The sequence below is a fragment of the Nonomuraea sp. NPDC004580 genome (assembly GCF_040609855.1).
GTDB classification, from domain to species: domain Bacteria; phylum Actinomycetota; class Actinomycetes; order Streptosporangiales; family Streptosporangiaceae; genus Nonomuraea; species Nonomuraea salmonea.
This window is the reverse complement of the sequence record NZ_JBEXLH010000008.1, coordinates 112,431-167,231: the sequence shown is the minus strand read 5'-3', so window position 1 is coordinate 167,231 and position 54,801 is coordinate 112,431. Positions and strand designations below refer to the sequence as shown.

At 70.3% G+C, this 54,801-nt stretch carries 59 protein-coding genes and 1 pseudogene (2 of these 60 running past the window's edge); 31 read left to right on the top strand and 29 right to left on the bottom strand.

What is annotated here, in order from left to right:
• Both ABZW11_RS12210 and ABZW11_RS12205 read right to left on the bottom strand, forming a co-directional pair.
• A protein-coding gene (locus ABZW11_RS12210) for a glutamyl-tRNA reductase (protein ID WP_355415499.1) crosses the window boundary here: on the bottom strand, positions 1-1,227 show its 5' portion. It extends 30 nt beyond the left edge of the window; only the first 1,227 of its 1,257 coding nucleotides appear in the window; the start codon lies at positions 1,225-1,227; its stop codon lies off the left edge, out of view.
• The gene (locus tag ABZW11_RS12205; protein ID WP_355415497.1) at positions 1,224-1,901 is read right to left on the bottom strand and encodes a redox-sensing transcriptional repressor Rex; all 678 of its coding nucleotides are present in this window, start codon (positions 1,899-1,901) and stop codon (positions 1,224-1,226) included. Before ABZW11_RS12205 ends, ABZW11_RS12210 begins: the two co-directional genes overlap by 4 nt.
• A 116-nt stretch (positions 1,902-2,017) precedes the next feature.
• Between ABZW11_RS12205 and ABZW11_RS12200 the strand changes: the two genes are divergently transcribed.
• Entirely contained in the window at positions 2,018-2,254 is a 237-nt protein-coding gene (locus tag ABZW11_RS12200; protein ID WP_355415495.1) for a glutaredoxin family protein, read from the top strand.
• A 34-nt stretch (positions 2,255-2,288) separates the two neighbouring features.
• Here ABZW11_RS12200 and ABZW11_RS12195 read toward each other — a convergent pair whose 3' ends face one another.
• Entirely contained in the window at positions 2,289-3,779 is a 1,491-nt protein-coding gene (locus tag ABZW11_RS12195) for an antibiotic biosynthesis monooxygenase (RefSeq protein WP_355415493.1), read from the bottom strand.
• 179 nt (positions 3,780-3,958) lie between these two features.
• Here ABZW11_RS12195 and ABZW11_RS12190 point away from each other — a divergent pair, with 179 nt between their 5' ends.
• Genes ABZW11_RS12190 through ABZW11_RS12180 form a run of 3 tightly spaced genes read left to right on the top strand, consistent with a single transcriptional unit; the run spans position 3,959 to position 6,250 of the window.
• Entirely contained in the window at positions 3,959-4,597 is a 639-nt protein-coding gene (locus ABZW11_RS12190) for a sigma-70 family RNA polymerase sigma factor (protein ID WP_355415491.1), read from the top strand.
• 60 nt (positions 4,598-4,657) lie between these two features.
• Positions 4,658-5,356, top strand: coding sequence for a DUF5667 domain-containing protein (locus ABZW11_RS12185; protein ID WP_355415489.1), 699 nt, complete (start codon positions 4,658-4,660; stop codon positions 5,354-5,356).
• Positions 5,357-5,386: 30 nt separating this feature from the next.
• Positions 5,387-6,250, top strand: coding sequence for an HAD-IB family hydrolase (locus ABZW11_RS12180; RefSeq protein ID WP_355415487.1), 864 nt, complete (start codon positions 5,387-5,389; stop codon positions 6,248-6,250).
• Positions 6,251-6,279: 29 nt separating this feature from the next.
• On the opposite strand, the gene ABZW11_RS12175 is transcribed toward ABZW11_RS12180, so the two are convergent.
• The 8 genes from ABZW11_RS12175 to ABZW11_RS12140 all read right to left on the bottom strand — a co-directional run bounded on the left by ABZW11_RS12175 (position 6,280) and on the right by ABZW11_RS12140 (position 12,627).
• Positions 6,280-7,269, bottom strand: a complete 990-nt coding sequence (locus tag ABZW11_RS12175) for an LCP family protein (RefSeq protein ID WP_355415485.1) — start codon at positions 7,267-7,269, stop codon at positions 6,280-6,282.
• A gap of 2 nt (positions 7,270-7,271) precedes the next feature.
• Positions 7,272-7,850, bottom strand: a complete 579-nt coding sequence (locus ABZW11_RS12170) for an RNA polymerase sigma factor (RefSeq protein WP_355415483.1) — start codon at positions 7,848-7,850, stop codon at positions 7,272-7,274.
• Positions 7,851-7,954: 104 nt separating this feature from the next.
• Positions 7,955-8,824: a lysophospholipid acyltransferase family protein gene (locus ABZW11_RS12165; protein WP_355415482.1), complete on the bottom strand. Its 870-nt coding sequence runs from the start codon at positions 8,822-8,824 to the stop codon at positions 7,955-7,957.
• Between the two features lie 35 nt (positions 8,825-8,859).
• Entirely contained in the window at positions 8,860-9,855 is a 996-nt protein-coding gene (locus tag ABZW11_RS12160) for an NAD-dependent epimerase/dehydratase family protein (protein WP_355415480.1), read from the bottom strand.
• A gap of 22 nt (positions 9,856-9,877) precedes the next feature.
• Positions 9,878-9,976 carry an AURKAIP1/COX24 domain-containing protein gene (locus ABZW11_RS12155; protein ID WP_018654693.1) on the bottom strand — a complete coding sequence of 33 codons (99 nt, stop codon included), beginning with the start codon at positions 9,974-9,976 and terminating at the stop codon, positions 9,878-9,880.
• 174 nt (positions 9,977-10,150) lie between these two features.
• A complete protein-coding gene (locus ABZW11_RS12150) occupies positions 10,151-10,354 on the bottom strand; it encodes a helix-turn-helix domain-containing protein (RefSeq protein ID WP_026214222.1) in 204 nt (67 codons plus the stop codon).
• Between the two features lie 312 nt (positions 10,355-10,666).
• The gene (locus ABZW11_RS12145) at positions 10,667-11,449 is read right to left on the bottom strand and encodes a phosphatase (RefSeq protein ID WP_355415478.1); all 783 of its coding nucleotides are present in this window, start codon (positions 11,447-11,449) and stop codon (positions 10,667-10,669) included.
• Positions 11,450-11,463: 14 nt separating this feature from the next.
• Positions 11,464-12,627, bottom strand: a complete 1,164-nt coding sequence (locus tag ABZW11_RS12140) for an acetoin utilization protein AcuC (protein WP_355415476.1) — start codon at positions 12,625-12,627, stop codon at positions 11,464-11,466.
• 130 nt (positions 12,628-12,757) lie between these two features.
• Here ABZW11_RS12140 and ABZW11_RS12135 point away from each other — a divergent pair, with 130 nt between their 5' ends.
• The 4 genes from ABZW11_RS12135 (at position 12,758) to ABZW11_RS12120 (ending at position 16,252) form a co-directional block, all read left to right on the top strand.
• Positions 12,758-13,885, top strand: coding sequence for a histidine kinase (locus ABZW11_RS12135; protein WP_355415474.1), 1,128 nt, complete (start codon positions 12,758-12,760; stop codon positions 13,883-13,885).
• Positions 13,882-14,544 carry a response regulator transcription factor gene (locus ABZW11_RS12130; protein WP_355415472.1) on the top strand — a complete coding sequence of 221 codons (663 nt, stop codon included), beginning with the start codon at positions 13,882-13,884 and terminating at the stop codon, positions 14,542-14,544. The genes ABZW11_RS12135 and ABZW11_RS12130 overlap by 4 nt, the downstream gene beginning before the upstream one ends.
• 80 nt (positions 14,545-14,624) lie before the next feature.
• Complete coding sequence (locus ABZW11_RS12125) at positions 14,625-15,515, top strand: ABC transporter ATP-binding protein (RefSeq protein ID WP_355415470.1); 891 nt, start codon at positions 14,625-14,627, stop codon at positions 15,513-15,515.
• Positions 15,512-16,252 (top strand): ABC transporter permease subunit, encoded by a 741-nt coding sequence (locus ABZW11_RS12120; RefSeq protein ID WP_355415468.1) that lies wholly within the window; start codon positions 15,512-15,514, stop codon positions 16,250-16,252. Before ABZW11_RS12125 ends, ABZW11_RS12120 begins: the two co-directional genes overlap by 4 nt.
• A gap of 98 nt (positions 16,253-16,350) precedes the next feature.
• Here the strand turns inward: ABZW11_RS12120 and proC are convergent, their stop codons facing one another.
• The gene (gene proC, locus ABZW11_RS12115) at positions 16,351-17,145 is read right to left on the bottom strand and encodes a pyrroline-5-carboxylate reductase (protein ID WP_355415466.1); all 795 of its coding nucleotides are present in this window, start codon (positions 17,143-17,145) and stop codon (positions 16,351-16,353) included.
• Between the two features lie 54 nt (positions 17,146-17,199).
• Complete coding sequence (locus ABZW11_RS12110) at positions 17,200-18,081, bottom strand: proline dehydrogenase family protein (protein WP_355415547.1); 882 nt, start codon at positions 18,079-18,081, stop codon at positions 17,200-17,202.
• 76 nt (positions 18,082-18,157) lie between these two features.
• Here ABZW11_RS12110 and ABZW11_RS12105 point away from each other — a divergent pair, with 76 nt between their 5' ends.
• The 7 genes and pseudogenes from ABZW11_RS12105 (at position 18,158) to ABZW11_RS12075 (ending at position 26,377) form a co-directional block, all read left to right on the top strand.
• Positions 18,158-18,610 (top strand): hypothetical protein, encoded by a 453-nt coding sequence (locus tag ABZW11_RS12105; protein ID WP_355415464.1) that lies wholly within the window; start codon positions 18,158-18,160, stop codon positions 18,608-18,610.
• Between the two features lie 263 nt (positions 18,611-18,873).
• Positions 18,874-20,748 (top strand): molecular chaperone DnaK, encoded by a 1,875-nt coding sequence (gene dnaK / locus ABZW11_RS12100; protein ID WP_355415462.1) that lies wholly within the window; start codon positions 18,874-18,876, stop codon positions 20,746-20,748.
• Positions 20,748-21,347 carry a nucleotide exchange factor GrpE gene (gene grpE / locus ABZW11_RS12095; RefSeq protein WP_355415460.1) on the top strand — a complete coding sequence of 200 codons (600 nt, stop codon included), beginning with the start codon at positions 20,748-20,750 and terminating at the stop codon, positions 21,345-21,347. Before dnaK ends, grpE begins: the two co-directional genes overlap by 1 nt.
• A gap of 22 nt (positions 21,348-21,369) precedes the next feature.
• Complete coding sequence (gene dnaJ, locus ABZW11_RS12090; protein WP_355415458.1) at positions 21,370-22,554, top strand: molecular chaperone DnaJ; 1,185 nt, start codon at positions 21,370-21,372, stop codon at positions 22,552-22,554.
• A 4-nt stretch (positions 22,555-22,558) separates the two neighbouring features.
• Positions 22,559-22,840 (top strand): annotated as a pseudogene (locus ABZW11_RS12085) (helix-turn-helix transcriptional regulator); the annotation flags it as partial.
• A gap of 75 nt (positions 22,841-22,915) precedes the next feature.
• Positions 22,916-25,489: an ATP-dependent chaperone ClpB gene (gene clpB, locus ABZW11_RS12080; protein WP_355415456.1), complete on the top strand. Its 2,574-nt coding sequence runs from the start codon at positions 22,916-22,918 to the stop codon at positions 25,487-25,489.
• Positions 25,490-25,675: 186 nt separating this feature from the next.
• Positions 25,676-26,377 (top strand): hypothetical protein, encoded by a 702-nt coding sequence (locus ABZW11_RS12075; RefSeq protein WP_355415454.1) that lies wholly within the window; start codon positions 25,676-25,678, stop codon positions 26,375-26,377.
• Positions 26,378-26,627: 250 nt separating this feature from the next.
• On the opposite strand, the gene ABZW11_RS12070 is transcribed toward ABZW11_RS12075, so the two are convergent.
• Positions 26,628-27,158 carry a tetratricopeptide repeat protein gene (locus ABZW11_RS12070; protein ID WP_355415452.1) on the bottom strand — a complete coding sequence of 177 codons (531 nt, stop codon included), beginning with the start codon at positions 27,156-27,158 and terminating at the stop codon, positions 26,628-26,630.
• Between the two features lie 172 nt (positions 27,159-27,330).
• Here ABZW11_RS12070 and ABZW11_RS12065 point away from each other — a divergent pair, with 172 nt between their 5' ends.
• Positions 27,331-27,642, top strand: a complete 312-nt coding sequence (locus ABZW11_RS12065; RefSeq protein WP_355415450.1) for a hypothetical protein — start codon at positions 27,331-27,333, stop codon at positions 27,640-27,642.
• On the opposite strand, the gene ABZW11_RS12060 is transcribed toward ABZW11_RS12065, so the two are convergent.
• From ABZW11_RS12060 to ABZW11_RS12045, 4 genes are all read right to left on the bottom strand, one after another.
• On the bottom strand, positions 27,636-28,214 hold the full coding sequence (locus ABZW11_RS12060; RefSeq protein WP_355415448.1) for a TetR/AcrR family transcriptional regulator: 579 nt from the start codon (positions 28,212-28,214) through the stop codon (positions 27,636-27,638). The genes ABZW11_RS12065 and ABZW11_RS12060 overlap by 7 nt on opposite strands.
• Positions 28,215-28,339: 125 nt before the next feature.
• Complete coding sequence (locus tag ABZW11_RS12055; RefSeq protein WP_355415446.1) at positions 28,340-29,179, bottom strand: SDR family NAD(P)-dependent oxidoreductase; 840 nt, start codon at positions 29,177-29,179, stop codon at positions 28,340-28,342.
• A 56-nt stretch (positions 29,180-29,235) separates the two neighbouring features.
• Positions 29,236-30,297, bottom strand: a complete 1,062-nt coding sequence (locus ABZW11_RS12050; RefSeq protein WP_355415444.1) for a CapA family protein — start codon at positions 30,295-30,297, stop codon at positions 29,236-29,238.
• 104 nt (positions 30,298-30,401) lie between these two features.
• Positions 30,402-31,223, bottom strand: a complete 822-nt coding sequence (locus ABZW11_RS12045) for a helix-turn-helix transcriptional regulator (protein WP_355415442.1) — start codon at positions 31,221-31,223, stop codon at positions 30,402-30,404.
• Between the two features lie 109 nt (positions 31,224-31,332).
• Between ABZW11_RS12045 and ABZW11_RS12040 the strand changes: the two genes are divergently transcribed.
• Complete coding sequence (locus ABZW11_RS12040) at positions 31,333-32,745, top strand: MFS transporter (protein ID WP_355415440.1); 1,413 nt, start codon at positions 31,333-31,335, stop codon at positions 32,743-32,745.
• Positions 32,746-32,785: 40 nt separating this feature from the next.
• Entirely contained in the window at positions 32,786-33,319 is a 534-nt protein-coding gene (locus ABZW11_RS12035) for a DUF6082 family protein (protein WP_355415438.1), read from the top strand.
• A 136-nt stretch (positions 33,320-33,455) separates the two neighbouring features.
• Here ABZW11_RS12035 and ABZW11_RS12030 read toward each other — a convergent pair whose 3' ends face one another.
• Positions 33,456-33,680, bottom strand: a complete 225-nt coding sequence (locus ABZW11_RS12030; RefSeq protein ID WP_345394225.1) for a DUF397 domain-containing protein — start codon at positions 33,678-33,680, stop codon at positions 33,456-33,458.
• A 59-nt stretch (positions 33,681-33,739) separates the two neighbouring features.
• Positions 33,740-34,603, bottom strand: a complete 864-nt coding sequence (locus ABZW11_RS12025; RefSeq protein ID WP_355415436.1) for a helix-turn-helix transcriptional regulator — start codon at positions 34,601-34,603, stop codon at positions 33,740-33,742.
• A 349-nt stretch (positions 34,604-34,952) separates the two neighbouring features.
• Here ABZW11_RS12025 and ABZW11_RS12020 point away from each other — a divergent pair, with 349 nt between their 5' ends.
• From ABZW11_RS12020 to ABZW11_RS11985, 8 genes are all read left to right on the top strand, one after another.
• A complete protein-coding gene (locus tag ABZW11_RS12020) occupies positions 34,953-35,096 on the top strand; it encodes a hypothetical protein (protein ID WP_355415434.1) in 144 nt (47 codons plus the stop codon).
• A gap of 160 nt (positions 35,097-35,256) precedes the next feature.
• Positions 35,257-35,472, top strand: a complete 216-nt coding sequence (locus tag ABZW11_RS12015; protein ID WP_355415432.1) for a hypothetical protein — start codon at positions 35,257-35,259, stop codon at positions 35,470-35,472.
• On the top strand, positions 35,472-36,119 hold the full coding sequence (locus ABZW11_RS12010; protein ID WP_355415430.1) for a hypothetical protein: 648 nt from the start codon (positions 35,472-35,474) through the stop codon (positions 36,117-36,119). Before ABZW11_RS12015 ends, ABZW11_RS12010 begins: the two co-directional genes overlap by 1 nt.
• Before the next feature lie 334 nt (positions 36,120-36,453).
• Positions 36,454-36,816 carry a hypothetical protein gene (locus tag ABZW11_RS12005; RefSeq protein WP_355415428.1) on the top strand — a complete coding sequence of 121 codons (363 nt, stop codon included), beginning with the start codon at positions 36,454-36,456 and terminating at the stop codon, positions 36,814-36,816.
• A 213-nt stretch (positions 36,817-37,029) separates the two neighbouring features.
• A complete protein-coding gene (locus tag ABZW11_RS12000; RefSeq protein ID WP_355415426.1) occupies positions 37,030-39,210 on the top strand; it encodes a molybdopterin-dependent oxidoreductase in 2,181 nt (726 codons plus the stop codon).
• A gap of 1 nt (position 39,211) precedes the next feature.
• Complete coding sequence (locus ABZW11_RS11995) at positions 39,212-39,823, top strand: HD domain-containing protein (protein ID WP_355415424.1); 612 nt, start codon at positions 39,212-39,214, stop codon at positions 39,821-39,823.
• 120 nt (positions 39,824-39,943) lie between these two features.
• A complete protein-coding gene (locus tag ABZW11_RS11990) occupies positions 39,944-40,765 on the top strand; it encodes a Rieske 2Fe-2S domain-containing protein (protein WP_355415422.1) in 822 nt (273 codons plus the stop codon).
• A 29-nt stretch (positions 40,766-40,794) separates the two neighbouring features.
• A complete protein-coding gene (locus ABZW11_RS11985; RefSeq protein WP_355415420.1) occupies positions 40,795-41,613 on the top strand; it encodes an NAD(P)H-binding protein in 819 nt (272 codons plus the stop codon).
• On the opposite strand, the gene ABZW11_RS11980 is transcribed toward ABZW11_RS11985, so the two are convergent.
• The 4 genes from ABZW11_RS11980 to ABZW11_RS11965 all read right to left on the bottom strand — a co-directional run bounded on the left by ABZW11_RS11980 (position 41,610) and on the right by ABZW11_RS11965 (position 44,455).
• Entirely contained in the window at positions 41,610-41,831 is a 222-nt protein-coding gene (locus tag ABZW11_RS11980) for a hypothetical protein (protein ID WP_355415418.1), read from the bottom strand. The genes ABZW11_RS11985 and ABZW11_RS11980 overlap by 4 nt on opposite strands.
• Positions 41,832-41,854: 23 nt before the next feature.
• Positions 41,855-42,610, bottom strand: coding sequence for a sulfite exporter TauE/SafE family protein (locus tag ABZW11_RS11975; RefSeq protein WP_355415416.1), 756 nt, complete (start codon positions 42,608-42,610; stop codon positions 41,855-41,857).
• 44 nt (positions 42,611-42,654) lie between these two features.
• Entirely contained in the window at positions 42,655-43,581 is a 927-nt protein-coding gene (locus ABZW11_RS11970) for an SPFH domain-containing protein (protein WP_355415414.1), read from the bottom strand.
• An 85-nt stretch (positions 43,582-43,666) separates the two neighbouring features.
• Positions 43,667-44,455 carry an ABC transporter ATP-binding protein gene (locus ABZW11_RS11965; RefSeq protein WP_355415412.1) on the bottom strand — a complete coding sequence of 263 codons (789 nt, stop codon included), beginning with the start codon at positions 44,453-44,455 and terminating at the stop codon, positions 43,667-43,669.
• Positions 44,456-44,523: 68 nt separating this feature from the next.
• Between ABZW11_RS11965 and ABZW11_RS11960 the strand changes: the two genes are divergently transcribed.
• Positions 44,524-45,240 carry a hypothetical protein gene (locus ABZW11_RS11960; RefSeq protein WP_355415410.1) on the top strand — a complete coding sequence of 239 codons (717 nt, stop codon included), beginning with the start codon at positions 44,524-44,526 and terminating at the stop codon, positions 45,238-45,240.
• A 1-nt stretch (position 45,241) separates the two neighbouring features.
• Here the strand turns inward: ABZW11_RS11960 and ABZW11_RS11955 are convergent, their stop codons facing one another.
• Complete coding sequence (locus tag ABZW11_RS11955; protein ID WP_355415408.1) at positions 45,242-45,862, bottom strand: response regulator transcription factor; 621 nt, start codon at positions 45,860-45,862, stop codon at positions 45,242-45,244.
• Complete coding sequence (locus ABZW11_RS11950) at positions 45,859-46,989, bottom strand: GAF domain-containing sensor histidine kinase (RefSeq protein WP_355415406.1); 1,131 nt, start codon at positions 46,987-46,989, stop codon at positions 45,859-45,861. The genes ABZW11_RS11955 and ABZW11_RS11950 overlap by 4 nt, the downstream gene beginning before the upstream one ends.
• A 94-nt stretch (positions 46,990-47,083) precedes the next feature.
• Here ABZW11_RS11950 and ABZW11_RS11945 point away from each other — a divergent pair, with 94 nt between their 5' ends.
• The 4 genes from ABZW11_RS11945 to serB all read left to right on the top strand — a co-directional run bounded on the left by ABZW11_RS11945 (position 47,084) and on the right by serB (position 50,684).
• Positions 47,084-47,749, top strand: a complete 666-nt coding sequence (locus ABZW11_RS11945; protein WP_355415404.1) for an SDR family NAD(P)-dependent oxidoreductase — start codon at positions 47,084-47,086, stop codon at positions 47,747-47,749.
• Positions 47,746-48,756 carry an S-adenosylmethionine:tRNA ribosyltransferase-isomerase gene (locus ABZW11_RS11940; protein ID WP_355415402.1) on the top strand — a complete coding sequence of 337 codons (1,011 nt, stop codon included), beginning with the start codon at positions 47,746-47,748 and terminating at the stop codon, positions 48,754-48,756. Before ABZW11_RS11945 ends, ABZW11_RS11940 begins: the two co-directional genes overlap by 4 nt.
• A gap of 97 nt (positions 48,757-48,853) precedes the next feature.
• Entirely contained in the window at positions 48,854-49,384 is a 531-nt protein-coding gene (locus ABZW11_RS11935; RefSeq protein ID WP_355415400.1) for a hypothetical protein, read from the top strand.
• A 79-nt stretch (positions 49,385-49,463) separates the two neighbouring features.
• The gene (serB, locus tag ABZW11_RS11930) at positions 49,464-50,684 is read left to right on the top strand and encodes a phosphoserine phosphatase SerB (RefSeq protein WP_355415398.1); all 1,221 of its coding nucleotides are present in this window, start codon (positions 49,464-49,466) and stop codon (positions 50,682-50,684) included.
• Here serB and ABZW11_RS11925 read toward each other — a convergent pair whose 3' ends face one another.
• The 3 genes from ABZW11_RS11925 to ABZW11_RS11915 form a co-directional block, all read right to left on the bottom strand.
• On the bottom strand, positions 50,685-51,155 hold the full coding sequence (locus tag ABZW11_RS11925; protein WP_355415396.1) for a histidine phosphatase family protein: 471 nt from the start codon (positions 51,153-51,155) through the stop codon (positions 50,685-50,687).
• A 229-nt stretch (positions 51,156-51,384) separates the two neighbouring features.
• Positions 51,385-53,700 (bottom strand): sodium-translocating pyrophosphatase, encoded by a 2,316-nt coding sequence (locus tag ABZW11_RS11920; protein ID WP_355415395.1) that lies wholly within the window; start codon positions 53,698-53,700, stop codon positions 51,385-51,387.
• Positions 53,701-54,691: 991 nt separating this feature from the next.
• Positions 54,692-54,801, bottom strand: partial view of an ATP-binding protein gene (locus ABZW11_RS11915; protein WP_355415393.1) — the end only. Its footprint extends 331 nt past the window's final position; the window shows 110 of its 441 coding nt (coding positions 332-441); its start codon lies beyond the right edge, outside the window — the gene reads right to left on this strand; the stop codon is at positions 54,692-54,694.

Here is a 54,801-nt window from a genome sequence, read left to right as displayed (position 1 = left end):
CATCTTCGGATCCAGGTTGAACAACTCGCGCAGAGCTTCCGCATAATGATCGCCTCCTGGGCAGGTGGCGAGCTGCTTGACACGCACAGTCGGCTCGTGGAGCAGTTTGTCCACCACCCGCTGGACGGTCATGGCGACCTCGTCGCGCGCCCGCTCGTCGAGGTCGGGCACCCGCATCAGCAGGCGGCCCAGCTCCGACTCGACGACGCCGGCCGCCTTGCTGCGCAGCGCCACCACGGTCGGCGTGACCCTGGCGGCCCGCTCGGCGTCGAGGTAGGCGCGCAGCTCCTCGGCCACCAGACGGCGCACGGTGGGCACCGCGTCGCCCTCGCGGGAGCCGATGCCGGACTCCTGGATGGTCTCCAGGTCGACCAGCGTGACACCCGGCACCCCGCGCACGGCAGGGTCGATGTCGTGCGGCAGCGCCAGGTCCAGCAGGAACACCGGTTCGCCCAGCATATCCGGCGTGACGATGTGCCGGCCCGCGCCGGTGCAGGTGATCACGATGTCGGCCGCGGCCACCTCTTCCGGCACGGCGGCGAACGCGACCGCCCGGCCGCCGACGGTGGCGGCGAGCCTGGCGCCCCGCTCGTACGTGCGGTTGGCCACGACGATGTCGGTCACCCCGGCGCGCGACAGCGTCGCGGCGGCCAGCGAGCTCATGGAGCCGGCGCCGATCACCAGCGCCCGCCGCCCCGGCAGCTCGCCCGCCAGCGCCAGCCCGGCGGTGACGAGGGAGGCGCCGTGCTTGTCGATGCCGGTGTCGTGGTGGGCGCGCTTGCCCACCCGCAGCGCCTGCTGCACCAGGTCGTTGAGCGTGGCGCCGACCGTGCCCTGGCGCTGGGCCAGCTTGAGCGCCTGGCGGACCTGCCCGAGTATCTGCTGCTCGCCGACGACCATGGAGTCGAGGCCGCACACGACGGAGAACAGGTGCTCGACCGCCCGCTCCTCGTAGTGGACGTAGAGGTGCGGGATGAGCTCGTCCACCGGGACGCCCGAGTGCACGCCGAGCAGCTCGCTGATCGACGTGACGGCCGCGTGGAAGCGGTCGACCGTGACGTAGACCTCGACCCTGTTGCAGGTCGAGACCACCATGGCCTCCGCCACGCACGGATCGTGCTGAACGTCGTGCAGGAGCTTGACGAGGGCGTCGCCGGTGACGGAAACGCGCTCGAGCAGGCCCACCGGTGCGGTCCGGTGGCTGAGCCCGACAGCCAGAACACTCATTGACCGTCCACCGCCATGAGTGGCCCCCCAGCCTTGCGTTGCTCGTGGAACGCGAGAATCTGCAGTTCGATTGATAGGTCGACTTTACGGACATCGACGCTTTCCGGCACGGAGAGTACGACCGGCGCGAAATTGAGGATGCTGGTCACGCCCACGGCGACCACGCGATCGCACACTTGCTGCGCCGCTGCCGCCGGTATCGCCAGTACCACGATCGAGACTCCACGCCGTTTGATCACGGCTTCCAGTTCGTCGATGTGTTCAACATTCAACCCCGCGATGGTGTCGCCCACGATTTCGGGGTCGGCGTCGATGAGCGCCGCGACCCGGAAGCCCCGGGAGACGAAACCGCCGTAGTTGGCGAGCGCGCGGCCGAGGTTGCCGACTCCGACGATCGCGACGGCCCAGTCTTGGGTCAGACCGAGCTCACGGGAGATCTGATAGACGAGGTATTCGACCTCATAGCCTACGCCGCGGGTGCCGTAGGAGCCGAGATGCGAGAGGTCCTTGCGGAGCTTGGCGGAGTTGACCCCTGCCGCGCCCGCCAGGTCTTCCGAGCTGACGGTGGCGATGCCCCGCTCGGCCATCCCGTGCAGCGCCCTGAGGTAAAGGGGGAGCCTGGCGACCGTCGCCTCGGGGATGCCGCGGTCACGGGGCTGGGACGGGCTCTTCACGTGCCGGTGCTCCAGGGAACGGGCGGCTTGGGGACCGCGTGATCGGAATGGGGCCGTCTTTCAGGTTAATCCCTTTGTGAACCGATGCACAAAGTCAGCAGGGGTACGGTTGCGTCATGCACCGCATCACCTTGCTCGGCAAACCCGGCTGTCACCTCTGTGACGACGCCCGCGAGATCATCGCCAGGGTCGCGGGCGAGCTCGGCGTCCCGTGGGAGGAGGTCAGCATCGACTCCTCCGACGAGCTCAAGGAGAAATACTGGGAGATGATCCCGGTCACGCTGATCGACGGCGTGCAGCACGACTTCTGGCGGGTCGACGAAGCGAGGCTGCGCGCGGCGCTCACTACATGACGGCCCGGTACATGACGGCCCGGTACATGACGACTCAGTACATGACGGTGGGCAGCGGCACCACCTTGGCGGCGTTGACGTCGAGCTCGATCACGTTGGTGGCCAGCACCATCGCCTGACGGTCGTTGACGAACCGCTCGACGTGCGGCTGGCGCAGGTGGTCGCGGTAGGCCACCTCGTCGCGGTAGAGCTCGTAGACGATGCGCTGCAGCGGGGCCGACTTCACGGAGTGGCAGGCGTAGACGAGCGTGTCCGGCTCGCCCCTGCGCACGGCCTCAACCGTGGCCTCGGCCAGCCGGTCGAAGGCCTCGCCCGCGCCGTCCATGAGCGTGAAGACGGTGAGCATGCCGTAGATCGTCGGCGAGAGCTTGCCCGAGCCGCCCTGCTGCTGGGAGGGCGAGAAGAGGTCGGCGCCGGGGAAGACCGCGCCGGTGGCGGGCGCCGGCGGCGCCAGGTTGTAGTCGGGGCGCTGGGGCGGTGCGCCGTTCATGATGTAGCCGGTGGAGGGGCCGTCGTCGGGCGGCGGCGGCGCCATGCGGGAGGCGTAGTCGACCTCGCGGTCGCCCGCACGATATTCGGCCACCAGGTCGCCGAGCCCCGACGACCTGCGCGGCGGCTGCGGCGGCTGCGGCGGCAGGTCGGCGGCCGGCACCGGCTCCGGCATGCCGTGGTGCCCCGGCACCTCGTCGCGGAACATTGGGCGCTCGTCAGGACCGTCCTCGCCGGCCAGCGCGCGATCGGCGCGGCGCGCGGCGAACTCCTCGCGGCGCTGGGCCCGCTCGTCGCGGCGCGACGCGCGGTCGTCGCGGTCGTGCCGGTCGTCGCGGTCGTCGAAGTCGTCCTCGTCGTCGTCCTCGTACGGCGCCAGCGGCCGCAGCACCGTGTACCAGACCGCCGCCCCCGCGACGGCGAGCAGCGCGGTGGTGAACAGGGCCGGCACGGAGAACCGCATCGCGCCCACGAGCGCCAGCCCCGACGGCACGATGACCACGGTGGCGTGGAGGTTGTCGGTGTCGTACTCGTCGCCGTTGCGCCAGCGCAGCCCGGCCACGACCAGCATCGCCAGCATGATCAGCACGGCGACGGCGTGGACGCCGGTGAGCAGGTAGTTGGGGACGATGTTCCAGTGGGCCGCGGCGGTGGGCAGCGACGTGCCCATCTCGTCGGTCTTCAGCGGGTCCCAGACCATGATGACCGTGGCGACGACGGTCAGGGCGATGCCGAGCAGCCACGCGAGGAACCTCGGCGGCACCTTCTCGGCCAGCAGCTGCACGAGCCCGACGGCCAGCCACAGGGGCGCCAGCATCGATCCCGTCACCTGGTAGATCCGGAACGTGACGGAGCCGAAGCCCATGAAGGACCCGAGTGCGATCACGGCGAGTGACAGGCAGAGCCCGGCGACTGCAACGGTCCAGGCGACCAACCACCCCTCAGGCTCGTCGCGCAGGCGTTGGATCAGGGCGGCCGCGGCGATCGCGGACAGGATCGCACCGGCGAGAGCTATGACAGCAACGAGGATCTCCATGGTGACTCCAATGCTGCCGGACGATGCCTCCCAGCCGGTAGCCGAAGAGGGAACGGGTCGGTCCACCACGGTATAGGCCGATTACGCCTAGTCATGCATGACTTCCGTGGATTGTGGATTTTCCGGTTGATTTCTAGAGTGTTCGAGCACGCCGCACCCCTTACCCCTAGGGATACCGGATGCCTGACTCGTCGCCGTTCGCCGGGCTGCTGGCGCCAGCTGTGGCCGGCCCTGCCCGGACGGGCGAGCTCGCCGTGCGCGAAGACGTGCCCGACGACCTCCGTACGCTGGTGATGCACGCCAAGAACGGATGCACGCAATCCTTTGGCACGCTCTACGACCGTTACGTCGACCTGGTCTACCGCTACATCTACTTCCGGGTGGGCTCGCACCCGCTGGCGGAGGACCTCACCAGCGAGACCTTCCTGCGCGCGCTACGCAGGATCGGCGACTTCACCTGGCAGGGGCGCGACTTCGGAGCCTGGCTCGTGACCATCGCGAGGAACCTGGTGACCGACCATTTCAAGTCGGGGCGCTACCGGCTGGAGATCCCCACGGGCGAGGTGATCGACGTTCCGCTCGACGGCTCCCACATTCCCGAGAACGCCGTGGTCACGGCCATCATCAACGATCGGGTGCTGCGTGCCGTACGAGATCTCAATCCCGAACAACAGGAATGCGTCGTCCTGCGCTTCCTGCACGGCCTCTCGCTCGCGGAAACCGCGCTGATCATGGGGAAGAAGAGTGGAGCGATCAAAGCGCTGCAGTTCCGTGCCGTCCGCGCGCTGGCCAGGGCTCTCAAGCACGACCTGGCGTAACCTCCGTCATCGACCCCTCATCAGACCAGGTGTCATAACCGTGTCGGTGGGAGAGCCGTCATGAAGGGCGCGCGCGAGCGGCGGGTACGCGTGCTCGCGCACCTCACCGAGCTGAGCGAGCTGCCGCTCGGCGGCCTGCCCGAGCCCGCGTTCAAGGAACGGCTGCGCGCCGAGCTGATGTCGGGCGCCCTGGCCGCGGCCGAACCCGACGCGCCCGAGGAGCGGGCCGCCGGGAGGCCGCGGCCGCTCCTGGGCGGGCTCCTGGGCGGGCTCCTGGGCGGGCGCGGACGCCGCCGCCGGTCCAGAGGGCGTCCCCTGCTGTCCCAGCTCGCCACCGTGGGCCTGGTGGCCGCGCTCATGGTGTCCTCCTTCGCCACCTACCGCGCGGTGCCCGGCGACTCGCTCTACCCGCTCAAGCGCGCCGCGGAGACCACGCTCGTCCGCCTCACGTCCGACGACGCGGAACGCGCGGCGCGCGAGCTCGACTCGGCCAAGGCCCGCGCCAAGGAGGTCGCCACCCTCCTCGGCTCGTCGGTCGACGGCCCGCTCGTGGACGAGACGCTCAAGGACATGGAGGAGTCCACGCGCGCGGGCATCAGCCGGCTCGAACGCGCGGAGCCGCGCTCGCCGAAGATCAAGAAATTCGCGCGGGACCAGAAGGAGGCCGTCAAGCCGATGCTTCAGCAGCTCGACGAGGATCAACTGGCCCAGGCGGAGGGGTACCTCAGCTACATCGAAGGTCTGGCCGCCCCCGAGTAGGTAGCTAAGCTGAAGCCCATGTGGCGGCTCATGCGACGACGACAGGAAGTGCGGCCGGAGGTCGCAGGTGAGGCGGCCGCACAGGCGGCGGTGACCGTCGCGCCTGCCCAGCCCGATCTCGAGAGCGCGGCCTTCTTCGACGTCGACAACACCATGATGCGCGGCGCGTCGATCTACCACTTCGCCCGCGGGCTGGCCACGCGCGGCCTGTTCACCACCTCCGACCTGGTCAGGTTCGCCGTCGGGCAGGCCGTCTTCCGGCTGCGCGGCAACGAGAACCCCGAGCACATCGCGGTGGCCAGGGAGACCGCGCTGGCGTTCGTCGCGGGCGCCAAGGTCGACGACGTCGTACGCCTCGGCGAGGAGATCTACGACGAGGTCATGGCCGACCGCATCTGGGGCGGCACCCGCGCGCTCGCCCAGAGCCACCTCGACGCCGGCCAGCGCGTCTGGCTGGTCACCGCCACCCCCATCGAGCTGGCCAGGGTCATCGCCCAGCGGCTCGGCCTGACCGGCGCGCTCGGCACGGTCGCCGAGACCAGCAACGGCGTCTACACCGGCCGGCTGGTCGGCGACCTGCTCCACGGCCCGGCCAAGGCCGAGGCGGTGCGCGCCCTGGCCCGCAGGGAGGGCCTCGACCTCAGCCTCTGCACCGCCTACAGCGACTCGGCCAACGACCTGCCGATGTTGTCGCTGGTCGGCAACGCCGTCGCCATCAACCCCGACAGCGAGCTGCGCGAATACGCGCGCAAGCACGACTGGCCGGTCAAGGACTTCCGCACCGGCCGCAAGGCCACGATGACGGCGCTGCCGATCGCGGCCGGCGTGGGCGCGGTCGCGGGCGGCGTCGCAGCGGGCATCGCCCTGCGCCGCCTCTACCGCGGCCGCCCCTGACTCACCGCAGCTGACTCACTTCAGCTGGCTCACTTCAGCGTGCCGAACAGCTTGGCCGCTTCCGGCTGCTTCCACCGCAGCCGGTTCGGGTCCTGCGGATACGGCTCCCCGGGCACCGACACCGTGGTCATCGTGGTGCTGGCGAGCTGGGTGGCCAGCTCGTACATCTCCTCGACGCTGAGGTCCGTCCTCACCGCCCCGCGCACCGCCGACAGGAAGGCTCGGAGCTTGGCGGGATCGGAGACGAGCTGCCGCTGGGCCTTGTCCAGCATCGCCCGCGCGAGCCCCTGCTGCCGCTTGATCCGCGCGACGTCCGAGCCGTCGCCGTAGTGACGCAGCCGGGCGTAGCCGAGCGCCTTCTCGCCGTCGAGCAGTTGCTCGCCCGCCGGCAGCCTGAGCTTCGCGGCGCGGTCGTTCACGGGCCTCGGCACCTTCATCCGCACGCCCCCGAGCGCGTCCACCATGGTCTTGAAGCCGGCGAAGTCCACCTCGACCGTGTGGTCCAGGCGCAGCCCCGTCAGCTTCTCCAGCGTCGACCTGAGGCACGTGGCGCCACCGTCGGCGTACGCGGAATTGATCATGGTGACCCGATCCGGCGTCGACCCGCACGGGACCCGCACCATCGAGTCCCGCGGGACGCTGACCACGGTGGCCCTGCCCCTGTCGGCCGGCAGGTGGACGATGATGATGGTGTCGGACCGCTGGCCTGAGCCCTGCGACTGCGGCCCGTACTTCACGTTGCCAGGACCGTCCCGGGTGTCGGAGCCGATCAGCAGCACGTTCATGGCGCCGCTCATGTAGCCCCCGCCGCCGACGGACGGCGCGGCCACGGGGAAGCCGGTGATGAATGCCGTCGTCACCGCCACGACGGCGGCCGTGGCCGCGGAGACGAGCGCGGCCATCGGCCACCTGCGCCGGGGGCGGCCGCGCAGGAAGCCCGTGCGGTGGCGGACGAGGGTGGCGGGTGGCCGGTGCTCCAGCTCGGCCCCGAGGTCGCGGAGCAGCTTCAGGTCGTCCATCGTCACTCCTCCTCCAGGGGGTTGGTGTCGCCGAGCGCCGCGCGTACCTTCCGCCTGCCCCTGTTGAGGCGGGAGCGCACGGTCCCGACAGGGATGCCGAGCGCTCGCGCGGCCTCCTCGTACGTGAGGTCGCCCCAGGCGATCAGCAGCAGCACGTCGCGGTCCCTGGCGGGCAGCGCGGCCAGGGCGCCGGCCAGCTCCGCGCGGACGGCACGGGCGGACACCCCGGCCGCCACCCGGTCGGCGGGCGACTCCACCTCGTGGTCGACGGGGGCGCGCAGGAGTGCGCGGTAGCGGGCCGCCTCCTTGCGGTGGTGCCGGGAGATGAGCTTGGTGAGGATGCCGAAGAGCCACGGCCTGGCGTCCGGGTAGGCCAGGTCGTAGCTCTTCCTGCGGGAGAAGGCGACCAGGAAGGTCTCGCCGACGAGGTCCTCGGCGGGTTCCGGGCCGAGGCGTCTGGAGGCGTACCTGAAGAGCATGGCGGAGTAGCGGTCGAAGAGCTCGGCGAACACCTCGGGTTCTGTCAGCGAGGCGCTCACGAGCTCGGCGTCCGCACCCCTGACGGCGGGTTGCGTGATCATCTCCGCCCTTCTGCGGGGAATGGGTCACGGATGTCTTGCCACAACCCGCCGTCCGGGTTCAGAGAGTGTTGAGCCGGCCCCCCGTCACAGTCGCGCCGGCGGCGTCAGAGGAGCGGGGGGAAGGCGTGGCCGCGCCGCAGCCGCAGCTCGTTGAGCAGCTGCTGGATGACCTCGCGCACGTGGTCGGTGATGTTGAAGACCAGCATGGGGTCGTCGGCGGCCGACGGGTCGTACTCGTCGGTGCGGATCGGCTCCCCGAACTCGATCATCCACTTCGACGGCAGCGGCACCAGGCCGAGCGGCCCGAGCAGCGGGAAGAACGGGGTGATCGGCAGATAGGGCAGCCCCAGCAGCCGGGCCAGCGACTTGAGGTCGCCGATCTTGGGGTAGATCTCCTCGGCCCCGACGATCGCGGTGGGCACGATCGGCACGCCCGCGCGGATCGCGGAGGCCACGAAGCCGCCGCGGCCGAAGCGCTGCAGCTTGTAGCGCTCGGAGAACGGCTTGCCGACGCCCTTGAAGCCCTCGGGGAACACCCCGACCAGCTCGCCCTTGCGCAGCAGCCGGTCGGCGTCCTCGCGGCAGGCCAGCGTGTGGCCGGTCTTGCGGGCCAGGTGGCTGAGCAGCGGAAGCTGGTAGACCAGGTCGGCGCCGAGCAGCCGCAGCGGCCTGGCGGCCTCGTCGTGCAGCGCCACCTGCAGCATCAGCGCGTCGACCGGCAGCGTGCCGGAGTGGTTGGCGACGATGAGCGCGCCGCTGTCGTCGGGGATGTTCTTCAGCTCGAGCGTCTCGACCCTGAACCAGTGGCGGTAGAGCGGCCTGAGCAGTTCGAGCACGACCTTGTCGGTCAGCTCGGGGTCGTAGCCGAACTCGTCGACCTCGTAGTCGCCGGTGACCCGCCGCCTGATGAAGGCGAGCGCCTTGGCCACGGGGTCGGGCTCGTCGTACGACGGCGCCGCGGTGATGGGGATCACCCGGCCTTCCTCTTCTGGCGCTGGGCGCGGAACGCTCATACGTGAACACTTCCCAGCGGACGCAGCCCGCGCGAGCGCAGGAAGTCGTCGAACGCCGCACCGGTGCTGAACTTGGGCTTCCAGCCCAGCTCGGCCTCCAGGTGGGCGGTGTCGACCGCGCGGCCGTGGCTCATCAGCCGTAGCTGCTCGGGCGAGTATTCGACCAGGCCGAGCCGGCGCGCGGCACCGCCGAGCACGGTGAAGGCGGGCGAGATCAGCGGCAGCGAGGGCCGCCCTGCCCGGCGCGCGCACTGCGACAGCAGCAACACGCCTGCCCCGGCCACGTTGTACGTGCCGGGGTGATCCTCGGTCGCCATCCGGCGCAGCACCTCGACCGCGTCGTCCTCGTGGACGAACTGCAGCCGCGGGTCGAAGCCGAGCACGGTCGGCAGCACCGGCTGGGTGAAGTAACGCGTCAGCGGCGAGTCGACGCCTGGACCCATGAAGTTGGCGAAGCGCAGCAGCGACACGGTGACGTCGGGACGCCGCCGCGCGAAACCGCGTACGTAGCCCTCGACCTCGGCCGCGTCCTTGGCATAGCCGTGGACGGGGCCGTCATGCGGCTCCAGGTCCTCGGTGAACACCGCGGGATCGCGGGGAGACGAGCCGTAGACGGCGGTGGTGGATCGCACCACCACGCGCCGCACGGTCGCCGACCGCTGGCAGGCACCGAGCAACTGCATGGTGCCGATGACGTTGTGCTCCTTCATGGCAGCCCTGCCCCCATTGCGTGAGGGAGCGCTGACGAGGCTCATGTGCACAACGGTGTCGATGTCCGCGGCCGCGATCACCTGGGCGATGTCGGGGCTGCGCAGATCCACCCGGACGAACTCGGTCCGGCCGAGTGAGATGCCGCCGTCTCGCGTGAGCGAGGGGGGCGGCACGGTGTCCACTCCGATGACACGGCTGATGTCCGGGTCCGCCGCCAGAACGCTCGCCACCCGGGCGCCGATGTGGCGCGAGACCCCGGTGACAAGCACGGTGTGGGTCATCAGCGCCTCGCAGCTGCGTCGGTTACTTCTTGTTGCGCCGCTGGATGCGCGTCTTCTTGAGCAGCTTACGGTGCTTCTTCTTAGCCATCCGCTTGCGGCGCTTCTTGATCACAGAGCCCACGGGACCCCCAGGTACTGATAGCACGTTTGAATCGGAGTGCGAGCGCACACCGGCTCACAGACTACCGGCGATCCACGGTAGATCGCCCCTCGGGGGGTGAGCGCCCGGCCGTACCAGCGGGCGGCCGGGGCTCTCCCGCGACACACTCACGACACGTTCGGGCGTGTCGCTACGTCATCCTGCCTCGATGTAGGCCTCCCGGAGATAATCGTGTACCGCCTGCTCAGGCACCCTGAACGAGCGGCCGACTCGGATGGCCGGCAGCTCGCCGGAGTGGACGAGCCGGTACACCGTCATCTTGGACACCCTCATGACCGTCGCCACTTCTGCGACGGTCAGGAACTTCACCTCGCTGAGAGGTCTTTCGCCTGCACCCATCGGACGCCTCTTCCGCACGTGTTTCCGGGTTATCCCCACTGGTGCCATTGCTCACGCACGTGTACTGCCGTCAGCGTAAGTCGGGACTCCGAGTGCGCAAACCCCCTATTTTTCCAGCCGACGGAGCCACCTGTCAGCCGAACCAGCGAAATCGCTGGCCAACCGCCTGGCCAAGCACCTCGCCTGGACGCTGGAACTGTCCAAGCTGCCACACATAAGAGTCGCCGGAGCCCTGCCAAAAGTTGGCAAAGGGACAGCGAGCCCCTTGGAATGCAGGCGCGAAAAGACGGTATGGGGAGGGCCGTTATCGACTCAAAGGGCTCGTGAGACTTCTGTGACTAGCCGCTCCGTCAACGGAGAGTAATAGCGGGGTAGCACGTTGTCGTCAAGTGGCACGACCACGTCAAGCTTGCCCTCCGCCTCCCCGACGAACAGCCCGGGGTCGTTGCAGTCGGCGAAGGCCACCGTCGGCACGCCCGCCTCGCCCGCCGCTCCGGCCCAGCCGTGGTCGGCGATCACCAGGTCGGGCAGGTCGCCGCCCAGCTCGTCCAGCATGTGACGCATCGGGATCGCGTCGTGGGTGTGCACGAGCGCGCCCCTGTCGTCGAGCATCGCGACGTCCTGGAGGTAGCGGATCCTGCGCGGCCTGCCGAAGCCGGAGCCCACGTACGACCAGCCCTCGGCGGGGGTCAGCAACCGCGCGCCGTGCGCCGCGCAGAAGGCGGCCAGCGGCAGGTGCACGGCGAGCAGGCCCGTGGGGTGGCCGGTGGCGAACAGGACGCGGGGCTCGGGCCGCGCGAGCACGGCGGCGATGCGCTCGGCCATCGCGTCGAGCGCGTCGATGGTCAGGTCGGGGTCGATGGTGTCCTGGCCGTGGCGGTGGTCGGGGTCGGCGACGACGCCCGCGGACTTGGCCATGAGGGCCAGGATGTCGCGGTAGGACCACGGCTGGTCGAAGGTCAAGCCGAGCGCGTAGTAGGGGTCGCCGTTGGCCAGCGAGCTGTAGTGGTCGAGGTTGTTCTCGCGAGAGGTCGCGACATCGCCGGCGATGCGGCTGTGAACAAGGTGATCTCGAAGTTCGTCGCGGCTCAGCACTGCTTCATTCCTCGTCAGGGCATCGGATCGAGGCCGTGCAGGGGGAACACCGCTTGCCGGGTCGCCATGACAGCACGGTCAATGGGGTCCGCTGGATCATAACCACCAGACAGGTCGCTGAATTCCGGATGGCGGCCGTCTGTCATGGTGAGCGGTGGTGTCTCCCCCGTACGCTCGCGGACGAACCTGCGCCACTCCTCGGGCGTCGGCGTGGCCGGATCGATCGGATGCCCGGCCAGCTCGGCCAGCAGATGCGTCCACACCCGCGGCACCACCTGCACCAGCTCGTAGCCGCCACCGCCGGTCGCGATCCAGCGCCCGCCCGCCGTCTCGTGGGCCAGGCGGTGCAGCGCCTCGTAGGCGGCCCGCTGGCCGTCGACGCTCAGCATCAGGTTGGCGAGAGGGTCGAGCGCGTGGCTGTCGCAGCCGTGCTGGGTCACCAGGATCTCCGGCCCGAACTCGTGCAGCAGCGGCGGCACCACCGCGTGGAAGGCCCGCAGCCAGCCCGCGTCGCCGGTGCCGGCCGGCAGCGCGACGTTGACCGCCGTGCCGTCGGCGCCGGTCTCGTGCGGGAAGCCGGTGCCGGGGAACAGCGTGCGCGGGCTCTCGTGCAGGCTGATCGTCAGCACCCTGGGGTCGTCGTAGAAGATCGTCTGTACGCCGTCGCCGTGATGGACGTCGACGTCCACGTACGCGACGCGCCTTACTCCCTGCTCCAGCAGCCACGCGATCGCCAAAGCGGGGTCGTTGTAGACGCAGAAGCCGCTCGCCAGGGCCGGCATCGCGTGGTGCAGCCCGCCCGCGACGTTGACGGCGTGCTCGGCCGTGCCCTCCCAGACCGAGCGGGCGGCGGCCAGCGAGGCGCCGGCGATGAGCGCGCTGGCCTCGTGGACGCCCGCGAAGGCCGGGTTGTCGGTGGTGCCGAGCCCGGCGCTCATGTCGGGCAGGCCGGAGGCGGAGACGCGCTTGACGGCCTCGATGTAGCCGCGGGCGTGGACCCGCGCCAGCTCGTCGTCGCTCGCCGGCTCACAGCCGGCCAGATCGACCTTGTCGAGCACGCCCATCTCGCGGGCCAGCGCCATGGTCAGCTCGACGCGCACGGGCGCCAGCGGATGGCTCGGGCCGAAGTCGTAGGTGGTCAGAGCGTCGTCCCAGATCACCCGTGCCGAACGGCTCATGCCAACCCCTCTGCCGCCTGCCCTCGCCTTGCGCCGACGTTACCGCAGCGCAGACCGCTGGTTGTAGCCCGGCCTCAGGCGGCCTGAAAGATCACGTCGATATCTAAATCTCGTGCTTTAGGGTCTTAGCGTGCACTTAGCACGGACGTTCATGAACATCGTGCGGTTCTTCCGGCGGCCCACGGTGTCCGACCGCACGCTGGTGATCGTGCTGTGCCTGCCCGGGCTGATCAGCGTCGTGACGGGCGTGCTGGGCATGACGGAGATGCTCCCGGGCAACGTCACGTACCTGCTGGGCACGTTGTTCCTGCTCATGCGCCGCAACCGGCCGCTCCTCACGACCGGCGCGGTGGTCGCCGTGGACGCCGTCTCGATGGCGACCGGCCTGGTGACCGGCTCGAACGTGCACAGTGCCGTCATGCTCTACAGCCTGGGCCGCTACACGGCGGGCCGCGCCACCGCGATCGCCTCCGCGGCGTCCTTCGCCCTGTACGCCGTCGCCATGGAGATCGGCAGGCCCGGCGTCAACAGCTGGCTGAGCGCCCTGTTCCTGGTCGGCGTGTTCGTGGGCGCCGGCCAGCTCGTCCGGCTCAGGACCGAGCTGCGGGAACGCACCACCCGCGAGGCCGCCGACGCCGCCGTACGCGCCGAGCGCAGGCGCATCGCCAGGGAGCTGCACGACGTGGTGGCGCACCACATCACCGTGATCAACGCGCTGGTCGGCGGCGCCAGGGCCACGCTGCCGCCCGAGCAGCAGGTCACCAGGGAGGCGCTGGAGAGCGCCGAGCAGACCGCCCGCCAGGCCATGTCGGAGATGCGGCGGCTGCTCGACGTGCTCAGGGCCGAGGGCGGGGAGGGCGCGGACGCGGCGACGGGGGTCGGCACGGACCGGTTGCCCGCCCTCATCAAGGAGGCGGGGTCGGCGGGCCTGCCGGCCGCCCTGACCGTGACGGGCGAGCCCGTCGAGCTGCCCGCCGCCGTGGACCACGCCGTCTACCGGATCGTCCAGGAGGCGCTGACGAACACCCGCAAGCACGCCGTCGGCGCCAGGGCCAGCGTGCTGCTGACCTATGATCCGGAGGCCGTGGAGGTCGAGGTGCTCGACGACGGCGTGGCCAAGAACGACGGCACGCCCCCGGGCTTCGGGCTGGGCGGCATGGCGGAGCGGGTGGCCCTGTGCGGCGGCCGGCTCTCGACGGGGCCCAGGCCAGAAGGAGGATTCCGCGTGCACGCCCGCATCCCGCTGGAGAGCGCATGACGGCCGCGATCAGGGTGCTGCTCGCCGACGACCACGCGCTCGTGCGCAGGGGCTTCAAGCTGATGCTGGACGCCCAGCCCGATCTGGGCGTGGTCGGCGAGGCGGCCGACGGCGAGCAGGCGGTGGAGCTGAGCCGGCGGCTGCGGCCCCACGTGGTGCTCATGGACCTGCACATGCCCGGCATGGACGGTGTGCGCGCCACCGAGCTGATCACCGCCGAGCTGCCGCAGGTGCGGGTGCTCGCGCTGAGCACGTTCGACCTGGACGAGAACGTGGTGGCGGCACTGCGTGCGGGCGCCGACGGCTTCCTGCCCAAGGACGTCTCCCCCGAGGAGCTGATCGAGGGCGTCCGCGTCGTGCACCGCGGCGAGTCGGCCGTCGCGCCCCGGCTGCTGACCCGGCTGATCGGCACGTACGTCCGCACCACGCCGCCGCGATCCACCCCCGCCGAGCTGGCCGGGCTGACCGTGCGCGAGCAGGAGATCCTCGTGCTGATCGCCCGCGGCCGCTCCAACACCGAGATCGCCGCCGAGCTGTCCGTCTCCCCCTCGACCGTCAAGAACCACGTGACGAGCCTGTTCGCCAAGATCGGCGTCAGGGACCGGGCGCAGGCGGTGATCGCCGCGTACGAGGCGGGCCTCGTCCGACCCGGAGAGTAGGACCAGGGTCCCAGAACGCCGCCGCGCGAACGGTCCGCGGGCAGGAGGTGATCGGGGGCGCGCGACGGCACCCTTGAGTCATGACCGCGATTCGGGCAACCAACCTGAGCAAGCGTTACGGCGGCACCGTGGCCGTCGACGACCTGTCGTTCGACGTCGAGCCCGGCAGGGTGACCGGCTTCCTCGGCCCCAACGGGGCGGGCAAGTCGACCACCATGCGCATGATCCTCGGGCTCGACCACCCCTCCGGCGGCTCCGTGCTCGTGGACGGCAAGCCGTACGCGGAGCTGAAGCACCCCCTCCGCAAGGTCGGCGCGCTGCTGGACGCCAAGGCCGTGCACGGCGGGCGCAGCGCGCGCAACCACCTGCTGGCCATCGCCCAGAGCAACGGCATCCCGGCGAGCCGCATCGACGAGGTGCTGGAGACCGTCGGGCTGAGCGGCGTGGCGAAGCGCCGCGTCGGCGGGTTCTCCCTCGGCATGGCGCAGCGCCTGGGCATCGCCGCGGCGCTGCTCGGCGACCCCGAGATCCTGCTGTTCGACGAGCCGGTCAACGGGCTCGACCCCGACGGCATCCTGTGGATCCGCACCTTCATGCGCGGGCTGGCCGCCGAGGGGCGGACCGTGTTCGTCTCCAGCCACCTCATGAGCGAGATGGCGCAGACCGCCGACCACCTCATCGTGATCGGGAAGGGGCGGCTCATCGCCGACACCAGCGTGCCGGAGTTCATCGGGCGCAGCTCCCAGGGCTACGTACGGGTCCGCTCGCCCCGCCTGGCCGAGGTCGCCGAGCTGGTCAAGGTGGGCGAGCTGCACCCCGACCACCTGCGGGTGACCGCGATGACCACCCTCGAGATCGGCACGCTCACCGCGCGGGCGGGGCTGCCGCTGGAGGAGCTGACGTTCGTGCAGCCCTCGCTCGAAGCCGCGTACATGGAGCTCACCAAGGACAGCCTGGAGTACTCGTCATGACCGACATCCTGAGATCGGAATGGACCAAGATCCGTTCGGTGCGCTCCACGATGTGGACGCTCGGCGTCACCTTCCTGCTCATGGCCGGCTTCGGCACGCTGCTGGGCGTCGCCGCCACCGCCAGCGGCAGCGGGCCGATCCCGGCCGAGGAGGCGCTCTCCATGAGCCTCGCCGGTGCGCTGTTCGCCACGCTCGCCCTGGCCACGCTGGGCGTGCTGGTGATCTCCAGCGAGTACCGCACGGGAGGCATCAGGACGTCGCTGATGGCCGTGCCTCAGCGGTACAAGCTGCTGACGGGCAAGCTGGTCGTGTTCACCGCGACGGCGCTCGTGGTCAGCGCGCTCTCCTCGGCCGCCGCGCTCGCCATCGGCGTGGCCATCATGCAGCCCACCGGGCTGGAGATCGGCGACGCCGTACGCGCGGGCCTCGGCAGCACGCTCTACCTGACCGCGTGCGGGCTGTTCGGGCTGGGGCTCGGCACGCTCGTCCGGCACACGCCGGGTGCGCTCCTGTCGGCCGTCGCGCTGATGCTGGTGCTGCCGCAGCTCACGAACATGCTGCCGGGGGCCTGGGGTCAGACCGTGTCCGACTACTTCACCACCAACGCCGGGTCCCTGGTGGTCTTCGGACAGTCCAGCGAGTCGCTGGGGACGTGGAGCGGGTTCGGCGTCTACCTCGTGTGGATCACCGTGACGGTGCTGGCGGGGGCCGTACTGATGCGGCGGCGCGACGCCTAGAACGTCTCACTCGGCGCGCAGGGCGACGACCGGATCCATCCGGCCCGCCCTGCGCGCCGGCGCGACCGGCGCACTTCAGCGCAGTCTTGGCCCAGAGGTCAGCCGGAGGCGAGTTCGCGGCCCCGGTCGCGGGCGGCCTCGATGGCCGCGAGGAAGGCCGCGCGTACGCTGTGGCGCTCCAGCTCCGCGATGGCCGCGATGGTCGTGCCGCCCGGCGAGGTGACCGCCTCGCGCAGGATGACCGGGTGCTCGCCCGAGTCGCGCAGCATCACCGCCGCCCCCACGATCGACTGGGTGACCATGTCGAGGGCCGCCGCGCGCGGCATGCCCAGCAGGATGCCCGCGTCGACCATGGCCTCGACCAGGTAGAAGAAGTAGGCGGGCCCGCTGCCGGACAGCGCCGTCGCGGCGTCCTGCTGCGACTCGGGGATGCGCAGCACCTTGCCGACCGGTCGCAGCAGCCCCTCGGCGAGCCTGAGATGCTCCTCGCCGGCGTGCGCCCCCGCCGAGATCACGCTCATCGCCTCGTCGAACTTGATCGGCGTGTTGGACATCACGCGCACCACCGGGACCTCCACCCCCAGCCGCTGCTCGACGAACGACGTGGTGATGCCCGCGGCGGCGCTGATCACCAGCGTCTGCGCCGGCACGTAGGAGGCGATCTCGGCCAGCAGATTGCCCATGTCCTGAGGCTTGACGGCGAGGATGAGCGTGTCGGCGGCCTTGGCGGCCTCGGAGTTGGACACGACGCGCACGCCGTACGTCTCGCGCAGCGCCTGGGCCCGCTCCTCCCTGCGCGTGGTCGCCAGGATGTCGCCCGGCTTGAACCCGGCGCGCAACAACCCGGACAGCAGGGCCTCACCCATCTTGCCCGTGCCCAGAATCGCGATCATCTTCGGAGCCCCTCGTACGGAACGGACGCAGATCCAGGTCTCGCAGCTTATCGGCTACCGCCGCGACAGCAGCGAACGCAGGAAGAACGTCAGGTTCCTCGGCCGCTCGGCGAGGCGGCGCATGAGGTAGGGGTACCAGTCGGAGCCGTACGGGACGTAGACGCGCACCCGCGCGCCCAGCCCGGCCAGGCGGCGCTGCTCGTCGGGGCGCACGCCGTACAGCATCTGGTGTTCGAAGCCGGTCGCGTCGCGGCCGGCCAGCTCGGCGAGCGTGGCGGCGATGCGGATCAGCCTGGGGTCGTGGGTGGCGACCATGGGGTAGCCGGTGCCGGACATGAGGACTTTCAGGCACCGTACGTAGGAACGGTCGATGTCGGCCGGCCTGGCGTAGGCGCCGGGCGCGGTGTAGGCCCCCTTGCACAGCCGTACGCGGGCGCCGCCGAGCTTCTCGCACCGGTCGAGCGAGTCGGGCAGGTACGACTGCACCACCACGCCCACGTCGGGATGCTCGCGGCGCAGCGCGGCGTGCACGGCGTGCAGCCCGGCGATCGTGTCGTGCTCCTCGGCGTCGAGCGTCACCGTGAGCTCCCGCTGCGCGGCGGCGGCGCAGATGGCGCCGGCGTGTTCGAGCGCGAGCCGCTGCGACAGCCGCAGCCCGAGCGCGGTGAGCTTGACCGACACGTCGGCCCCCGCGGGCAGCAGGTCGAGCAGCGCGAGGTAGTGGGCGACGGCCTGTCCCGCCGCGGCCTCGTCGGTGACCTCCTCGCCGAGGTGGTCGACGCTGACCAGCAGCCCCTCGCGGGTCAGCGCGCCGACCACGCGGGCGACGTCGTCCGCGACATAGCGATCGACCACGTCCGCGGTCAGCGGCGAGGTGGTGACGAGCCGTTCGGCGCGCCGGCTCTTGGAGAGGGCGAGCATGGCCTGACGGAGCACGAGATCCACACTAATCACTCGAACCGCTCCGCTTGAACCGCTGGGGAGCGGAATCCGTCCTAGGGGTATGCGGACAATGACAGCGACTCTCCTGGCCGGATGTCTCGCGCTCGCGACGGGCTGCGCCGCCGCGCCGTCGCCGGAGCAGCAGCGGGTGGCCGCCACGACCCCCGGCAGGCCACCGGTCGTGTCGGAGCCGGTGACCACGGCGCCCACGAAGAAGCCCCAGGTGGTCAAGCCGCGGGGCGACGCGATCAACGTGCGCAAGGTCCGCTGGACCAAGGCGAAGCCGGTCGACAAGGGCCGGAAGGTCCAGCTCACGTGGTGGTCGGGGGTGGAGCCGTGCACGGTGCTCGACCGGGTCAGGGTGAAGGAGACCGCCAAGAAGGTCACCGTCACCCTGTACGAGGGCACCGCCGCCAAGGCGAGGAACACGGCCTGCATCATGATGGCCGTCGAGAAGACCACGACGGTCAAGCTCAAGAAGCCGCTGGGCGAGCGCAAGCTGGCCGACGGCGCCAAGAAGTAGATCCTCCTCGAACGGGGTCCGGCACGCGCCGGGCCCCGTTCTCGCGTCCCTGAGATGTCCCTGAGTCGCCCCTGAACCCGGAACCCGGGCAGGCCCGGTCTCGTTGGCCCCGGTGTGCGTCTTCTCCGCTGTTCGTGCTCGTCAGAGGGAATGCGTCCGCGCTCAGGGGGGTTGAGTCAGGTAGGCTCAAGTCGTTTGACAAAGGCGACACCCATCCATAGGTTGAGTCCAAACGACTCAACTTTGACTACAAGGACGTACTCATGGCACGTGCGGTAGGTATCGACCTTGGGACGACCAACTCCGTCGTCTCGATCCTCGAGGGCGGTGAGCCCACCGTCATCGCGAACGCGCAGGGCTCGCGGACCACCCCGTCCGTGGTCGCCTTCGCCAAGAACGGCGAGGTCCTCGTCGGAGAGGTCGCCAAGCGGCAGGCCGTCACCAACGTCGACAGGACGATCCGTTCCGTCAAGCGCGAGATGGGCACCAACTGGTCCCAGGAGATCGACGGCAAGAAGTTCTCGCCGCAGCAGATCAGCGCCTTCGTCCTGCAGAAGCTCAAGCAGGACGCGGAGGCCTACCTCGGCGAGAAGATCACCGACGCGGTGATCACCGTCCCCGCCTACTTCAACGACGCCCAGCGGCAGGCCACCAAGGAGGCCGGCACCATCGCGGGCCTCAACGTGCTCCGCATCATCAACGAGCCGACCGCCGCGGCCCTCGCCTACGGGCTCGACAAGGAGCAGGACCAGACGATCCTGGTCTTCGACCTCGGTGGCGGCACCTTCGACGTGTCGCTGCTCGACGTCGGCCAGGAGGACGGCCACGGCTTCGTCGAGGTCAAGGCCACCTCCGGTGACAACCACCTCGGTGGTGACGACTGGGACCAGCGCATCGTCGACGAGCTCGTCAAGCGCTTCCAGAACGCCCACGGCGTCGACCTCGCCAAGGACAAGATGGCGCTCCAGCGCCTGCGCGAGGCGGCCGAGAAGGCCAAGATCGAGCTGTCCAGCCAGTCCGAGACCAACATCAACCTGCCCTACATCACGGCTTCCTCCGAGGGCCCGCTGCACCTCGACGAGAAGCTGACCCGCTCCGAGTTCCAGCGGCTGACGGCCGACCTGCTCGAGCGCACCAAGGGCCCGTTCAACCAGGTCATCAAGGACGCCGGCATCAAGGTCTCCGACATCGCCCACGTGGTGCTGGTCGGCGGCTCGACCCGCATGCCCGCCGTCTCCGACCTGGTCAAGGAGCTGACCGGCGGCAAGGAGCCCAACAAGGGCGTCAACCCCGACGAGGTCGTGGCCATCGGCGCCGCGCTCCAGGCCGGTGTGCTCAAGGGCGAGGTCAAGGACGTCCTGCTGCTCGACGTGACCCCGCTGTCGCTGGGCATCGAGACCAAGGGCGGCATCTTCACCAAGATCATCGAGCGCAACACGACGATCCCGACCAAGCGCTCCGAGGTCTTCACCACGGCCGAGGACAACCAGCCGTCGGTGCAGATCCAGGTCTACCAGGGCGAGCGCGAGATCGCTTCCTACAACAAGAAGCTGGCCACGTTCGAGCTGACCGGCATCGCGCCGGCGCCGCGCGGCATCCCGCAGATCGAGGTCACCTTCGACATCGACGCCAACGGCATCGTCAACGTCTCCGCCAAGGACCTGGGCACGGGCAAGGAGCAGACGATGACGATCACCGGCGGCTCCGCGCTGCCGAAGGACGACATCGAGCGGATGATGCGCGAGGCCGAGTCGTACGCCGAGGAGGACAAGAAGCGCCGCGAGGAGGCCGAGGTCCGCAACAACGCGGACGGTCTGGCCTACCAGACGGAGAAGTTCCTCCGCGAGAACGACGACAAGGTCCCCGGCGACATCAAGACCGAGGTCAACGACGCCCTCGCCGAGCTGAAGAAGGCTCTGGAGGGCACCGACACCGACGTCATCCGCACCTCGGCGGAAAAGCTCGCCACCGTGAGCCAGAAGATGGGCTCGGCCATCTACGCCGCCAGCCAGGGCCAGCAGGCCGGCCCTGAGGGCGCCCCGCAGGACGCCTCGGCCGGCCAGGACAGCCAGAAGGCCGACGACGACGTGGTCGAAGCCGAGATCGTGGACGACGACCAGCCGAAGAAGGACCAGTGATGCCGCCGCGTGACAACGGGCACGAGGAGCCGGTGATCCGCGACAACCGCAAGATCGACCCTGAGACGGGCCAGGTCAAGGACCAGCCGCCCGCCGAGCAGCCGCAAGAGGCGCCCGGCGACCTGCTGGAGCCGCAGGACGGCGAGCTGGCGGCCCAGCTCGCCGAGCGGACGGCCGACCTGCAGCGTCTCCAGGCGGAGTACACGAACTACCGTCGCAGGGTCGAGCGCGACCGCGTGGCGGTCCGTGAGCAGGCGGTCGCCGGGGCGCTCACGGAGCTCCTGCCCGTCCTCGACGACATCGGCAGGGCCCGCGAACACGGCGAACTGACCGGCGGTTTCGCCAAGGTCGCCGAGTCGCTGGAGTCCGTGCTGACCAAGCTGGGCCTCAGCGCCTTCGGGCAGAAGGGCGACCCGTTCGACCCGACCGTCCACGAGGCGCTGATGCACAGCTACTCGACGGAGGTGACCGAGCCGACCGCGGTCGAGGTGCTGCAGCCTGGATACCGGATGGGTGACCGGGTGCTGCGCCCCGCGCGGGTGGCCGTCGCCGAGCCGGAGGACGCTCCCGCGGCGTCCGATGACGACGAAGAAAACTGACCACAAGGACGAAGGGCCGTAGATGAGCACCAAGGACTACCTGGAGAAGGACTACTACGCCGTCCTTGGTGTGCCCAAGACCGCCACCGCCGAAGAGATCAAAAAGGCCTACAGGAAGCTGGCCAGGCAATACCACCCCGACACCAACCAGGGCGACTCGACCAAAGAGACCAAGTTCAAGGAGGTCTCCGAGGCTTACGACGTCCTGTCCGACGCCAAGCGCCGCAAGGAGTACGACGAGGCGCGCACGCTGTTCGGGTCCGGGGTGGGGGCTCAGCGTCCCGGCGGCGGTGGCGGTTTCCCGTTCGACTTCGGCGACCTGTTCGGCGGCACCAGCCAGCAGGGTCCCGGCGGGAGCGCGGGCGAACGGCTCGGCGACCTGTTCGGCGGGCTGTTCAACCGGGGTGGCGCCGGAGGCCGCACCACCGGCGGCACCACCCGGGCGCGGCGTGGCCAGGACATCGAGTCCGAGGTGACGCTGACGTTCACCGAAGCCGTCGAGGGCACCACCGTCTCGCTGCGGCTGACCAGCTCCGCCGCCTGCACCGCGTGCAGCGGCACCGGCGCCAAGGCGGGCACGACCCCCAGGGTCTGCCCCACCTGCGAAGGCACCGGCGCGGCCAGCCGCAACCTGGGCAACTTCGCCTTCTCCGAGCCGTGCCGCGACTGCAAGGGCCGCGGGCTGCTGGTCGACGACCCCTGCCCCGTGTGCGAGGGCAGCGGCCGGGCCAGGAGCACCCGCACCATCCAGGCGCGCATTCCCGCCGGCGTGGCCGACGGCCAGCGGGTCAAGCTCAAGGGCAAGGGCGCGCCGGGCGAGAACGGCGGTCCGGCGGGCGACCTCTACATCCAGACCCACGTCAAGCCGCACTCCGTCTTCGGCCGGTCGGGCGACAACCTGACGATCACCGTGCCGGTGACGTTCACGGAGGCCGCCCTGGGCGCCGAGATCAAGGTGCCGATCCTCAAGGGCATGCCGGTCACGCTGCGCATCCCCGCGGGCACCCCCAACGGGCGCACGTTCCGCATCCGTGGCAGGGGTGTCACGAGGAAAGACGGCACCAAAGGCGACCTGCTCGCCACTGTCGAGGTGCTCGTGCCGAAGACGCTCGACGACAAATCGCGCGAGCTCCTCACCGAGTTCAACACCGCGACCGCGGGTGAGGACCCGCGCGCCGAGCTGATTCAGCGAGCCAGAAGCGAGTGAGCGGATGGACGCCAACTATTTCGACCTGTCTGACGACACCCCTGTCTACGTGATCTCGGTGGCCGCGCAGCTGTCGGGGCTGCACCCGCAGACCCTGCGGCAATATGACCGGCTCGGCCTGGTCAGTCCCGGCCGCACGGCGGGGCGCGGCCGCCTCTACTCCACAAGAGACATCATCCAGCTCCGCGAGGTGCAGCGGCTCTCCCAGGAGGAGGGCATCAACCTCGCGGGCATCAAGCGGATACTCGAGCTCGAGAACGAAGCTCTCCGGCTGCGCGAGGAAGTGCACCGCCTGCGCGCCGAGATGCGGATGGTCAAGGCGCTGATCCGCTACCAGCTGCCACCGGGGGCGTAAGAAACCATGGACTACAAGCTCACCCAGAAGAGCCAGGAAGCGCTCTCGGGTGCCATGCGGCGTGCCGCCGCGGAGGGCAACCCCGAGATCGCTCCCGCTCACCTGCTCAGCACGCTGCTCTCGCAGACCGGGGGCACGGCCGTGCCGCTGCTGGAGGCCGTGGGGGCCGACTGGCGGGCGCTGCGGTCGCGCACCGAGGAGCAGCTCGCCGCACTGCCGAAGGCGCAGGGCGCGACGGTGGGGGCGCCGTCGAGCTCACGCCAGCTGCTGACCGTCATGAACACCGCCGCCCAGCACGCCAACCGGCTCGAAGACCTCTACGTCTCGACCGAGCACCTGCTGGTCGGCCTGGCGGCCGACGGGGGCCAGACCGCCGACCTGCTGAAGTCGCAGGGCGCGACCCCGCAGGCGCTGCTCGACGCCTTCGAGAAGGTACGCGGCCACGCCCGCGTCACCAGCGAGACGCCCGAGGACACCTTCCAGGCCCTGGAGAAGTACGGCGTCGACCTGACCGAGCGGGCCCGCGGCGGCAAGCTCGACCCGGTCATCGGCCGCGACACCGAGATCCGCCGCGTCGTCCAGGTGCTCAGCCGCCGCACCAAGAACAACCCGGTGCTCATCGGCGAGCCCGGCGTCGGCAAGACCGCGGTCGTCGAGGGCCTGGCCCAGCGCATCGTGGCCGGCGACGTGCCCGAGTCGCTGCGCAACAAGCGGCTCATCTCGCTCGACCTGGGCGCGATGGTGGCCGGCGCGAAATACCGCGGCGAGTTCGAGGAGCGGCTCAAGGCCGTGCTCTCCGAGATCAAGGAGAGCAACGGGCAGATCGTGACGTTCATCGACGAGCTGCACACCGTCGTCGGCGCGGGGGCCGGCGAGGGCGCCATGGACGCCGGCAACATGCTCAAGCCCATGCTGGCCCGCGGCGAGCTGCGCATGATCGGCGCGACCACGCTCGACGAATACCGCGAGCGCATCGAGAAGGACCCGGCGCTGGAGCGCCGCTTCCAGCAGGTCTACGTCGGCGAGCCCACGGTCGAGGACACCATCGCGATCCTGCGCGGGCTCAAGGGCCGCTACGAGGCACACCACCAGGTCCAGATCGCCGACAGCGCGCTGGTCGCCGCCGCCGCGCTGTCCGACCGCTACATCACCAACCGCTTCCTGCCCGACAAGGCCATCGACCTCGTCGACGAGGCCGCCTCGCGGCTGCGCATGGAGATCGACTCGCGTCCCGTGGAGATCGACCAGCTCCAGCGCAGCGTCGACCGGCTGAAGATGGAGGAACTGGCGCTGTCGAAGGAGACCGACGAGGCCTCCGTCCAGCGGCTCGAACGCCTGCGTCAGGAGCTGGCCGACCGCCAGGAGGAACTCAACGCCCTCGTCGGCCGCTGGGAGCACGAGAAGGCCGGGCTCAACAAGGTCGGTGAGCTGAAGAAGCAGCTCGACGAGGCGCGCGGCGCGGCCGAGCGGGCCCAGCGCGACGGCGACTTCGAGGCGGCGTCGCGGCTGATGTACGCCGAGGTGCCCCGGCTGGAGCAGGCCCTCAAGGCCGCCTCCGAGGCCGCGCCGCCGGAGAACGCCATGGTCAAGGAGGAGGTCGGGGCCGACGACATCGCCGAGGTGATCTCGTCGTGGACCGGCATCCCCGCCGGGCGGCTCCTGGAGGCCGAGACGACCAAGCTGCTGCGCATGGAGGAGGAGCTGGGCAGGCGGCTCATCGGGCAGCGGCCGGCCGTCCAGGCGGTCTCCGACGCCGTACGCCGCAGCAGGGCCGGCATCGCCGACCCCGACAGGCCCACCGGCTCGTTCCTGTTCCTCGGCCCGACCGGTGTGGGCAAGACCGAGCTGGCCAAGGCGCTCGCGGAGTTCCTGTTCGACGACGAGCGGGCGATGACCCGCATCGACATGAGCGAATACTCCGAGAAGCACAGCGTGGCCAGGCTCGTCGGCGCGCCTCCCGGCTACGTCGGCTACGAGGAGGGCGGCCAGCTCACCGAGGCCGTCAGGCGGCGCCCGTACACCGTGGTGCTGCTCGACGAGGTCGAGAAGGCGCATCCCGAGGTGTTCGACATCCTGCTGCAGGTGCTCGACGACGGGCGGCTGACCGACGGTCAGGGCCGTACGGTCGACTTCCGCAACACCATCCTCATCCTGACCTCCAACATCGGCTCGCAGTTCCTGGTCGATCCCAGCCTGGAGAACGGCGCCAAGCGCGAGGCCGTCATGGGGGCGGTGCGCAGCTCGTTCAAGCCGGAGTTCCTCAACCGGCTCGACGACGTGATCCTGTTCGACGCGCTCGGCTCCGAGGAGCTGGCCCAGATCGTCGACCTGCAGGTCGAGCGGCTGGCGCGGCGCCTGGCCGACCGCCGGCTGCGGCTGGAGGTCACGCCCGCCGCCCGCGAGTGGCTGGCCCTGACCGGCTACGACCCGCTCTACGGCGCCCGCCCGCTGCGCCGCCTGGTGCAGTCGGCCATCGGCGACAAGCTCGCCAAGGCCGTGCTGTCGGGCGAGGTCGTGGACGGCGACGAGGTCAAGGTCGAGCTGGGCGACGACGAGCTCCTCATCCAGCGCGCCGGCTGACGGAAACGCGTTCGGGGCCCGGAGATCTCGCGAGATCTCCGGGCTTCGGCGTGTCATGCCAGGGTCATCGGGTCCGGCGTTCGGTAAGGTTCGCCCCACTCTTCGGACAAGCCGCCTCCCCCGCTCATGATCGCTGACTACGTTGTGCGTTCGTCAGTGCACCGACATCGATGAGGGGGACGTGCGGTGTCATTCCAGAAGATCCGGAGCACGATCGCGGTGGCCGCGGCGGCCGTGGGCGTCAGCTGGCTGTGCGCGGGTCCAGCGGCGGCCCGGACGTGCGCCCGCACAGAAGGGGCGCTCCTGCCGCCCGCCCTGGCCCAATGCGGCGGCCACACGGGCATCCAGCTCGACGACCCGGGCATCGGCGCCACCAGGGTGGTCGCGTCGGAGACCGCCAAGCTGGCCATGGCGGCCGGCGACACGGCCAGGCGGCTCGGCCTGACCGGCCTGGCGACCGGCAAGCAGGCGCTCGGCATGAGCGACCTCGGCGGGGTGGCGGCGACGTGGGGCATGCCGCCCCTGGTGGGCTCGCCCGCGCTGCTTCCCCTGGTGCCGGAGCCGCGCACGATGAAGGACGTCACCACCATGCGCGGCGTGCCGGCGCTGCCCGAGCTGCCCAAGGTGCCGCTGGCGGGCAAGCCGCCCGCGAGCAAGAAGGCGCGCAACGCGCCCCCGCACGGCACCATCGCGGGCACCGGCCTCGACTCGCCGATGAAGCTCCAGGAGCCGGTACGCCAGGTCGGTTCCCAGGTCATCAGCGAGGTGCTGCCGAAGGCGTTCGAGGCTCTGCAAGGCACGAAGTTCGCGCCCGGCGGCGGCTCCATCGTCAGCGGCTTCAGCAGCCTGTCCGGCCTCACCCAGGGCCTCCCTCTCCCCCTGGGCTGACCGGCGCCCCTGAGCACCCTGAGGCGCCCCTGAGCCGCGTCCCGAACAGGCGGGCGACGAAGCCGGGGGCCACGGGGGGCGCCGGGACACCTGTCCGGGCGTGGGTCGTGCCTGCCGCGCCCGGCCTCCAGGCCGGAGGGACCGGGACCACCCGGCCCTCCGGCCGCCCCTCACCCACCCGCGCAGAAAGAAGGCGGGCACGGGTCAGGGAGCCCTGCCGGTGCGGCGGGCTCCTCTGGACGCGCGGTCGTCAGGAGACGAGCTCGTCGAGCTCGTCTTCCGGCAGCCCGAGATCGACCCTGATGCGGTAGCGGGTGCGCAGCACCGCCACCTGCTCTGGATCGTTCTCATCGCAGCCGAGGGCGGCCTGGGTGGCCCATTCGAGCCCCCCTTGCAGGTCGCCGTAGGCCACGAGCGTCTCGGCGATCGTGTGAGCGGTCGCCGTGGAGACGTTGCCTTCCGCGCGTATCGTCTCGATGACCTCCCTGGCCTCGTCCGGCCGGTCGAGCTCGAAGAGCGTGTCGGCGATGCCGGCACGCGCGTCGAAGCCCGCGTCTCCGCCGTCCTCGACCGCGCGCTGGAAACACTCCATCGCACGGGCGGGCTGTCCGGCCGCTCGCCATTCCTCGGCGGCGAGGACCAGGATGGATGCCCTGGAGACGTCGCCGGACGAATAGTCGAGCGCGACGTCGTACAGCCGACTGGCCAGCGAATCGTGGTCGTCGGCCAGCAGGGCCTGCTCGAGCAGACGATCAAGGTGCTCACGGGTCACATGCGCCACACCGCGAGACTACCGAGCCACCCGGCTGTTTGCCCGGTCAATCCGCATCGCCGGTCACGTGCAAATTCGGTAACGTCTCGTCCAATCCCGTGCACGCAATGCGTATCTGCCCAGGTCACAGGGCATATACGAGGCACTCAGCCGCCACGCGAGCGGAGGGACTGTGATGGGCATGTCCAAGCAGATGACCTTCACGCTGGCCTGTGCCGTGGTGTTGTCGGCCCTCGGGCCAGGTGTGGCCGGCTATCTGTCGGCCCGTCTGGAGTCCATCGAGGCGGCCGAACGCAACCTGCGTGCCCTGGAGACCCGGCTGCAGATCCGCGAGGCCAGAGAGGCCCGCCCTGCCGCCCTGCCGGGTGCGTGCGAGAGCACGCCGGCCCCGCCCCGTCTCCAGGACGTGCCCGCGGCGGCGCTGGCCGAGCAGGAGGAGGCCGAGCAGTGGCTGCCCGACCTGCCCGCCCGCCCGGGGATGATCCGCTATTGACCGGCCGCCACCGGGGGCGACCAGGATCTCAGCTGCCGGGAAAGGAACCCTCTGATGAGGTGTTTGGCGGCGTCGATGATCTCGGGTGAGCCCTGGGGGTCGCGGCGGAAGGCGAGCTTCAGCACCGCGTCACCGGCCTCGACCGCGACGAGCACGGCCAGGTCGAGCGATGGGCTGTCGGCCAGCCCGAACTCCTTGAGGAACAACCCGCGCAACCGCCCGGCGATCACCGCGTTGTTGTCGGAGTCGGAGTCGAGCAGGTTGAGATCGACGGCGTCGCCGAAATGGAGGCTCTTGAAGCCGGCGACGGTCCTGTGCATGTCGACGTAGATGTCGATGATCGCGTCGACGGCCTCCCACCAGCCCCGGTAGTCCTCTTCGAGGAACCTGCGATCGACTCGGCGGACGAACTCCTCGACGTTGCGCCGGGTGAGCTCCTGGGTGATGGCGCGCTTGTCGGGGAAGAACTGGTAGACCGATCCGATCGCCACCCCGGCACGTTCGGCGATGCGGGTGGTCGACAGGGTTTCGTAGCCGAGCTCGTCGAGCAGTTCGGCACACGCGTCGAGCATCCGCTCGACACGTCGGGCACTGCGGCGCTGCGAGGGCTGCCGCCTGAGAGCTTTCGGCTGGACGCACGCGTCGTCCATTTGCTGCGGCGAAGACACGGATTCATCTTCTCCCGTTGAGGCGATCGTTACCTGCCGAATTCCGGAATCCTCGAAGGAGTGCTCAAGCGGGCGAACCCGCGCAGGGCGCGAGGCGAAATCCGCGAGAGGGCATACCCGATTTTTCCCTCCATGTTCACGGGAACGACTGCTTGATTTCGTTGGACGGCCCGCAATATGTACGCCGCCACCCGCTCGGGCGGGTACCCACGCCGCGCCAGCGCCCGTACGGCCGCCCCGCGCAACCCCTCATCGGTGTAGGTCGCGCGCCCCGCGATCCCCGTCGAGACGAACCCGGGGCAGACGACGCTGACCCCGATGCCCCGACCGGCCAGCTCGGCCCTGAGGCAGTCGCTGAGCGCCTTCACCGCCGCTTTGGACACCGTGTACGCAGGCAGCAGCCGCGTCGGCACGAACGCCGCAAGCGACGCCACGTTCACGATGTGCCCGCCCGTGCCGCGCTCGGCCATGGCGGCCCCGAAGAGGCGGCAGCCGTGCACGACGCCCCACAGATTGACGTCGAGGGTCCTGCGCCAGTCGGCCACGGTGTGATCGAGGAACGGCCCGGCGACCGCGATCCCGGCATTGTTCACCACAATGTCCGGCACTCCATATTGGGCGATGATATTTCGCGCGAAGTCTTCCATCTGATCGCTATTCGCCACGTCCACCCGCATGGCGTAAGCCGTACCGTGAATATCCTTCGCAATAGCGTCGGCCGACTGCTTCGCCGCGCCGATGTCGATATCCGCGCAGATGACCCGTCCCCCGTGCGACGCGAACGCCCGCGCGGTCGCCCGCCCGATCCCCGAACCCGCGCCGGTCACCACGACCAGCCGTCCACCGAAACCTGACCGCACCCGACCCATCCCGGCCTCCTATTGGACGATCTGTCCAGAACAATAGATCGCCGGGCGGCGTCGGGCTACTCCTGGCCCGGCCGGGCGGTCAGGCCCGTGCAGGAGCGCAGCGCCTTCCAGTCGGCCACCGCGCGGGTCCTGGCGGAGCCCGTCATCGGCACCGGCACGCCCCCCTGGATGGTGGCCGGCGTCCAGGTGTCCTTGATGATCCGCCGGCCGTTGACGGTCAGCGTCAGCACCCCGGTCCTGCCGGTGGTGGCCGGGTTGGAGTTGTAGAAGACGAAGTTGCCCATGCCGTAGTTGACGTAGGCGTCGTCCAGGTAGCCCGAGCCGAGCAGGATGTGCGCGTGCCCGCCGACCACCACGTCGGCACCCGCCTTGACCAGCTTCGGCGCGAGCGAGCGCTGCGCCTCGTTCGGGCACTTCTGCAGCTCGGTGCCCCAGTGCAGGTGGACGATCACGGTGTCGGAGTTCTTGCGCGCCCGGCGGACGGCCTTGAGCAGCGCGGTCTCGTTCTTGGCCGAGGCCAGGCCGCCCTTGTCGGACGTGGCCGTCCACGCCTGGATGAATTCCGCGTCCATCACCTGCGTGGCGCCGATGATCGCGACGCGGTTGCCGTTGACCGTCCTGCGATAGGGCCGGTACGCCTGCGCCGCGTCCGCCCCGATCCCCACCACGGGGAACTTGGCGCGCTCGACCGCCTTGAGCGAGTCGGCGAGCCCGCTCTCCATGTAGTCCATGCCGTGGTTGTTGGCCATGGAGGCGACGTCCACCCCGGCCGCCTTGAGCGCGGTGAGCGCGCTGGACGGCGCCCTGAACGTGTACTGCTTGCCGGGCGCCGGGGTCCCGCCCGTCGTGATGGCGGTCTCCAGGTTCACCATCGCGAGGTCGGCCTTCCGCAGCACGCTCGCGATCGGGCCGAGCGCGGTGCGCGGGTTGGCGAGGCGCGGGCGCAGGATCCCCTCGAAATGCACGTCGCCGCCGAACGCGATGGTGAACGGCCGGCGCTTCGGCTTCGGCTTCTCGGTGGGCTCGCTCGTCGGCTCCTCCGCGGCCTGCCGCTGGACTTCCTTGCGCTGCGGCTGCCGCTCCGGCTCCTGTCCGGGGAGGGCAGAACACGCGGCCACCGATACGAGGGCAGCGAGAACCGGGAGGGCATGGGGGAGTCTCATATGCCGCCACTTCCGCTCGAAACCTGACTTTCAGCCATCGAGCATGCCATGTAGGGCGGTTACTGGGCAGACCCCATGAGCTTGGACATTGACCTACGAGTCGGGTCGTCCATCGGCGTGGAGACGACCATCCGGATCTCCGGCATCGCGGTGAACCCGGTCACGCTGAAGCGCAGCAGCCCGTGCTCCGGGTGCTTGTACGCCTTCACCCGCGACCCCGGCTCCGCCACGTCCTGCCGGGCCCACAGCCGGGCGAACTCGGCGCTCTCCTCGCTGAGCCGGCGCAGGAAGTCCTGCCAGCACGGGTCGTCGGAGTGCCGGCTGTAGGCGCCGCGGAAGACGGCCACCAGCCGCGCCACCTCCTGGTCGCGGTCGACCAGCAGCATCGAGGGCTGCGGCCCGACGCAGAGCTGCCAGAGGTGGTTGCGCTCCCCCTCGGGTGCGGCGACCAGCTCGGGGAAGAGCCGCGCGTACGCGTCGTTCCAGGCCAGCGCGTCGCACCGGCCGTTGGAGATGACGGCGGGCAGCTCGCCGAGCCGGTCGAGGATGATCTGCATCTCGGGCGTCACCTGCCCGGACCCGGCCGGCACCGGGTCGGCGACGTGGCCGGCCAGCCGGTAGAGGTGCTGCCGCTCGGCGCTGTCCATGCGCAGCGTGCGGGCAATGGCGTCGAGCACCTGCGGGCTGGCGTTGATCCGCCGCCCCTGTTCGAGCCACGTGTACCAGGTGACGCCGACCCCGGCGAGCTGGGCGACCTCTTCTCGTCGCAGCCCCGGGGTGCGCCTGCGGGGCCCCGGCGGGAGATCGACCATCTCGGGCGTGATCCGTGCCCGCCGGGAGCGCAGGAACGCCGACAGATCCGTACGTTTTGCCTCAGCCACCTGCATACATCCACTATGAGTGACGAAAGTAATGCTCAGCCAGTTACTGCTGATACCAGGATAAAGGGGCTCTCGTTACTGGTACTGGGGCCGCGGCAGACTTCTCATCATGTCCCAAACCACCGCTGTTCCCTCCCCTGTGGGCACCACCTCACAGGAGAGCCCCAAGACCGGCGGGCTGCTCCTGGCGACGATCCTCGTGGGGCAGTTCCTGGCCATCCTGAACGTCAACATCGTCAACGTGGCCACCCCGACCATCGAGTCCGACCTGCACTCGTCGGGCGCCGGGCTGCAGATGATCATTGCTGGTTACACCATCGTCTATGCCGTCCTGTTGATCACCGGAGCCAGGATCGGCGACCTGTTCGGCTACCGCCGAGCGTTTCTGGGCGGATTGGCGGCCTTCACCGTGACCACGCTCGCCGCCGGTCTCGCGCCCACGACGGGCTGGCTGGTGGCGGCCCGTCTGCTGCAGGGCGCCGGAGCCGCGATGATGATGCCTCAGGTGCTGACCTTGATCCAGCGCAACTTCCAGGGCGCGGCCAGAGGCCGGGCGATCGGCCTGTGGTCCCTGATGATCAGCGGCGGCATCGTGGCCGGCCAGGCGCTCGGCGGCATCCTGCTGGGCCTCGGCCTGGGCTGGCGGGTCGTGTTCCTGGTGGTGGTGCCGGTCGCGCTGCTGCTGCTGGTCGCCGGCGCCCGCCTGCTGCCCGCCGACCACGGCGGCGGGCGGGGCGGGCTCGACCCCTTGGGCCTGGTGACGCTGTCGGCGGCCGTGCTGCTGTTCGTGGTGCCGCTGGTGCTCGGCCGCGACCTGGGCTGGCCGTTGTGGGGCTGGATCTCGATGGGGCTGAGCGTGGTGATGTTCGCGGTGTTCGTCCGCGTCGAGCGCTGGGTGACAGGTCGTGGCGGGCGCCCGCTGGTGGACGCCAGGGTGCTGCGCGCGCCGGGCATGCGTCCCGGCCTCGCCGTGCTGCTGTTCGGCCCGGCCACCTGGGGCGCGTTCCTGTTCACCTCCGCCCTGCACCTGCAAGGCGACCTGCACATGACGCCGCTCGCCTCCGGCATGATGCTGGTGCCGTGCGCGCTGACCTTCGGCCTGGTCGGCCTCGCCTGGCCCCGCCTGCCGCTGCGCCTGCAGCGCCCGCTGGTGCCGTTCGGCTACGTCCTGGCCGCCCCCGCGTACATCGGCCTCGGCCTCGCCGCAGGAGGCGGCTTCCTGTACGCCCTGATGGGCGCCCTCGTCGGCGCCGGCCTGGGCGTGCAGGTCGCGGTGACCAACATGGCCACAGAACAGGTGGACGGCGCATACGCGGCGGACGCCAGCGGCGCCCTCCTCACGGTGATGCAGATCGGCCAGGTCATCGGAGTCGCCGCCATCGGCACCCTGTTCATCTCCCTGGACGCCGCCTCCTCATCCACGGCCTCCATGACCACGGCCGCCGCCATGGCCGCCCTCGCCGTACTGGCCGGCCTCAGCTCCCTCTTCCTCGTCCGCCGCCCGAAGCCGATCCCCTCCTGATGTGCGAGCCCGCGTCCTTCCACGGACGCGGGCCGCTCTCATGACACGGCGGGATTTCCTTTTCCTGCAGGCCAGGGAAATGCGATCTGCGCGTGAGGACGCCTCTCGATCGCATCATTTCCAGCTCATGCAGCTGCAGATCGAAAATCCTGCACTGCACAATGCTTTGGGCAGGGTGGACAGCGGGCTCGATCCGGCGACGCACCTTTATCTCAATCTGGTGCTCTCCTACTGGGAGATGCTTTTCAACGTCGGCGACATGCCGGAGCCGGTCCTCGTGAAATATGCGCAGGCCGACATCTTCAGCACGGAGGCCGGCCGGCGGTTCTGGGTGCGCACTCGTGAGCACCGCCGGGCCATGGCGAAGAGCCGGCGGGCCGTGCGGTTCGTGGCGGCGCTCGATCTGGCCCATCGCCGGAGCCTGGAGGAACGGCCCGCGCCGCCTCCCGATGCCGTGGTTCCCGCGGTTCGATCCGGTCGGCCTGCCGCGCTGCACGTGGCTGCTGCGGCGGCGGTCGCCGTGGCGGGAATCTCCTGGCTGAGCCGGGTCAGGAAACGGCGCGCCGGAGGTTGATCAAATTGGCGGCTGGTGTGCCATGATGAGCACGTCTTCTCTGCTCGACCTGTGGGGAGAGCCGGAAAGCCGGGAGGCACTGCCATGCCTCCGCACGAACGGCCCTGCGTCTCCGATGGCTGCCAGGGCCGTTCACTTATCCCCTGCCTACGGGCGTGGCAAGGTCGAACTCGCCGCTGCGCACCCCGGCGGTGAAGGCGGCCCACTCCTCCGGCGTGAAGACCAGGACGGGACCGTCCTGCTCCTTGCTGTCCCGCAGCGCGACGTTCCCGTCGGCCAGAGGGGCAACCTCGACGCACGTCGCCGCGCCGTTGCAGAAGGTGCTCTTCCGCCAGGCTGCCGTCTTTAGGTGGTTGTACATTTTCTCCCCAAATGCGTAAAGGGGCACCGTTGCCCCTTACTGAGGTTTTTCCGTCGTCGCTATCGACGCCAGAGCATGGCTTTACGCTGGATGAGAACGCGCGACTCGTCCTCATCCAAGGCCTCCGACTTGATGTGCTCGAAGGCCATTTCGTATCCAGCTACCCGTTCGAGGTCGTCGACGAAGTGAGCAGTATACAACTGTTCCAGATACACAACATCGTCGAAAGCGGAAAACTTCAGGTGAATAAACGCACCCGTGTTAACCGGATGAAGTGCATCCAGTGGCAGGACATGGACGCTCACGTGCGGCAGGACGGACATCTCCAGGAGATGTTCCATCTGCTCACGCATGACCGAGGGCTCACCGAAGCGGCGCGTCAGGGCTGACTCGTCGAGCACCACGGTGAGCGCGCAGGGATCGGGCCTGTGCAGCACGCGTTCCTGCCTGTCGAGCCGGGCTTCGACCCGGCTCCTGACACCGCTGTGCGTGATGCGGGCGATACCCCGGGTCGCCAGGATCACTTCTCTGGCGTAGTCCTCGGTCTGTAGCAGGCCAGGCACGACCTGGGGTTCCCAGTCGCGCTGGAATGTCGCCTCCGCCTCCAGCCCGAGGAATGTCGTGTACTCCTCCGGGAGGGCGTCCTCGTAATCTTCCCACCAACCCCGCTGCTCCGCGTCGCGCAACAGGCCGAAAAGCTCATCGAGTTTGTCCCCGTCCAGGCGGTACAGCTTGGCCAGGGCCTTGATGTCTTCGGTGCTGGGCATGGTCTTGGCGGCTTCGATGCGGCTGACCTTGCTGGCACTCCAGCCGAGGTCTCTGGCCGCTCTGGCGCCGGTGAGCTTGCGGCGCTCGCGGAGGAGGCGGAGCTCCTGGCCCAACCGGAGTCGCCGTACTGTTGGACTGCCCTGCTGCGATGGCACCGTCCACACTCCTTCTCGGGAATGAAGGTGTAGCCGGAAGGGACCGTTTGGAGCCCGGCTTTTTGGGCCGTTCGCCCAATCTTACACTGCAAGTTGCATGTGTAGTGCCGCACAGCCTTGCCAGAAGGCTTTCACGGGGAGAGCGTTGGGGCAAGGACAAACTTCGCGAGTGCGCCGGAGCCGGGCATACATCTTCCTCCCCGCACGCCGATGGTGACAGTTCTCGTGCAAGTTGCAGGGCAACCAGCGAAGAAAATTAAATCTTCCCTTGCTCCTGGTATTGCAGCATCGCAGACCGAGGGGGACGATCAGAACCAGGAGGGTTCTCGAAGAGGCGAGGAGGCCGGACATGACGACACGGCCGTACGCATCGGGACCCTCGCCCGTGATCACGCGCTCGCACGGCGGGCGCGTCCCCGGCAACGTCGCCGTCCCGGAAACGAACATCTTCCCCAGGGAGGCCACTTGCCGGAAGGACTTCGCCATCGCCTGAAGCGCGTAGCGCGCATTCGCTCGTTCGAGCACGAAAAAAGCCGGGCCGAGGCTGACCACCAGTACGCCGCATTAAGGGCTGCCACCCTGCGGCGAAACCGGTCATCAGCCGTCGGACCGGCCAAGAAGCCACCTCTAAAATGCCGCGAAAGGGGTCTTCTATGTACTCACAAGGTACCAAGGGACTCAGCCGAATCAAGTCCTGGATTCAGGACCTCGTCGCCTCGGCGGACTACGAGATCTGCGTAGAGCCCGACGAGTTCGCGTTCCGGATGGGCTGGACGGTCACCAGGACGGGCTTCGGCTCCCGTCGCTACCGCGACCCGCGCTTCGACCAGCTCCGCCTCCCACGCAAGGTGACCGAGCAGGTGTCCTGATGGCGAGGAACCCGCGTAACCAGATCTACCCCGCCTACGAGGACCTCCCGGCCGCGCACGGGGGCGGCCCGCTGGTCCGGCTGTGGCGGGCCAGGGCCGAGCTGCTGCTGCTCGCCGCCGCGACGCTGTTCGTGCTCGCGCTCCTGGGCGCGACCAGAGACGGCCAGTGGGTGCCGGTCGTCCTGCTGACCAGCGCCGTGTCGGTGCCGGCCGCCACCAGGCGGGGCCGCAGCTGGGTCGCCGCGCACTTCTGGTGCGTGTTCTCCCGCCACCGCCTGCACCGGGTGTGCATGGAGACGACCATGCACACCCGGGCGGGACGGATCCCGCTGGTGCTCTGGATCACGCCGACGGCGACCGGCGAGAAGGCCCTGATCATGGTCAGGGCGGGCATCAGCGCCGAGGAGTTCGAGGCGTACGCCGAGGAGATCGCCGCGGCCTGCTGGGCCCGCGGCGTGAACGTCTACCGGCACCGTACCCGCAGCCATTTCCTCATCGTGGAGATCGTGCGCAGGGACGAGGCGCCCGGCGCGGCCTCCCCCGGCCTGGACCGCCTGCACGGCCGCCGCTCCTGGGTCGCCCTGCGGCCCGACCTCGAGGAGCCGCCTGATCTGCGCACCGAGGTGGCGCTGCCGAGGGCGGCGTGAAGACCTAGGGAACCGGGACATTCCCTGGGGGGCGAAGCCCCGGAGACCGCGGGGGCTCCGGGGCTTCCCCATCTACCTGGGACAGGACGATGAGACCGCGGCCGGCCTCCGCGGCGGCGATATGCCGGTCAACGGGATCAGAGGATCGGGGCCGGTGATCCGTCGGGCGACCTACTCGAACACACATCATGTATGGACACGGAGTGCGACGGAGCAGATACTCCTCGTGTCAGCCCTCTTCTCCCTGGCCACCTGTCCTCGCAACACGCATACGCCGGCCGGCCGCGTGTTGCTCGGACCTCGTGCCTGTCAGGGAATAGGACAAGGAGAGACCATGCGGTTCAAGAAGTCCCTGCTCCTTCCCATCGCCGCTCTCGCTACGGCAGCCTGCGTAACGGCCACCGTCGTCACCCTTCAAGCACCCGCCCCCGTCGCGGCGGCCACCCGCCACGCCGCGCTGCCCCCTGGCTACCAACTCGTCACTCTGCCCAACGCGAACGTCCCCAACTTCCAGCGCCGCACGCTCTACTGCCCGGGCTCCAAGCGTGTCCTCGGCGGCGGAGCCGAAGCCCGCGGCAACGCCGCCATCCTGGTGGGGTCGTTCCCCACCGACGACGGACGCGGCTGGATCGGCCTCGGCCGCCAGATCGGCTACAACGACGTCGGCATCAGCGTCTTCGCCATCTGCGCTGACTGACAGACCATCATCACCGGCCCCCGCCGTCGAACGGGCGGGGGCCGGCCTGTGCAGGCCCGACGACGATCGTCAGTCATCCTGATCACTTCGCTCCTGGCCGAGGGAGCCCCCGGGTCCCCGGGGGCGAGGCCCCGGAGACCCGGGGGCTCCGGGGCTTCCCCATGCGCGCGGTCCGCGCGAAGATGAGTTCATCTGGCGAACTCAGGAGTGACGATGACGTCGACCGTGCACCGGACCTGTCCCCTCTGCGAAGCCGTCTGCGGCCTGACGCTCACCCTTGACGCGACCGGTCACGTGACCGGCGTGCGCGGCGACAAGGACGACCCGTTCAGCAAGGGGTTCATCTGCCCGAAGGGAGCCAGCCTCGGCCGGCTCGACGAGGACCCCGACCGGCTGAGCGCGCCCCTCATCAGGGAGGGCGACCGGTGGCGCGAGGTGAGCTGGGACGAGGCGTTCGCCGCCGTACGGGCGGGCCTGGAGCGCGTGGCAGACCGCCGCGAGGTGGCCGTCTACCTGGGCAACCCCAGCGCCCACACCATGGCGGGCGCCCTGTACGCCACCCCGCTCATCAAGTCGCTCGGCACCCGCAACGTCTTCTCCGCCAGCACCGCCGACCAGATGCCGAAGCACGTGGCGGCCGGGCTGATGTTCGGCCATCCGATGACGATCCCGGTGCCCGACCTGGACAGGACCGGCTACCTGCTGATGCTGGGCGCCAACCCGCTGGAGTCCAACGGCTCGCTGTGCACCGCGCCCGACTTCCCTGGCCGGCTCAAGGCCCTGCGGCGGCGCGGCGGCCGGCTGGTCGTGGTGGACCCCCGCCGTACGCGGACCGCGGCGCTGGCCGACGAGCACGTGTTCGTCAGGCCGGGCACGGACGCGTACCTGCTGTTCGGCATCGTGCACACGTTGTTCGCCGAGGACCTGGTCAGCCTGCGGCACGAGGTGAACGGGCCGGCCGAGGTGCGCGAGGCGGCCAAGCACTTCCCGCCCGAGGCGGTGGCGCGCAGGACGGGCGTGCCCGCCGAGGTGGTGACCCGGCTGGCCAGGGAGCTGGCGGCGGCGCCGCGGGCGGCCGTGTACGCCAGGATCGGCACCTGCACGGCCGAGTTCGGCACGCTGGCCCAGTGGCTGGTCGACGTGCTCAACGTGCTGACCGGCAACCTCGACAGGCCGGGCGGCGTGATGTTCCCCAAGGCCGCGACGGAGCCGCCGGGGCGGCGCCGGCCGTACCAGGTGGGGCGCTGGCGCAGCCGGGTGCGCGGGCTGCCGGAGGCGAACGGCGAGCTGCCGGTGGCCACGCTGGCCGACGAGATCGAGACGCCGGGCGAGGGGCAGGTCAGGTTCCTGCTGACGATCGCCGGCAACCCCGTGCTGTCGGCGCCCAACGGGGCCCGGCTGGACAGGGCGTTCGAGCGGCTCGACTTCATGGTGAGCGTGGATCCGTACCTGAACGAGACCACCAGGCACGCGAACGTCATCCTGCCGCCGCCGCGCATCCTGCAGGCGGGACACTACGACTTCGCGCTGACCGGCTTCGCGGTGCGTAACTACGCGCGGTACTCGCCGCCGCTGCTGCCGCTGGACGGGCGGCCGTCAGAGGCGGAGATCCTGGCCAGGCTGGCGGGCATCGCCTCGGGGCTCGAAGGGGATCTGGACGCGTACGTGATCGACGAGACGCTGCGTAAGGCGACGGAGACGCCCGGCTCCGGCGTCGAGGGGCGGGACGTGGCGGAGCTGCGCGCGCTGCTGGACGGCGAGACGGGCACGGAGCGGCGGCTGGACATGATGCTGCGGCTCGGCCCGTACGGCGAGTGGTCGGGAAAGGGCGACCTGTCGCTGCGCAAGCTGCGGGACAACCCGCACGGCCTGGACCTGGGCCCGCTGCAGCCCCGGCTGGACGAGGTGCTGCGGACGGCGTCCGGGCTGGTCGAGCTGGCTCCCCCGCGGCTGATCGAGGACGTCGAGCGGCTGCGCGCCGGGCTCGCGGACGAGCCGGCGGAGATCGTCCTCATCGGGCGGCGCCACCTGCGCTCCAACAACAGCTGGATGCACAACGTCGAGCCGCTGGTGGGCGGCAGCAACACGTGCACGCTGCAGATCCACCCCGAGGACGTGGCCCGGCTCGGGCTGGCCGGCGAGGCGGTGGTGCGTTCGGCGAAGGGCGAGGTCACGGTGGCGCTGGAGCCGACCGACACGATCATGCCCGGCGTGGTCAGCTTGCCGCACGGCTGGGGACACGCGGGGAGCGCGCAGCGCGTGGCGGCGGGGCACGCGGGCGTCAGCGCCAACGCGCTCACGGACGAAACGGCGATCGATGCACCAAGTGGTAACGCAGTGTTCAACGGAGTTCCGGTCACGATTTCACCAACCGGGGTGATCACCGCACATTAGGGTGTCGCGCGTGACTATCGTGCCAGAAGAGGACCGCCTGAACGCCCAGATCGCCTTCGCCATCGAGATCGACAAGTTGAAGCGGATCATCCGCCGCAACCATCTCATCGACGGCTCGCGACGGGAGAACACCGCCGAGCACTCCTGGTACGTGGGCACGCTGGCGATGGTCCTCGGCGAGCACGCCCCACCCGGAACGGACCTGCAACGGGTCGTCGCCATGCTGCTGGTGCACGACCTGGTGGAGATCGACGCGGGCGACACGTTCATCTACGACCCGGTGGAGGTGGCCGCGCAGGCGGAGGCCGAGCGGGCCGCCGCCGACCGCATCTTCGGCCTGCTGCCCGCCGAGCAGGGGGCGTGGCTGCGGGAGCTGTGGGACGAGTTCGAGGAGCGCAAGACGCCGGAGGCGCGGTTCGCCAAGGCGCTCGACCGGCTCGCCCCGATCTTGGCCAATCACCACACCGAGGGCGGCACCTGGCCGCTGTTCAAAGTGACGGCGGGACAGGTCAGGGAGAAGGTGCGGATCATCGAGGAGGGCTCGCCCTCGCTCGGCGCGTACGCCCTGGAGCTGGTCGAACTCTCCGTGGCCAGGGGACACCTGTCCGAGTGATCCCCACATGGCCGGGGTAGGGGACTTGTCGTGAAAGAGACAGTACGTGCGAAGCGTCGGCAGTTGCGGGGTTTCGCCGGGCCGGTGGCGCTAGCCGATCGGCTCGAGAAGTCGAAAGGCATGGACCGGCCGATCAGGGCGCTCGCCAAGGTCGTACGCCGGCGGCTGCGCCAGGGCAGGCTGCGCGACATGCTGCACGGCGTGCCGCTGGGCGAGCCCGTGCACCCGTCGCTGGCCACGGTGAGCCTGGGCTGCTGGCTCTCCACCGCCGTGCTGGACCTCGCGGACGCCGACCCCAGGGCCTCCCGCCTGCTGCTGGCCACCGGCATCGTCAACGCGCTGCCCACGGCGGCGTCCGGGGTGACCGACTGGTCGATGCTGCATCGGGAGCAGCAGCGGGTGGGGTTCGTCCACATGCTGGCCAACACGGCCGCGCTCGGGCTGTTCAGCGCGTCCCTGCTGGCCCGGCTGCGCGGGCGCGAGCGGCCGGGACGGATGCTGTCGTACGCGGGGCTCGCCGTCGGCGGGCTCGGGGCGTACCTCGGCGGGCATCTCGCGCACCGGCAGGCGGCGGGCGCCAACCACGCACCGCAGGTGACGCACCTGGTGCCGCTGGGCTGGCACGACCTGTGCCCGATCAAGGACCTGCCGGAGGGCCGGCCTGTCGCGCGGCGGCTCGGCTACATCCAGCTCTTCGTGCTGCGCCAGGGCGAGGGCGTCACCGTGCTCGGCGACCGCTGCCCGCACCTGGCGGGCCCGCTGCACCAGGGCCGCCTGGTCATGCAGGACGGCGAGGCGTGCGTGGTGTGCCCATGGCACAGCAGCACGTTCCGGCTGTCGGACGGCTCGGTCAAGCACGGTCCCGCGACGGCTCCCGCGCCGGTGTTCGAGACGCGGATCAGGAGGGACGGAACCGTCCAGGTGCGTCCTGGGTTGACCTGAAGTTTGGTTGAGGTCCTACGGTCGTCGGCATGGGAAAGATTCTGGTGACCGGCGGGACCGGCCATGTCGGCAGTCATGTGGTGTCCCGGCTCGCCGAGGCGGGGCTGGACGTACGCGCGTTCGCGAGGCGGCCCGAGCGGGCGCCGGCGGGCGTCGAGGCCGTTCAGGGAGACCTGACGGCCCCCGAGAGCCTGGAGCCCGCGCTGAAGGACGTGGAGAGCGTCTTCCTGCTCTGGCCCGGCTTCTCCGTGGGCAACGCGGAGGAGGTGGTGGAGGTCGTCGCCCGGCACGCGCGGCGGGTGGTCTACCTGTCGGCGAACGTGCCGGGCACCGATGGCACGCACTACGCCGCGATCGAGCGGCTGATCCGGCGCTCCCCGCTCAACTGGACGTTCCTGCGGCCCGGCGGCTTCGCGGTCAACACACTGGGCTGGGCGGAGCAGATCAAGCAGGGCGTGGTGCGCTGGCCGTACGGGGAGGCGTCGCGGGCTCTCATCCACGAGAAGGACATCGCGGCCGTGGCCGTGCACGCGCTCACCTCTGCCGGGCACAACGGCGCCGCGTATCACCTGACCGGGCCCGCCGAGCTGACCCAGATCGAGCAGGTCCGCACGATCGGCGAGGTGGTCGGCCGCGAGGTGCGCTGGGAGGAGCAGCCGATCGAGGAGGCCCGCGAGCAGCTGCTGGCCGCCTGGGGCGAGCCGGCGTTCGTGGAGCAGGCGCTGACGACCTGGGGCTCCTTCGTGGCCGCGCCCGAGGGGGCCGTCGACACCGTGCAGCGGCTGCTCGGCCGCCCTGCCCTGACGTTCAGGCAGTGGGCCGAGGACCACGCGGCGGACTTCCGTTAGGCCTCGTCGGCGGGGTGCTCGACCAGGGCGAGAATGCGGCTGGACATGAATCTCGCGGTACGCACCGGCGTGCCGCTCCTGGTGACCTCGCTCACCTCGACGAGCCCGCGCCGGGTGGCCACCTCGACCCGCCGGCCGGCGCGGGTGGCCGTGATCTCGTAGGTGCGCGGCGATGACCCACCCGCGTCGATGACGATCTCCACCCGGTCACCTTTCATGACCAAGTCATACCCATCCCGACTTATCCGTACACCAGTACGATAATCGCGACAATGCCGACGCAGACGATGACCCCCCGCAGGATCGGCGCCGGGATGCGCCGGCCCAGCCGGGCGCCTGCGAAGCCCCCCACGATCGCGCCAAGCGCCACCCCGGCCGCCGCCTGCCAGTCGACGTCGGCCACGAACAGGAACAGCACCGCGGCCACCCCGTTGACCAGCAGCGCGAGCACGTTCTTGGCCGCGTTGACGCGCTGCAGGCCGTCGTCGAGGAAGATGCCGAGCAGCCCGATCAGCAGCACGCCCTGCGCCGCGCCGAAGTAGCCGCCGTAGATGCCCGCGCCCAGCACGCCCAGCCACAGCATGGGGCCGCCGTGCGGGTGCGGCCGGTCGCGGCGGGCGGCCATCCACGTGTTGAGCCGCGGCTGCACCATGACCAGGACGCAGGCCAGCGCGATCAGCGCCACGACCACGACCTCGAAGACGGCGGGATCGAGGAACAGCAGCAGGATGCCGCCGATCAGCGCGCCCAGGGCCGAGGCCATGCCCAGCCGCAGCAGGCGGTCACGCTGGCCGCGCAGCTCGGCGCGGTAGCCGTACGCGGCGGTGAAGGAGCCGGGCACCAGGCCGACGGTGTTGGAGACGTTCGCCACGACGGGATCGACGCCGAGCGCCACCAGCGTAGGGAACGTGATCAGCGAGCCCGACCCCACCACGGCGTTGATGGCACCGGCGATCACGCCGACGCCGCAGACGACGGCCAGTTCCCACCCCGTCACGCGTTCCTCCCGAGACCGCCGTCACTTGCTCCCGGTCAGAACGTTCACCGGGTGTCCGGGCCCTTGGGGGGTGTGGTGAAGAGGCCGCCCAGGCTTTCCAGGACCTTTCCCATTTCGGATGGGACGATCCAGATTTTATTGGCGTCGCCTTTGGCGATCTCGGGGAGGGTCTGGAGATATTGGTAGGCGAGCAGCTGCTGGTTCGGGTTGCCCTCATGGATGGCCCTGAACACCATGCCGATCGCGTCGGCCTGCCCCTTGGCCCGCATCGCCTGCGCCTCGGCCTCGGCCTGCGCGCGCAGCACCGCCGCCTCCGCCTCGCCGCGCGCCCGCAGCACCGCCGCCTGCTTCTCGCCCTCGGCGGCCAGGATCGCCGCCTGGCGCTGCCCCTCGGCGGTCAGCACGGCGGCCCGCTTGTCGCGGTCGGCGCGCATCTGCTTCTCCATCGAGTCCTGGATGGAGACGGGCGGGTCGATGGCCTTGAGCTCGACCCGGTTGACCCTGATGCCCCACTTGCCGGTCGCGTCGTCCAGCACGCCGCGCAGCGCGGTGTTGATGTCCTCGCGCGAGGTCAGCGTGCGCTCGAGGTCCATGCCGCCGACGACGTTGCGCAGCGTGGTGACCGTGAGCTGCTCGACGCCGACGAGGAAGTTCGCGATCTCGTACGTGGCCGCCTTGGGATTGGTGACCTGGAAGTAGATGACGGTGTCGATGGACACCACGAGGTTGTCGGAGGTGATCACCGGCTGCGGCGGGAACGAGACCACCTGCTCGCGCAGGTCGATCATGTCCTTCACCCGGTCGATGAACGGCACCACCAGGTTGAGCCCCGGCGAGAGCGTGCGGTGGTAGCGGCCGAGCCGCTCGATGATGGCGGCCGTGGCCTGCGGGATGATGCGGATCGTACGGGCCACTCCGAAGCCGACCGCCGCGACCACGACGATGGCGACGACGAGCTGCTCGACGGACATGGCGACGCTCCGAAGCCGAGGGAACCGACTCCGTAGATCCTATTCGCCCTTCGCTTGGCCCGTCCCTTACCGAACGAAACGGTGATCAGTGGGCTCTGGCGTACCAGCGGCCCTCCGCGCTGCGCTCCAGGGACAGCGGCACCCCGAACGTCTGCGACAGGTTCTCGGCCGTCATCACGTGCTCCAGCGGCCCCTGCGCCACCACGGAGCCGTGCCGCAGCAGCAGCCCGTGGGTGAACCCCGCGGGCACCTCCTCCACGTGGTGCGTCACCAGCACCAGCGTCGGCGAGCGGTAGTCGCCGGCGAGCAGCGAGAGCCGGCGCACGAGGTCTTCCCTGCCGCCCAGGTCGAGGCCCGCGGCAGGCTCGTCGAGCAGCAGCATCTCGGGGTCGGGCATGAGCGCGCGGGCGATCTGCACGCGCTTGCGCTCGCCCTCGGACAGCGTGCCGAACCTGCGCCTGATCAGGTGGGCGGCGCCCATCATGTCGATCAGCTCGACGGCCCTGGTCACGTCGTTGGAGTCGTACTCCTCCGTCCAGCGGCCCACGATCGCGTAGGAGGCCGTCAGCACGAGGTCGATGACCTTCTCCTCCGGCGGGATGCGCTCGGCCAGCGCGGCGCTCGCCAGGCCGATGCGCGGCCGAAGATCGAACACGTCGGCCTGCCCCAGCCGCTCGCCCAGCACCTCGACCAGGCCCTCACTCGGATAGAGCAGCGTGGCGGCGACCTGCAGCAAGGTCGTCTTGCCCGCGCCGTTGGGCCCGATGACGACCCACCGCTCGTCCTCGTTGACCGTCCAGTCGATGCCGCGCAGCAGGGCCGCTCCGTCGCGCCTGACGGCGACGTCCTGGAGCCGCAGCACCTGACCACCCATCCCCGATACCTCCTTAGGAGTCACCCTCGGGACAAACCTATTGCAGGGCGAGCGCTTATCGTGGACCGGTGCGCCCTGAATCGACTGTCTGCCCATCCCTGGTCGCCTGGGGCAACGCGTGGCTGTCCGGTCACGTTGGCCTCGACGAGGCGGCTGACCACGTAGAAGCCGCAGGCGGGCCCGCCGTCGTGGGCGAGCTGCCGCTGCGAAAGCATCTCGCGAACCTGCGCTCCGACGGCCTGCGCGAGTTGCGGCTCGCGCTGCCCGCGCCGGGCGACCCGCTCGGGCTTTCGGGCCCTCCCTCGTTCAACTCGGCCGCGGTCGACGCCGGTCAGGCCGTCATCGCGGTGCTCGCCGACCGCAACCTCGGCCTGGTGCCCTCGCTCGACCGGCGCGGGTCGTCGTACGTCGGCGTGCGGTTCGACGTGCACGACGCCGGCCCCGTACGCCATGACCTGCCCTCGCTGGCCGAGGCGGAGCGTGACCTGTCCGACGCGATGCGCGCCGCCACCGAGGCCCTCACCTCGGTCGACGGCCCCGTGGGCGACCGGCCGGGCCGTCCCGTGCGCGGCGGCGAGCTGGCGCCCGGCTACCCGGGGCGCGCCCACCGGGTCTCCACCCTCGCCACGCGACTGGCCGCCGTGCTGAGCCTGGCCGACTCGCGCGGGCTCACCACCGGGCAGGTCGCCGTACGCGAGAGCGCGCTGCGCGAGCTCGACCGCGCCGTGCGCCGCGCGCTGGTCGCCGCCCACCACGCGATCTTCGAGCCCGTACGCCACCAGTAGCTCAGCCCAGCCCGTGGCGGACGGCGTAGAGCGCCGCCTGGGTGCGGTCCTGGACGCCCAGCTTCATCAGCACGTTCGAGACGTGGGTCTTCACGGTCTTCTCCGCCACGGCCAGGCTGCGCGCGATCTCCCTGTTGGACCGGCCCGCGGCGATGAGCGCCAGCACCTCACGCTCGCGCTCGGTCAGCGGCACGGGCCCCGGCGCCTGGCCGTCGCCCGGCGCGGCCAGCATCGCCCCGGCCGCCTCCGGCGCGAGCAGCACCTGGCCGCCGTGCACCGCGCGGACGGCCTGGACGAGCGCCTGCGGATCGACGTCCTTGTAAAGGAAGCCGGCCGCGCCCGCCCGCATCGCGGGGCCGACGTCGGCCGGGTCGCTCACCGAGGTCAGCACGACCACGCGGGTGGGCGTGCCGGTCAGCCGTTCGAGCGCGCCAAGCCCGTCGAGCACCGGCATCTTCAGGTCGAGCAGCAGCACGTCGGGCGAAAGCTCGCCGACCAGCTCGACGGCCTGCGCGCCGTCGCCCGCCTCGCCGACGACCGTGATGTCGTCCTGGAGGTCGAGGAACGTGCGCAGCCCCTGCCGAACCACCGGATGGTCGTCGGCGATCAGCACCCGGATCACGCGCTCACCTCCATGCGCACGGTCGTCCCCTCACCGGGGGCCGACGCGACGGTCATGACGCCTCCGACGGACTCGGCCCTGTCACGCATCGACACCAGGCCGAGCCCGCGCTGCGGGTCCGCCGGATCGAAGCCCTTGCCGTCGTCGTGCACGCCCAGCACCAGCCTGCCGTCCTCGTACGCCAGCCGCATCCGCACGTTCGCCGCCCCCGAGTGCCGCAGCGCGTTGTGCAGCGCCTCCTGGGCCACCCGCAGCACCGCCACCTCGGTCTCGGGCGCCAGCGCCGGCAGCTCGCCGCACTCGAACGCCACCAGGGGCGGGTGCAGCCGGTCGAGCAGGCGCACGTGCTTGCGCAGCGTCTCCGTCAGGCCGTGGCGGTCGAGCTCGGCCGGCCGCAGCTCGACGATGACCGCGCGCAGCTCGGAGATGGCCTCACCGGCCAGCCGCTGCACCCGGTCGAGCTCGGCGGCGGCCTTGCCGGTGTCCTTGTCCAGCAGGGCGCCGGCGGCCTGCGCGGACAGCCGTAGCGAGAACAGCTTCTGGCTGACCGCGTCGTGCAGCTCCCTCGCCATGCGGTTGCGCTCCTCCAGCATGGCCAGCTCGCGGCTGTGCTCATAAAGCCTGGCGTTGGTCAGCGCGATGGCCGCGTGCGCGGCGAACAGCGTGAGCAGCTCCTGGTCGGCCTCGGTGAACCCGCCGCCGCGCCGCTTGTTGGCCAGGAAGATGATGCCGAGCACCCGGTCGCCGTCGCGGATCGGCACCCCGAGGAAGTCCTTCATCACCGGGTGGGCCTTCGGCCACCACTCGAACCGCTCGTCCTTACGCAGGTCGGGCAGCCTGACCGGAGCGCCTTCGCGCAGCATCGCGCCGAGCATGCCGTGCTGGCGGGGCAGCGGGCCGATCGCGTCCCACTGCTTGTCGGTCAGGCCCTCGGCGACGAACTCGGCGAACGAGCCGTCGTCGTCGGGCACGCCGAGCGCGGCGTAGCGGGCGTCGAGCAGGCGCTGCGCCGAGCGTACGATGACCTGCAACACCTCGCGCACCGACAGGTGGCGGGTGACCGCGAGCACGGCCGAGCTCACCGCCTGCAGAATCTCGTCTCGGTCGGAAGGCACGTCGGAGGGCACGCGACCCACTCTATGGTCCTAGGACGAAGTGCCCAGGCACCGGCCGGTCCTCGGCCCGATGTCCGCGCGGCCGTCCGTTCCTAGCGTCGGTGTCATGACGAACACCGCACTCATCACCGGAGCTTCACGAGGTCTCGGCCTGGCCCTGGCCAGGGCGCTCGGCGCGGCGGGCTGGCGCCTCGTCCTCACCGCGCGCGGCGCCGACGACCTCGACGGGGCCGCCGCCGAGCTGGGCGCGACCGCGATCCCCGGCGACGTGACCGACCCCGCGCACGTGGCCCGCCTCGCCGCCGCGACGCCCTCGCTGGACCTGCTGGTCAACAACGCCGGCGACCTCGGCGTGACGCCGCTTCCGCACCTCGCGGACTACCCGCTGGAGGCGTTCAGAGGGCTGCTGGAGACGAACGTCACCGCGCCGCTCGCGCTCATCCAGGCCACGCTGCCCGCGCTGCGCGCCGCCGGCGGCGGCGGCGGCTCGATCGTGAACGTCACCTCCGACGCCGCCACCGGCGCGTACGAGGGCTGGGGCGGCTACGGCGCCACCAAGGCCGCGCTGGAGCAGCTGTCGAACGTGCTGGCCGCCGAGGAGCCCGACCTGCGCGTGTGGTGGGTCGATCCAGGCGAGATGAACACCCGCATGCTGGCCGACGCCGTCGGCGCCGACGAGGCCGCGGGCGCCGCCGACCCCGCCAAGGTGGCGGGGGCGCTGTACGACCTGGTCAGCGCCCGCCCCGCGAGCGGCAAGGTGAGCCTGCAATGACCGCCGCGCTGGACTTCTCGCTGCCGCCTGGACTGTCCGCCCACGAACCGCCCGAGGCGCGCGGCACGGCCAGGGACGGGGTACGCCTGCTCGTCTCGCGCGGCGACCGCGACCCGTCACACCACCGCTTCCACGACCTGCCCTCCCTGCTGGACCCCGGCGACCTCATCGTGGTCAACAACTCCGCGACGCTGCCCGCCGCCGTCCGCCTCGACCGGCTGGCCGTGCACTTCTCCACCGCGCGGCAGGACGGCACGTGGCTGGTCGAGCTGCGCCGGCGCACCTCCAAGGCGAGCGAGCCTTACCCGGGGGGCGAGCCGGGCGAGTGGCTGCCCATGCCGGGACACGCCACGCTGCGGCTGCTCGGGCGCGAGACGCCGCGGCTGTGGCGGGCCATGCTCGACCGGGACGTGGAGGCGTACCTGCGGGTGCACGGGGTGCCGATCCGCTATTCGTACGTGGAGCGCGACTGGCCGATCGAGGCGTACCAGACGGTGTTCGCGACCGTGCCGGGCAGCGCGGAGATGCCGAGTGCGGCGCGGCCGTTCACCCACGCGCTGGTCACGGCGCTGGTGTCGCGGGGCATCGGCATCGCGCCGATCACACTGCACACGGGGGTGGCCTCGCCGGAGAAGGACGAGCCGCCCTACGCCGAACGGTACGAGGTGCCCGCGTCCACGGCCGACCTGGTGAACCTGACCAGGCGGAACGGCGGCCGGGTGGTGGCGGCGGGCACGACCGTCGTACGGGCGCTGGAGACCGCCGCCGACGCCGCCGGAGTGGTCTCCGCCTCCCGGGGGTGGACCGGGCACGTGGTGACGCCGGAGAGTGGCGTACGGGCCGTCTCCGGGTTGATCACCGGGCTGCACGAGCCGCGGTCGAGCCACCTGATGATGCTGACCGCGATCGCGGGCGAGGGGGCCCTGGCGCGGGCGTACGAGGAGGCGTTGCGGGAGAGTTATCTGTGGCACGAGTTCGGCGACACGCACCTGATTCTGCAGAAATGAGCTTTACCCCGGTTTGCCCACGTGATAGGAAAAGCCGACATTTACGGGGGCTTAGTGTGTCGCGTCCCCGTTTTCCACCCACGACGGAGACGTTTGTATGCCTGACTCTCTGCCCAAGGTCGCGACGGTCGCATTAGCGGCGGGCGCCCTGCTGCTTTCCGCCACCCCCGCTTCCGCCACCGCCCAGGACGACCCGTTCTCCGTCTTCGACGTGCAGGTCAAGGCGCCGAAGAAGGTCAAGCCCGGCGGGAAGATCTCCTACACCGTCGTCGCCCGCAACAAGGGCCCCCACTACGCCGACTACTACTTCCTGGGCGGCGAGTTCCCCAAGGGCGTCGACCTGAAGAAGGTCTACTACCGCTCCAGCGTCAAGGGCACGGAGTGCGGGCTCGACGGCCGGGCGCTGTACTGCTTCGTGCCGAAGGTCGTCGAGAAGGGCGAGAGCATCGCCATGATCTTCGACGTCAAGCTCACCAAGAAGGCCAAGGGCACCCAGACCGCCAGGCTCGGCATCGTCTCCTATGACGTCCAGACGGGCATGGAGAACATGAGCAAGGAGGAGCTCGACCGGCTCGGCGTCCCCGTCCACGGCTACGCGAAGACGGTCAAGACCAAGATCGCTCGCTGACCCCGTCCCTACTGCGCCCGACCCCGAATGCGCGACCTGCTGCGCGAGCACCGGATCGGGCGCAGTACCGTGACTGAATGTGGACCAGCGCACCCTCCTGATCACGCTCACCGGCCCCGACCGCCCCGGCGTCACCTCCCGGCTCTTCTCCGTCCTGTCGAAGTTCCCCGTGACGGTGGCCGACATCGAGCAGGTCGTCATCCGAGGCCGCCTGACGCTCGGCGTGCTCGTCGCGTACGCGGGCGGGCCGTCCACCGGCACCGGCACCACCCTCGGCGCCATGTGGACCGCCGTCGAGCGCGTCGCCGAAGACCTCGGCATGGAGGTGGAGCTGTCCACCGGCTCCCAGGCCAAGGAGCAGCGCCGCCGCGGCCGCCTGTCGGTCAGCGTGCTCGGCGCCACCCTCTCGCCGGCCGCCATGGCGGGCATCGCCGGCCGCATCGCCGCCGCCGGCGCCAACATCGACCGCATCGAACGCCTCGCCCAGTGGCCCGTCACCTGCATCGAGCTGTCGGTCTCCGGCGCCGACCCCGCCGCCCTGCGCGTCGAGCTCGCCGCCGAGGCCGCGCAGCAGGAGGTCGACGTCGCCGTCCAGCGCACCGGCCTGTCCCGCAGGGCCAAGCGGCTCATCGTCATGGACGTCGACTCCACCCTCATCCAGGGCGAGGTCATCGAGCTGCTGGCCGCCCACGCCGGCTGCCTCGACGAGGTCGCCCGCGTCACCGAGGAGGCCATGCGCGGCGAGCTCGACTTCGCCGAGTCGCTCAAGCGGCGCGTCGCGCTGCTCGAAGGGCTGCCCGCCGAGGTGTTCGAGCAGGTGCGCAAGGAGGTCGTGCTGACCCCCGGCGCCCGCACGCTGGTCCGCACGCTCAAGCGGCTCGACTACCGCTTCGCCATCGTCAGCGGCGGCTTCACCCAGATCACCGACGCGCTGGTCGACGAGCTCGGCATCGACTACTCCGCCGCGAACGTCCTGGAGGTCGTCGACGGCAGGCTCACCGGGCGCGTCGTCGGCGAGATCGTCGACCGGCCGGGCAAGGCGCGGGCGCTCGAACGCTTCGCCCGGGAGGCCGGCCTGCCGATCTCCCAGACCGTGGCCATCGGCGACGGCGCCAACGACCTCGACATGATCGCGGCGGCCGGGCTCGGCATCGCGTTCAACGCCAAGCCGGTCGTCCGCCAGGCGGCCGACACGGCCGTCAACACGCCGTACCTCGACTCGATCCTCTACCTGCTGGGCATCTCCCGCGACGAGGTGGAGGCCGCCGACGCCGAGGACGCCGTCCTGCCGGTCCTCTGATCAGTGCCCTTTGTCCGGGGCCCAGCGGTTGATCAGGCGGCCCTCGCCCGGTGACAGCTGCTCCCAGGGCGGCTCCACCGCGATCGCCGCGAACGACCCCGGCCTGAACCCGTAGTCGCCGCCCGCCAGCCCCAAAGCCAGCTCGTGGACGCCCGGGTTGTGCCCGCACAGTGCCAGCGTGCCCGCCTCGGAGCCGGCGCGGCGCAGGAGCTCCAGCAACTCGTCCGGGTACGCCTCGTAGATGTCCCGCTCGTAGCTGACCTCCACGCCGGGGAAGGCCAGCTCGGCGGTGCGCCGCGTCCTGGCCGCCGGTGAGCACAGGACCACGTCGGGGACCAGCCCCGCCGCCCTGATCTCCTCGCCCGCCCGCTTGGCGTCCTGCTCGCCCTGATCCGTCAGCGGGCGCTCCCAGTCGGCCAGGCCCGGTACGGAGGCGGCCTTGGCGTGCCGCAGCACGATCAACGTACGCACGCGCTCATCCCCTCGACGCCCAGACCGCGAGCCCCACGATCACGGCGAGGATGGCGACCATGGCCAGCAGGATCATGCCCAGGGTCCTGCCGCCGCTGGGCTGCTGCTTGTCATCGTTCACGCGCCCAGTTTCCCACCCAACCCCCCAGCCGCCACCCCCACCTTCCCCTTCACACACAAGGACGCCCGCCCCCACCTGCGGGGACGGGCGTCTCACACGCTCAACGAACTACGAGGCCACAGGCTCGTGCTCGCGGTTGTTGTTGTTCGCCGGCTCGATGGCCACCGACCGCCGCTTGGACACGATGATCGCGCCCACCACGACCGCCACCGCGACCACGGTGATGCCGATCCGCAGGGCCGGGTTGCCCGCGTACAGCACCACGGCCGGCGCCACCAGCAGCGCCACCAGGTTCATCACCTTGATCAGCGGGTTGATGGCCGGGCCCGCGGTGTCCTTGAACGGGTCACCGACGGTGTCACCGATGACCGTGGCGGCGTGCGCCTCGGAGCCCTTGCCGCCGTGGTGACCGTCCTCGACGAGCTTCTTGGCGTTGTCCCAGGCGCCACCGGAGTTGGCGAGGAAGACGGCCATCAGCGTGCCGCACGCGATGGCGCCGGCGAGGAAGGCGCCGAGCGACGCGTACCCCAGTGCGAACCCCACCGCGATCGGCGTCATGACCGCCAGCAGACCGGGCGTGGCCAGCTCGCGCAGCGAGTCGCGGGTGCAGATGTCCACGACGCGGCCGTACTCGGGCTTCTCGGTGCCGTCCATGATGCCGGGCTTGTTGCGGAACTGGTCGCGTACCTCGAAGACCACCCGCATCGCGGCCCGGCCGACCGCCATGATGGCAAGCCCGGAGAACAGGAACACCACCGCGGCGCCGATGATCAGACCGACCAGCACGTTCGGCTGGTCGATGCTGAGGCTGAAGGACGAGAACGTGCCGAGCGCGTCCTTGACCGACGCCGTGGCGGCGGCCAGCTCGGTCTCCACCGCCGTACGGAACGCGCCGAACAGCGCCGTCGCCGCCAGCACCGCCGTCGCGATGGCGATGCCCTTGGTGATCGCCTTCGTGGTGTTGCCGACCGCGTCGAGGCTGGTCAGCACCCGCGCGCCCTCGCCCTCGACGTCGCCTGACATCTCCGCGATGCCCTGCGCGTTGTCGGAGACCGGGCCGAAGGTGTCCATGGAGACGATGACGCCGACCGTGGTCAGCAGACCGGTGCCGGCGAGCGCCACCGCGAACAGCGCGATCGTCACGTTCCCGAACCCGAGCAGGAACGCGCCGTAGACGGCGCCGCCGATGATCAGCGCGGAGTACACCGCCGACTCGAGACCGACGCTGATGCCCGCCAGGATGACGGTGGCGGGGCCGGTGGCCGAGCTCTCGCCGATCTCCCTGACCGGGCGGCGGTTGGTCTCGGTGAAGTAGCCGGTGAGCAGCTGGATCGCGCTGGCCAGCACCAGACCGATCAGCACCGCGCCGATGGCGATGAGCCGCGGGTCGGCGTCGGACTGCACGGTGGAGCCGGTCAGGCCGGAGAAGCTGCTCGGCAGGTACCAGAACGCGGCCGCCGCCACGAGCACCGCCGAGATGGCGGCGGAGATGAAGAAGCTGCGGTTGATCGCCGCCATGCCGTTGCGGTCGCGGTCGCGCATGCCGGTGACGAAGATGCCGATGATCGCGGTGATCACACCGATCATCGGGACGATGAGGGGGAAGATCAGCCCCTCCTCGCCGAACGCCACCCGGCCCAGGATGAGGCTCGCGACCAGCATGACCGCGTACGACTCGAACAGGTCGGCCGCCATGCCGGCGCAGTCGCCGACGTTGTCGCCCACGTTGTCGGCGATGGTCGCGGCGTTGCGCGGGTCGTCCTCAGGAATGCCCTGCTCGACCTTGCCGACCAGGTCGGCGCCCACGTCGGCGGCCTTGGTGAAGATGCCGCCGCCGACTCGCATGAACATCGCCAGCAGCGCCGCGCCGAAGCCGAAGCCTTCGAGCACACCCGGCGCGTTGCCCTGGTAGATGAAGACCACGACCGCCGCGCCCAGCAGGCCGAGGCCCACCGTGAACATGCCGGCCACACCGCCGGTACGGAACGCGATGCGCATCGCCCGCTTCTCACCGGCGTCCTTGGCGGCGGCGGCGACGCGCACATTTCCGCGCACCGCGAGCCACATGCCCATGAACCCGGTCAGCGCGGAGAACACCGCCCCGACCACGAAGAAGATCGAACGTCCGATGCGTACGTCCGTCTCTCCAGGTAGCAGGAGCAGCAGGAAGGGAATCACGATGACGAAGATCGCCAACGTGCGGAACTGACGCGTGAGATAGGCCGCGGCGCCTTCTTGTACGGCGCGCGCGATGTTCTGCATTCGTTCGGTGCCCTGGCCGGCGGACAGCACTTCGCGCACCAGGCCGCCGGCGACGGCTAGCGCGATCAGTGCGACCGCGGCGACCACGATCACGATGGTGAGATTGTTTGCGCTCAGAACCAGATTGGACGCTGGCTCCGCTGCCAGCATGTGCCTGCTCATCGTTCTCCTCGGCAAGACCGGTCGTCCTGCCCGGGCGGTGCTGCAGTTTTCCTCGGCGGGTGTTGCGGCACCATCCGGGTTGTGGGTGCCGCTTCCGGTTGAATCCGCGTTCCGCCGGATCACCTTGGCCGGTGCCGGGAGTCTACGCAGGCAGTCCGTGGATATGAAGGCTCTGGCGGTCGCTAATTGTGCGAGTGTCTAGTAATCCCCTGACAGTGCCCTGGTTTGGGATCTGACACCAGAAATTTCCAAGCCTTTACGGTCACAGCAAGACACCATTTCGGACCGCCCGAAACCCCGATTCTTACGGCCTTCCCGCCCTTGACCGCACCCCTCCATCCCCACCGACTTCGGGCCTCCCCGTACGTACCGCACCCCTCCTGCACCCACTTGACTTGGCCCCGCACCCCCGCCGCCCCAAACCCACCCCTCCTGGATACGCAGGACGACAACCCGCCGTTCGATCCCTCAGACGGCCTCCCTGACGCGGATGCCGCCTTGCCCTACGCCCGAGCAACCCAACTACCGCCCAATGCGCACAAATCGCCCCTCGGAGGCACAGAGAGGCCCTCAGCAGCCTTCCACCGACCTCAGGGAGGGCAGCCTTGACGCCCGGAACGCTCACTCACGCACCCCTCAGCGCGAACTGCCTCCCCCTCCCCCTCAGACTCCGACCGCCGGCAGCACTGGGCAGACCACATCAGCCCTCGACCGCCGTCAGCCCTCGACCGCCATCGCGAAAGCCGGAGACCACCCTGCCGACAGCACAAAGCCACGGACCTCGGCCGAACCACCTCGACCTCAGCCCGCAGCCACCTCAACCTCAATCGCCGCGGACAGCCCTGAGTTCATGCCGCAGAACCGCTGACGTCAGCCCCTGCCCCTGCCCCGGATCTCCAGAACAACCCGAAAGCCACCCGGAAGCCACCGGAACAGCCTGAAAGCCCGCCGCCTCATCCTGACCGGGTGGGGTTGGGCTGACCAGGGCGGCTCAGATGGTCCCGGTGTTGGTGTTGCTGCCGACGGCAGCCGGCCAACTCATCCGGATATTCGTGCCTTTGGGGCTGGGATACACCTCGACATCATCGGCCAACCCTTCGA

Excerpts from the sequence above, each read along its gene's own strand:
- ABZW11_RS12005 (WP_355415428.1), top strand. The coding sequence starts at position 36,454 with ATGCGGTTCAAGAAGTCCCTGCTCCTTCCCATCGCCGCTCTCGCTACG.
- ABZW11_RS11965 (WP_355415412.1), bottom strand. The coding sequence starts at position 44,455 with ATGGGTGGTCAGGTGCTGCGGCTCCAGGACGTCGCCGTCAGGCGCGAC.
- ABZW11_RS12180 (WP_355415487.1), top strand. The coding sequence starts at position 5,387 with ATGCGACGACGACAGGAAGTGCGGCCGGAGGTCGCAGGTGAGGCGGCC.
- ABZW11_RS11980 (WP_355415418.1), bottom strand. The coding sequence starts at position 41,831 with ATGAAAGGTGACCGGGTGGAGATCGTCATCGACGCGGGTGGGTCATCG.
- ABZW11_RS12015 (WP_355415432.1), top strand. The coding sequence starts at position 35,257 with ATGTACTCACAAGGTACCAAGGGACTCAGCCGAATCAAGTCCTGGATT.
- ABZW11_RS11935 (WP_355415400.1), top strand. The coding sequence starts at position 48,854 with ATGCCTGACTCTCTGCCCAAGGTCGCGACGGTCGCATTAGCGGCGGGC.
- ABZW11_RS12195 (WP_355415493.1), bottom strand. The coding sequence starts at position 3,779 with ATGGAGATCCTCGTTGCTGTCATAGCTCTCGCCGGTGCGATCCTGTCC.
- ABZW11_RS12130 (WP_355415472.1), top strand. The coding sequence starts at position 13,882 with ATGACGGCCGCGATCAGGGTGCTGCTCGCCGACGACCACGCGCTCGTG.
- clpB (WP_355415456.1), top strand. The coding sequence starts at position 22,916 with ATGGACTACAAGCTCACCCAGAAGAGCCAGGAAGCGCTCTCGGGTGCC.
- proC (WP_355415466.1), bottom strand. The coding sequence starts at position 17,145 with ATGATCGCGATTCTGGGCACGGGCAAGATGGGTGAGGCCCTGCTGTCC.
- ABZW11_RS12120 (WP_355415468.1), top strand. The coding sequence starts at position 15,512 with ATGACCGACATCCTGAGATCGGAATGGACCAAGATCCGTTCGGTGCGC.
- ABZW11_RS11945 (WP_355415404.1), top strand. The coding sequence starts at position 47,084 with ATGACGAACACCGCACTCATCACCGGAGCTTCACGAGGTCTCGGCCTG.
- ABZW11_RS11990 (WP_355415422.1), top strand. The coding sequence starts at position 39,944 with ATGGACCGGCCGATCAGGGCGCTCGCCAAGGTCGTACGCCGGCGGCTG.
- ABZW11_RS11970 (WP_355415414.1), bottom strand. The coding sequence starts at position 43,581 with ATGTCCGTCGAGCAGCTCGTCGTCGCCATCGTCGTGGTCGCGGCGGTC.
- ABZW11_RS11940 (WP_355415402.1), top strand. The coding sequence starts at position 47,746 with ATGACCGCCGCGCTGGACTTCTCGCTGCCGCCTGGACTGTCCGCCCAC.
- ABZW11_RS12055 (WP_355415446.1), bottom strand. The coding sequence starts at position 29,179 with ATGGGTCGGGTGCGGTCAGGTTTCGGTGGACGGCTGGTCGTGGTGACC.
- grpE (WP_355415460.1), top strand. The coding sequence starts at position 20,748 with ATGCCGCCGCGTGACAACGGGCACGAGGAGCCGGTGATCCGCGACAAC.
- ABZW11_RS12060 (WP_355415448.1), bottom strand. The coding sequence starts at position 28,214 with ATGCTCGACGCGTGTGCCGAACTGCTCGACGAGCTCGGCTACGAAACC.
- ABZW11_RS12160 (WP_355415480.1), bottom strand. The coding sequence starts at position 9,855 with ATGACCCACACCGTGCTTGTCACCGGGGTCTCGCGCCACATCGGCGCC.
- ABZW11_RS12150 (WP_026214222.1), bottom strand. The coding sequence starts at position 10,354 with ATGGGTGCAGGCGAAAGACCTCTCAGCGAGGTGAAGTTCCTGACCGTC.
- ABZW11_RS12000 (WP_355415426.1), top strand. The coding sequence starts at position 37,030 with ATGACGTCGACCGTGCACCGGACCTGTCCCCTCTGCGAAGCCGTCTGC.
- ABZW11_RS12190 (WP_355415491.1), top strand. The coding sequence starts at position 3,959 with ATGCCTGACTCGTCGCCGTTCGCCGGGCTGCTGGCGCCAGCTGTGGCC.
- ABZW11_RS12200 (WP_355415495.1), top strand. The coding sequence starts at position 2,018 with ATGCACCGCATCACCTTGCTCGGCAAACCCGGCTGTCACCTCTGTGAC.
- ABZW11_RS12010 (WP_355415430.1), top strand. The coding sequence starts at position 35,472 with ATGGCGAGGAACCCGCGTAACCAGATCTACCCCGCCTACGAGGACCTC.
- ABZW11_RS12140 (WP_355415476.1), bottom strand. The coding sequence starts at position 12,627 with ATGAGCCGTTCGGCACGGGTGATCTGGGACGACGCTCTGACCACCTAC.
- ABZW11_RS12040 (WP_355415440.1), top strand. The coding sequence starts at position 31,333 with ATGTCCCAAACCACCGCTGTTCCCTCCCCTGTGGGCACCACCTCACAG.
- ABZW11_RS12125 (WP_355415470.1), top strand. The coding sequence starts at position 14,625 with ATGACCGCGATTCGGGCAACCAACCTGAGCAAGCGTTACGGCGGCACC.
- ABZW11_RS12020 (WP_355415434.1), top strand. The coding sequence starts at position 34,953 with ATGACGACACGGCCGTACGCATCGGGACCCTCGCCCGTGATCACGCGC.
- ABZW11_RS11920 (WP_355415395.1), bottom strand. The coding sequence starts at position 53,700 with ATGAGCAGGCACATGCTGGCAGCGGAGCCAGCGTCCAATCTGGTTCTG.
- dnaJ (WP_355415458.1), top strand. The coding sequence starts at position 21,370 with ATGAGCACCAAGGACTACCTGGAGAAGGACTACTACGCCGTCCTTGGT.
- ABZW11_RS12175 (WP_355415485.1), bottom strand. The coding sequence starts at position 7,269 with ATGGACGACCTGAAGCTGCTCCGCGACCTCGGGGCCGAGCTGGAGCAC.
- ABZW11_RS12105 (WP_355415464.1), top strand. The coding sequence starts at position 18,158 with ATGACAGCGACTCTCCTGGCCGGATGTCTCGCGCTCGCGACGGGCTGC.
- ABZW11_RS12185 (WP_355415489.1), top strand. The coding sequence starts at position 4,658 with ATGAAGGGCGCGCGCGAGCGGCGGGTACGCGTGCTCGCGCACCTCACC.
- ABZW11_RS12035 (WP_355415438.1), top strand. The coding sequence starts at position 32,786 with ATGACACGGCGGGATTTCCTTTTCCTGCAGGCCAGGGAAATGCGATCT.
- ABZW11_RS12065 (WP_355415450.1), top strand. The coding sequence starts at position 27,331 with ATGTCCAAGCAGATGACCTTCACGCTGGCCTGTGCCGTGGTGTTGTCG.
- ABZW11_RS12030 (WP_345394225.1), bottom strand. The coding sequence starts at position 33,680 with ATGTACAACCACCTAAAGACGGCAGCCTGGCGGAAGAGCACCTTCTGC.
- ABZW11_RS11985 (WP_355415420.1), top strand. The coding sequence starts at position 40,795 with ATGGGAAAGATTCTGGTGACCGGCGGGACCGGCCATGTCGGCAGTCAT.
- dnaK (WP_355415462.1), top strand. The coding sequence starts at position 18,874 with ATGGCACGTGCGGTAGGTATCGACCTTGGGACGACCAACTCCGTCGTC.
- ABZW11_RS12170 (WP_355415483.1), bottom strand. The coding sequence starts at position 7,850 with ATGATCACGCAACCCGCCGTCAGGGGTGCGGACGCCGAGCTCGTGAGC.